At 45.9% G+C, this 57,671-nt stretch carries 40 protein-coding genes, 1 tRNA gene and 1 pseudogene (2 of these 42 cut by a window edge); 25 read left to right on the top strand and 17 right to left on the bottom strand.

The annotated features are described in order from the left end of the window. A protein-coding gene (locus H3S82_RS10985; protein WP_198233173.1) for a GMC family oxidoreductase crosses the window boundary here: on the top strand, positions 1-588 show its 3' end. The gene continues 1,176 nt to the left of window position 1, outside the view; the window shows 588 of its 1,764 coding nt (coding positions 1,177-1,764); its start codon lies beyond the left edge, outside the window; it ends in the stop codon at positions 586-588. A gap of 522 nt (positions 589-1,110) precedes the next feature. Here the strand turns inward: H3S82_RS10985 and glpT are convergent. Continuing rightward, entirely contained in the window at positions 1,111-2,457 is a 1,347-nt protein-coding gene (gene glpT / locus H3S82_RS10980) for a glycerol-3-phosphate transporter (RefSeq protein ID WP_198233174.1), read from the bottom strand. 1,297 nt (positions 2,458-3,754) lie between these two features. On the opposite strand from glpT, the gene H3S82_RS10975 reads away from it, so the two are divergent. Next, complete coding sequence (locus tag H3S82_RS10975) at positions 3,755-5,047, top strand: adenylosuccinate synthase (RefSeq protein ID WP_077972843.1); 1,293 nt, start codon at positions 3,755-3,757, stop codon at positions 5,045-5,047. A 194-nt stretch (positions 5,048-5,241) separates the two neighbouring features. Continuing rightward, positions 5,242-7,251 (top strand): hypothetical protein, encoded by a 2,010-nt coding sequence (locus H3S82_RS10970; RefSeq protein WP_198233175.1) that lies wholly within the window; start codon positions 5,242-5,244, stop codon positions 7,249-7,251. Between the two features lie 628 nt (positions 7,252-7,879). Here the strand turns inward: H3S82_RS10970 and rpoH are convergent. From rpoH to H3S82_RS10945, 5 genes are all read right to left on the bottom strand, one after another. Next, positions 7,880-8,809, bottom strand: a complete 930-nt coding sequence (rpoH, locus tag H3S82_RS10965) for an RNA polymerase sigma factor RpoH (protein WP_198225851.1) — start codon at positions 8,807-8,809, stop codon at positions 7,880-7,882. A gap of 167 nt (positions 8,810-8,976) precedes the next feature. Continuing rightward, the gene (locus tag H3S82_RS10960) at positions 8,977-9,975 is read right to left on the bottom strand and encodes an RluA family pseudouridine synthase (RefSeq protein ID WP_198233176.1); all 999 of its coding nucleotides are present in this window, start codon (positions 9,973-9,975) and stop codon (positions 8,977-8,979) included. 90 nt (positions 9,976-10,065) lie between these two features. Next, on the bottom strand, positions 10,066-11,496 hold the full coding sequence (locus tag H3S82_RS10955; protein ID WP_198233177.1) for an aldehyde dehydrogenase family protein: 1,431 nt from the start codon (positions 11,494-11,496) through the stop codon (positions 10,066-10,068). A gap of 805 nt (positions 11,497-12,301) precedes the next feature. Next, entirely contained in the window at positions 12,302-13,732 is a 1,431-nt protein-coding gene (locus H3S82_RS10950; protein ID WP_198233179.1) for an aldehyde dehydrogenase family protein, read from the bottom strand. A gap of 480 nt (positions 13,733-14,212) precedes the next feature. After that, entirely contained in the window at positions 14,213-14,857 is a 645-nt protein-coding gene (locus H3S82_RS10945) for a hypothetical protein (protein WP_198233180.1), read from the bottom strand. Positions 14,858-15,349: 492 nt separating this feature from the next. Between H3S82_RS10945 and proP the strand changes: the two genes are divergently transcribed. Further along, positions 15,350-16,840: a glycine betaine/L-proline transporter ProP gene (gene proP / locus H3S82_RS10940; RefSeq protein WP_198233181.1), complete on the top strand. Its 1,491-nt coding sequence runs from the start codon at positions 15,350-15,352 to the stop codon at positions 16,838-16,840. 113 nt (positions 16,841-16,953) lie between these two features. Here the strand turns inward: proP and H3S82_RS10935 are convergent, their stop codons facing one another. Then, positions 16,954-17,424, bottom strand: coding sequence for an Lrp/AsnC family transcriptional regulator (locus H3S82_RS10935; protein WP_198233182.1), 471 nt, complete (start codon positions 17,422-17,424; stop codon positions 16,954-16,956). Positions 17,425-17,600: 176 nt separating this feature from the next. Here H3S82_RS10935 and putA point away from each other — a divergent pair, with 176 nt between their 5' ends. The 3 genes and pseudogenes from putA (at position 17,601) to H3S82_RS10920 (ending at position 27,568) form a co-directional block, all read left to right on the top strand. Next, complete coding sequence (gene putA / locus H3S82_RS10930) at positions 17,601-21,269, top strand: trifunctional transcriptional regulator/proline dehydrogenase/L-glutamate gamma-semialdehyde dehydrogenase (protein ID WP_198237156.1); 3,669 nt, start codon at positions 17,601-17,603, stop codon at positions 21,267-21,269. A gap of 1,923 nt (positions 21,270-23,192) precedes the next feature. Next, positions 23,193-24,719: pseudogene (locus H3S82_RS11435) on the top strand (DNA translocase FtsK); the annotation flags it as partial. Positions 24,720-25,018: 299 nt separating this feature from the next. Beyond that, a complete protein-coding gene (locus H3S82_RS10920) occupies positions 25,019-27,568 on the top strand; it encodes a PAS domain-containing sensor histidine kinase (RefSeq protein WP_198233232.1) in 2,550 nt (849 codons plus the stop codon). Positions 27,569-27,739: 171 nt separating this feature from the next. On the opposite strand, the gene mscL is transcribed toward H3S82_RS10920, so the two are convergent. Together mscL and H3S82_RS10910 are read right to left on the bottom strand one after the other, a co-directional pair. Continuing rightward, positions 27,740-28,153 (bottom strand): large conductance mechanosensitive channel protein MscL, encoded by a 414-nt coding sequence (gene mscL, locus H3S82_RS10915; RefSeq protein ID WP_077972829.1) that lies wholly within the window; start codon positions 28,151-28,153, stop codon positions 27,740-27,742. Between the two features lie 158 nt (positions 28,154-28,311). After that, positions 28,312-28,707 carry a hypothetical protein gene (locus H3S82_RS10910; protein WP_198233231.1) on the bottom strand — a complete coding sequence of 132 codons (396 nt, stop codon included), beginning with the start codon at positions 28,705-28,707 and terminating at the stop codon, positions 28,312-28,314. 109 nt (positions 28,708-28,816) lie between these two features. Between H3S82_RS10910 and H3S82_RS10905 the strand changes: the two genes are divergently transcribed. From H3S82_RS10905 to edd, 8 genes are all read left to right on the top strand, one after another. Next, positions 28,817-29,164 (top strand): DUF952 domain-containing protein, encoded by a 348-nt coding sequence (locus H3S82_RS10905; RefSeq protein WP_198233230.1) that lies wholly within the window; start codon positions 28,817-28,819, stop codon positions 29,162-29,164. Next, positions 29,161-30,249, top strand: a complete 1,089-nt coding sequence (locus tag H3S82_RS10900) for a quinone-dependent dihydroorotate dehydrogenase (protein ID WP_198233229.1) — start codon at positions 29,161-29,163, stop codon at positions 30,247-30,249. The genes H3S82_RS10905 and H3S82_RS10900 overlap by 4 nt, the downstream gene beginning before the upstream one ends. A 518-nt stretch (positions 30,250-30,767) precedes the next feature. Continuing rightward, a tRNA-His gene (locus H3S82_RS10895) sits at positions 30,768-30,844 on the top strand. Positions 30,845-31,483: 639 nt separating this feature from the next. Beyond that, positions 31,484-32,911 (top strand): glutamine synthetase family protein, encoded by a 1,428-nt coding sequence (locus tag H3S82_RS10890; RefSeq protein WP_198225863.1) that lies wholly within the window; start codon positions 31,484-31,486, stop codon positions 32,909-32,911. An 11-nt stretch (positions 32,912-32,922) separates the two neighbouring features. Continuing rightward, a complete protein-coding gene (locus H3S82_RS10885; RefSeq protein WP_198233228.1) occupies positions 32,923-34,206 on the top strand; it encodes an FAD-binding oxidoreductase in 1,284 nt (427 codons plus the stop codon). 321 nt (positions 34,207-34,527) lie between these two features. After that, positions 34,528-36,006 carry a glucose-6-phosphate dehydrogenase gene (gene zwf, locus H3S82_RS10880; protein WP_198237157.1) on the top strand — a complete coding sequence of 493 codons (1,479 nt, stop codon included), beginning with the start codon at positions 34,528-34,530 and terminating at the stop codon, positions 36,004-36,006. Positions 36,007-36,016: 10 nt separating this feature from the next. Further along, complete coding sequence (gene pgl, locus H3S82_RS10875; protein ID WP_077972815.1) at positions 36,017-36,784, top strand: 6-phosphogluconolactonase; 768 nt, start codon at positions 36,017-36,019, stop codon at positions 36,782-36,784. A 14-nt stretch (positions 36,785-36,798) separates the two neighbouring features. Continuing rightward, on the top strand, positions 36,799-38,634 hold the full coding sequence (edd, locus tag H3S82_RS10870) for a phosphogluconate dehydratase (RefSeq protein ID WP_198233226.1): 1,836 nt from the start codon (positions 36,799-36,801) through the stop codon (positions 38,632-38,634). 122 nt (positions 38,635-38,756) lie between these two features. On the opposite strand, the gene folD is transcribed toward edd, so the two are convergent. The 3 genes from folD to H3S82_RS10855 form a co-directional block, all read right to left on the bottom strand. Beyond that, positions 38,757-39,656 (bottom strand): bifunctional methylenetetrahydrofolate dehydrogenase/methenyltetrahydrofolate cyclohydrolase FolD, encoded by a 900-nt coding sequence (gene folD / locus H3S82_RS10865; RefSeq protein ID WP_078040060.1) that lies wholly within the window; start codon positions 39,654-39,656, stop codon positions 38,757-38,759. Between the two features lie 413 nt (positions 39,657-40,069). Next, positions 40,070-40,780, bottom strand: coding sequence for an LrgB family protein (locus H3S82_RS10860; RefSeq protein ID WP_077973636.1), 711 nt, complete (start codon positions 40,778-40,780; stop codon positions 40,070-40,072). Positions 40,781-40,799: 19 nt separating this feature from the next. Further along, the gene (locus H3S82_RS10855) at positions 40,800-41,207 is read right to left on the bottom strand and encodes a CidA/LrgA family protein (protein WP_198233225.1); all 408 of its coding nucleotides are present in this window, start codon (positions 41,205-41,207) and stop codon (positions 40,800-40,802) included. Positions 41,208-41,302: 95 nt separating this feature from the next. Between H3S82_RS10855 and H3S82_RS10850 the strand changes: the two genes are divergently transcribed. From H3S82_RS10850 to H3S82_RS10820, 7 genes are all read left to right on the top strand, one after another. Then, positions 41,303-42,211, top strand: coding sequence for a LysR family transcriptional regulator (locus tag H3S82_RS10850; protein ID WP_198233224.1), 909 nt, complete (start codon positions 41,303-41,305; stop codon positions 42,209-42,211). 199 nt (positions 42,212-42,410) lie between these two features. After that, a complete protein-coding gene (locus H3S82_RS10845) occupies positions 42,411-43,034 on the top strand; it encodes a glycosyltransferase family 29 protein (protein WP_198233223.1) in 624 nt (207 codons plus the stop codon). A gap of 92 nt (positions 43,035-43,126) precedes the next feature. Then, positions 43,127-43,867 carry a glycosyltransferase family 25 protein gene (locus tag H3S82_RS10840; RefSeq protein ID WP_198233222.1) on the top strand — a complete coding sequence of 247 codons (741 nt, stop codon included), beginning with the start codon at positions 43,127-43,129 and terminating at the stop codon, positions 43,865-43,867. Position 43,868: 1 nt separating this feature from the next. Continuing rightward, complete coding sequence (locus H3S82_RS10835) at positions 43,869-44,567, top strand: polysaccharide deacetylase family protein (protein WP_198225872.1); 699 nt, start codon at positions 43,869-43,871, stop codon at positions 44,565-44,567. A gap of 207 nt (positions 44,568-44,774) precedes the next feature. Then, complete coding sequence (locus tag H3S82_RS11430; RefSeq protein ID WP_198233221.1) at positions 44,775-46,670, top strand: AsmA family protein; 1,896 nt, start codon at positions 44,775-44,777, stop codon at positions 46,668-46,670. Between the two features lie 54 nt (positions 46,671-46,724). Next, positions 46,725-47,408 (top strand): MOSC domain-containing protein, encoded by a 684-nt coding sequence (locus H3S82_RS10825; RefSeq protein WP_198233220.1) that lies wholly within the window; start codon positions 46,725-46,727, stop codon positions 47,406-47,408. 753 nt (positions 47,409-48,161) lie between these two features. Then, positions 48,162-48,989 carry an aldo/keto reductase gene (locus tag H3S82_RS10820; protein ID WP_198233235.1) on the top strand — a complete coding sequence of 276 codons (828 nt, stop codon included), beginning with the start codon at positions 48,162-48,164 and terminating at the stop codon, positions 48,987-48,989. An 800-nt stretch (positions 48,990-49,789) separates the two neighbouring features. On the opposite strand, the gene H3S82_RS10815 is transcribed toward H3S82_RS10820, so the two are convergent. The 4 genes from H3S82_RS10815 to H3S82_RS10800 form a co-directional block, all read right to left on the bottom strand. Beyond that, positions 49,790-49,936 carry a hypothetical protein gene (locus H3S82_RS10815; protein WP_188317729.1) on the bottom strand — a complete coding sequence of 49 codons (147 nt, stop codon included), beginning with the start codon at positions 49,934-49,936 and terminating at the stop codon, positions 49,790-49,792. Between the two features lie 177 nt (positions 49,937-50,113). Continuing rightward, entirely contained in the window at positions 50,114-50,989 is an 876-nt protein-coding gene (locus tag H3S82_RS10810; protein WP_198233219.1) for an HlyD family secretion protein, read from the bottom strand. A 5-nt stretch (positions 50,990-50,994) separates the two neighbouring features. Then, the gene (locus tag H3S82_RS10805) at positions 50,995-51,198 is read right to left on the bottom strand and encodes a DUF1656 domain-containing protein (RefSeq protein ID WP_077972790.1); all 204 of its coding nucleotides are present in this window, start codon (positions 51,196-51,198) and stop codon (positions 50,995-50,997) included. After that, positions 51,195-53,285, bottom strand: a complete 2,091-nt coding sequence (locus tag H3S82_RS10800) for an FUSC family protein (RefSeq protein ID WP_198225877.1) — start codon at positions 53,283-53,285, stop codon at positions 51,195-51,197. Before H3S82_RS10800 ends, H3S82_RS10805 begins: the two co-directional genes overlap by 4 nt. 365 nt (positions 53,286-53,650) lie before the next feature. Here H3S82_RS10800 and H3S82_RS10795 point away from each other — a divergent pair, with 365 nt between their 5' ends. The 3 genes from H3S82_RS10795 to H3S82_RS10785 all read left to right on the top strand — a co-directional run bounded on the left by H3S82_RS10795 (position 53,651) and on the right by H3S82_RS10785 (position 57,364). Further along, complete coding sequence (locus tag H3S82_RS10795; RefSeq protein WP_198233234.1) at positions 53,651-54,409, top strand: 16S rRNA (uracil(1498)-N(3))-methyltransferase; 759 nt, start codon at positions 53,651-53,653, stop codon at positions 54,407-54,409. A gap of 76 nt (positions 54,410-54,485) precedes the next feature. Then, positions 54,486-55,859: a glutamate--cysteine ligase gene (locus H3S82_RS10790; RefSeq protein ID WP_198233218.1), complete on the top strand. Its 1,374-nt coding sequence runs from the start codon at positions 54,486-54,488 to the stop codon at positions 55,857-55,859. 416 nt (positions 55,860-56,275) lie between these two features. Continuing rightward, positions 56,276-57,364, top strand: a complete 1,089-nt coding sequence (locus H3S82_RS10785) for a hypothetical protein (RefSeq protein ID WP_077972786.1) — start codon at positions 56,276-56,278, stop codon at positions 57,362-57,364. Between the two features lie 178 nt (positions 57,365-57,542). On the opposite strand, the gene H3S82_RS10780 is transcribed toward H3S82_RS10785, so the two are convergent. Beyond that, positions 57,543-57,671, bottom strand: the end of a protein-coding gene (locus H3S82_RS10780) for a tetratricopeptide repeat protein (RefSeq protein WP_078040050.1). 681 nt of this gene lie beyond the right edge of the window; only the last 129 of its 810 coding nucleotides appear in the window; its start codon lies off the right edge, out of view; the stop codon is at positions 57,543-57,545.

Raw genomic sequence — 57,671 nt, 5'->3', positions numbered from 1 at the left:
GGTGGCAGTATTCGTGTAACGCCGATTGGCGCCGCTCCCATCGCGTTCCGGCCGGTTCCTCCCGATACGCCAAGATGGGGGAAAACATGGAAAGCTGCCACGGTGAAACATTATCTGTCCACAATGTCGATCGGTTGTGAAGCATCGAATTATTCGTCACCGGCAAATTATCTGTCGCTTGATCCGACATATAAGGATCCGCACGGACGGCCACTTTTGCGTATAACTTATGATTACACCGACAATGAACGCAAAATGGCGCTTTATTGCACCGAAAAAGTTGCAGAAATTGCAAAGGCCATGGGGCCTGATCAGATTGTTCAACAGCCATCAAAAGGACATTGGAATTCGGCACCATACCAATCTTCCCACGTTGTCGGCGGCTTTATAATGGGAGCCGATCCGGAAAATAGCAGCGTCAATAAATATCTTCAAAATTGGGATGTGCATAATCTGTTTGTTGTCGGCGCTTCGGCTTTTCCGCAAAATCCCGGTTATAATCCGACCGGAACTGTTGGTGCTCTTGCCTATAAGGCGGCTGATGCAATCAGGCGCTTATATCTGAAAAATCCACGTCCTTTGATATGAGGAAGATGGCCTTTTCATATGCAATATTTTGAAAAGGATAAAAGTTCGCGCATCCGTTCAATGATCAATTTCAGCTTTGATGTTAGGGTGAGTTCCAGTGATTTATCCAAGGCTCCATCAGCTTTGTAGCAACAGTTTTCCGGCGGGGCAGAGCCGGATGAAACGCGGATGGAATGAAGCAAATGAAAAACAGACGGGATATGCGTCTCAAATCATTCGGGTGAGCCTAAAAGGCTCTTTAAAGGAGTAGGATTTCCAATAGTTTTACGGAAAAGCTCAACTTTTATGAATATCACGGATGAAGATAGCTAACTGCTTTATCTGGGAAGTCGCTGAACAATAACAACTTTGTCATTGCCATCGTTATTGGCGGTGGTGCTGAAGGTTGAACCCTTCAGCACCAATCTCGTCAGCAACAAGTTTAAAGAGTGTTTTTACAAAACACTTTTTTCTGTGAAAGACGTCTTCTTTAAAAAACGTCTTCTTTTGTGATTGGCGTCACTTTATCGGATGGAACGCCGATCAGTTTGCTTGCTCTTTAGCATGTTGATTGCGTTCGCCAATCATTTCGATAGCAAGAAGGATGACAGCGATGACACCGCCACCGATCATGAGAAGGAAACCACCGTTCCAGCCGAAATAGTCGACCGTATAACCAACGATCGCGCTAGCAGCAACCGAACCACCAAGGTAACCGAAAAGGCCGGTGAAACCTGCAGCAGTGCCAGCCGCTTTCTTCGGTGCCAATTCGAGAGCATGAAGACCGATCAACATAACAGGCCCATAAATCAAAAAGCCGATAACGATCATGCAGATCATGTCGATATTGGGGTGGCCTTCAGGGTTGAGCCAGTAAATAATGGTGGCAATGGTCACCAATGTCATGAAGAAAACACCGGTTGCACCACGGTTGCCGTGGAAGACCTTATCGGACATCCAGCCGCAAAGAAGTGTGCCGGGAATGCCTGCATATTCATAGAAGAAATAAGCCCAGGACGATTGGTCGACTGCAAAGTGTTTGACTTCTTTCAGGTAAGTCGGCGACCAGTCGAGAACGCCATAGCGCAAGAGATAAACGAAAACATTGGCAAAAGCGATATACCAGAGCAGCTTGTTCGGCAAAACATATTGGGTAAAAATCTGCTTGGTTGTGAGTTCAACCTCGTTCTTTTCCGAATAGTTTTCCGGATAGTCGTTTTTATATTCTTCAATTGGCGGCAGGCCGCAAGATTGCGGTGTATCGCGCATCATTGCAAAGGCGAAAATGGCAACCAGAATGGCAGCAAAAGCCGGCATATAAAAGGCTGCATGCCAATCGTTGAACCAGGCCATACCAAGCATAAAGAGGATTGGAGGAAGACCACCGCCGACATTATGGGCGCAGTTCCACAAAGAAACGATACCGCCACGTTCTTTTTGCGACCACCAGTGCACCATTGTGCGCCCGCAGGGAGGCCAACCCATTCCCTGAAACCAGCCACAAATGAAAAGCAACACGAACATGACGGCAATGCTCGAAGTAGCCCACGGAACAAAGCCCATGATCAGCATGACAACTGACGCGAGAATCAAACCGACGGGCAGGAAAACGCGCGGATTGGAGCGGTCCGAGACTGCCCCCATAATAAATTTTGAAATGCCATAAGCTACAGAAACAGCCGACAAGGCAAAACCCAGATCACCACGGGTAAAGCCTTGTTCGACCAGAGAAGGCATGGCCAGAGCAAAGTTTTTACGTACGAGATAGTAGGCTGCGTAACCGAAGAATATCCCGAAGAAAATCTGCCAACGCAGACGACGATAAAGCGGGTCGATTTCCGCTTCAGGGACACGCGGTTTGTTTGGCGCGTGTTTAAAAATGTTTAGCATGAACTGCCTCCCATAGATATCGACAGAACGCAACCTGAAAAACCAAAGCGTCTCATGTTCAAGCAGCCAAAGCCCCCACCAGATGGACAGGAAAACGTTGCACAGATGTTACATTCCAATGACAATGTGATCCGATTAGTGACCAGTAACACGTTATGTTTTTATGGTGAGTTCAATGAAGATGATTATTGAACAATCCACAACAGTTCTCGAATAAATGGTTAATACGGAAAAGACAATACTGTTAAGTCGACTAATGTCGATAATCAGGCTTTGTGACTAAAACAACAAAATCGTAGATGTTATCTAACATATTGTTTTTAAAGGTTTTTTTTATCTTAAAAATTAAATTAAAAAGATAGAATTTTTAAAAATTTGTTTTTTCAACCTGTTTTTTAGAAAAAATTATTCTCAAAAAAATTTCCAATATTCGTTTTATGAAAATACGTAAAAATGAAAAATTAACGTTTATTATCAACTCGTTATGTTTCACATCCAGCCTCTGCACAAAACGAGAAAATTGTTGAATAATTTAAAAATTTTTATGTGATTAAAGGCCTTTTGCAGTCCGGAAAATGTGTTTTCCGGCAATAAAGTGCAAGTTCCGAAGCTGATTGACCTCTTTTGATCCGGTGAATGGAGAATCACTTGAGTTTATATCCGACATTTAATTAAATCGATTTAAAAAATATCAAGATTATTGCAGAATTTTAATAATAAAAACGGTTTGATGGTCTTGTTTCGGCCAGTTGATAGACTTGGTTTTTTGCTTTGACGCTCCTCGACTATGAACAGGTCGGCTAGAAAAATGAACCGGTTAGGGAAATTGGCCGGAAGCCAAGGACAGTTTTTGGTATGGATAAAAATATCTTCCGGTAGAAATAGCACCACTTTTCGATAGGGATAACAACGCCTTTCAATAGGAATAAAGGGATCTTTCGGCAGTTATAATGACATCTTCTGGTTAGGGATATAACCACCGCCGTTATGAATATGGCGGGATTGAACCAACTGTCCCGATTGCTTTTAAAATATAGCGAGTGAGAAAAAGAATTTTTCACCAACATGTTCATTAAAAACACGGTTTTGGATTTCATCCGGTTATGGTCTTCTATGTTTTTAACCGGTTTTGGTCTTTTATGTTATGTCGGGAAATTGACTTTGATCGGGAAAATTCGCAATTTTTTTGGCGTAAAAGCGCAAAAGAGGAGTCGCACTCGACAGGAGAGTCCGGTATAAGAAACTCGTTTATTGCGGAAAGAAGGTTGGAAAACCTTCAAATTGGACGGAGAATATTATGGCCAATGTAGTGGTTGTCGGTGCACAATGGGGTGACGAGGGGAAAGGCAAGATTGTTGACTGGTTATCCGAACGTGCAGATGTAGTGGTGCGTTATCAGGGCGGGCATAATGCCGGTCATACATTGGTTATTGATGGAACAAGCTATAAATTGTCGCTGTTTCCGTCGGGGGTTGTGCGTGGCAAATTGTCAATTATCGGCAATGGTGTTGTTGTTGACCCGCATCACTTTGTGGAAGAGTTGAAAAAACTTCGCGGACAAGGGATTAAAATTACACCGGAAAATCTGCGTATTGCAGAAAATGCACCGCTTATTCTTTCTCTCCACCGTGATCTTGACGCCGCACGAGAAGACGCCACATCAAGTCTTAAAATCGGTACAACCAAGCGCGGCATAGGGCCTGCCTATGAAGACAAAGTCGGCCGCCGTTCAATTCGTGTGATGGATCTCGCCGAACCCGATACTTTGATGAAAAAGATCGAACGGTTGCTTGCCCACCACAATCCGCTTCGTCGCGGCATGGGAAAACCGGAGATTGATCCAAAAACACTTTATGACGAGCTGATGGAAGTGGCGGGCGATATTCTTCCCTTTATGGACCGCACATGGAAATTGCTTGATGAGCAACGCCGTGCCGGTTCACGAATTCTTTTTGAAGGTGCGCAAGGTGCGCTTCTCGATAATGATTTCGGTACATATCCTTATGTGACTTCATCCAATACGATTGCAGGTCAGGCCGCAACCGGTTCGGGCATGGGGCCGGGAGCAATCAACTATGTTCTCGGTATTGCCAAGGCCTATACCACGCGCGTTGGCGAAGGCCCGTTTCCGACCGAACAGAATAATGAAGCGGGTGAATATCTTGGAACACACGGACATGAATATGGTGTCGTCACCGGACGTAAGCGCCGTTGTGGCTGGCTTGATGCGGTATTGTTGCGTCAGATGATTGCTGTTTGTGGCATTAACGGTATCGCACTTACCAAGCTTGACGTTCTTGACGGACTGGATGAAATCAAGATTTGTGTCGCCTATGAGCTCGACGGCAAAAAGATTGATTATATGCCCTCTTCAATGGGAGCGCAGGCGCGTTTGAAACCAATTTATGAAACCATGGAAGGCTGGAAAGAAACCACTGCCGGCGCAAGAAGCTGGGCGGAGTTGCCTGCCAAAGCGGTCAAATATGTCCGCCATATTGAAGAATTGATCGGCGCACCGGTTGCGCTTTTGTCAACAAGTCCGGAACGTCAGGATACAATTCTTGTTACCGATCCGTTTGAAGACAGGTAAAAGTTTGTGCAATGCTTCCGAAGTTCGAAGATTAGTCCGGATTTGACGATTGTTTTCCAAGACTATATTTATTCCAGGCTTGGAAAATGAATTTACCGGATAGTGTTGTTACAAACAATATCGGTCAACAATCCGAAGCAACTTAGAAAACAACTTGCCTACTGGTTGTTAAGGATGTGAGAAAGCAAAAGCCGATGGCGAATTTCGCAGGTTTGTTAAAAAAAACAATTGATGCTCAGGAAAATCCGACACCGGATTTGCGGGCGCGGGTTTATGCCCGTGCTCGTGAAACTGTTGTGCGGAAACTTGCCGAAACCGGTGTTTCCCCAACTGTAGCCGAAGCTCAGCTTCAGGCACTTGATGACGCTATCAAAAGTGTTGAAGCCGATTATGTCGCTGTCGAACAGGAACTTCTTTCAAATATTCTGGTCAAAAAGCCGGAAGCGCAATCTTCACTTGAGCTTAATCCGGTTTCATCATCGGACAAACTTTCAAGACATGAGCCGGAGCCTAAAATAGAGGAATCCGGAATAGGAAAATCGGAATTCGGGGAATCCGGTTTAAACGCTTCTGAAAAGGTTGCCCCATCAACCGCGCCAATATTTCCCGCCGGAAACACGGCTGATAATCCTGACAGGCTTGATGGTGAAGCTTCGAATAAGACTGCCGAACAAACTGCTTTAAAACCGGAGACGAGTTCATCTGCCGCCGTTGAAATCGGACGGACACAGAATTTTGAAAGGAATAATCATCAAACTTCCGGTCATCCGGTCGGAAACGAAGATAAAAATGGTGATCTCCGTGAAGGAGCACCTGCTTTTTCTCGCCAGTCGGTTTTTGATCACGACAAGACACCGCCTTCAACGATTGATGAAGGGGAACAAAAGTTAGAAAAAGGGGACAAAGAGGCGGCTCATTCCAGTCTCCATCAACAAGTACCGGATGCCGAGCCGGTCAATATGGAAGATATTATAGCTGCCGAAAAAGAGGCTGAAAAAGAAAAGGCCGAGCAAGAACTCCAGTCAGCAAAGGCTTTGGGCAATAATCAGCAAAACGGTGATTATGATATTGTTTCCGATATATTTGTACAAGCCGCGCGGCGCACAGAAAGGCGTGCAGCACGAAAGAAGGCAATTGTCATCGGCTTATCAAGTGCTGTGGTGATTATTGTTGTTGTTGGCGTTCTTTTGACAGCCTGGTCATTCCTTTCAGGCCGGAACAAGTCGCATGATGCGGAACAACATGTCGCCGGAAATACGAACACAAGCGAGCTGCCGAAAGAAAAATTCACCCAGCGTTTGCTGGCTGACGGTAGCGAGGTTGACGAAGGGCCGGCGCAAAGCCCGATGAAGCCCGGCGAGGGAACGTCAACATCGGCCGGAACAATAGACGCAACAACGCCGCAGGAACAACCCGGCGAAGCGACCTTTTATCAAGCCCGTACCGATCAACAGGATGAAAAAGTAGAGACCGGTACCGTTCAATGGTCGATTGTCAAAGACAAAGCCAATTCGCAAGGTCGGGAAGAAATTGCAGTGCGCGGCAATGTGACAATTCCCGACGAGAAGCTTTCTTTGAGGTTGACACTTAGGCGGAACACAGATCCATCTTTACCTGCCGCCTATCTCATCGAGGCGATATTTATCGTTCCGGATGATTTTGAAGGCAAGGCAATTGATAATGTGCACGAACTAACATTCAAGGACAGTGAACAGGCGCCCGGTCAACAGCTAACAGGTACTGTCGAAGCAAAAATCGATGATGATTTCTTCCTCTTTGCATTAAGTGGAGCAAATCCGTTCCGTGATCGCAATTTACAACTTATGAAACAATTGGGATGGATCCGGCTTGTCATTACCGATAAAAACAAACGGGTTTCGGAACTTACTTTTTCAAAAGGGCCAAATGGGGAAGCTGTGTTCAATCAGGTTATTGATAGCTGGCTGAACCAGAACAATAAACCCACTCTTTATAACCAGAAGCAGACTTCAGACAAAGAAAATGCATCTGTTCCTTCTGGTGATAATGTGGAAAATAATAATGCCTTGCCGCAAGATAATCCGGAAAACGGCGGACAAAGTGGCGATAGTGCGGACGTAAATTCTGTAAGCCCCACAAATGCAACGGAAGCACCAGAGAGCGGCGGGCAAAATTCTACCAATGATGATCAATCTGGCGATGCCGGTGAAGAAGACACCGAATAGCCGTTTGATCACTTGAAAACGGCTTGCCGAATGCGAACTAACGCAGTTGGATTTGTTTGCATTGGTTACTAATGCTTCGGGAAAAGAGCGGGGTTGTGAAGTGCAGTATCTCGCAAGAACAACCGTGTAATAAAGCTCATCGGCGATTGCCTTTTTCATACACTTTGCAAGGTGTAGGGGGAAAATGGGTGCAGGAAAAACGGTAGCAGTTAAAAAGCTGCCTGACCAAAATTTTTGCTCGCAGTCCAACAAAAAATAACCGAATGCCGGAATGGGCGTCGATCAAGCTCCTGATACCTCATTAAAAAGAAGGTCGGCAGAAAAGCCTTGCCGATAGGCAAGGGATAGCAAAACGCGTTGAATAGAGAACGGTATTTTCAAGTTTTCCGGAAACTTCGTAAAAGAACCAGACGTTCCTATCAGGCTGCTTTCTTGAGTGAAATTTTTAGAAGCCAAAATCTAATATGAAAAACAGAAAAAGGCTCTTTCGAGCCTTTTGATTTTATTTTTTGTGGGGGGCGCAAGAATTCATTTTTTTGTTTCGTCGGAAATTTTTACTGCTTAACCAACAAAATTTCGCGTTGTGCAATCAACTGTCGACAATAACCGGAATGCTTTCCGGTTATGTTTATTTGTTTGCCGCAGGTGCGAGTTTTTTTGGCGTGGTTGGTAGCAGAGCATGTTTTTGCGCAATAGCTTCAGCTCTCACAGCGTTCTGCACTTTTTCAAAAGCGCGTACTTCAATTTGCCGAACGCGTTCACGGCTAATGCCAAATTCTGTCGAAAGTTCTTCAAGCGTGACCGGATCGTCCGACAAACGACGGGCTTTAAAAATCCGTTTCTCGCGATCATTGAGACCTTCCATTGCTTTTTCGAGCATGGCACGGCGGTTTTCGAGTTCGTCTTCTTCAATCAGCAATTGTTCCTGACTGCTTGAATCATCGACGAGCCAATCCTGCCATTCTCCGCTTTCACCTTCACTCGCACGGATTGGCGCATTGAGTGATGTGTCGCCTGACAAGCGCCGGTTCATCGAAATGACATCATCTTCGCTGACATTAAGACGGGTCGCAATTTCCTTGACCTGTTCGGGGTTAAGGTCGCCGTCATCCAAAGCTTGAATCTTGCTTTTGACTTTTCTCAAATTAAAAAACAGGCGCTTCTGATTGGCCGTGGTGCCCATTTTTACAAGGCTCCACGAACGCAAAACATATTCCTGAATAGAGGCTTTAATCCACCACATGGCATAAGTTGCAAGCCTGAAGCCGCGTTCCGGTTCAAAACGTTTGACAGCCTGCATCAGTCCGACATTGCCCTCGGAGATAACTTCGCCGATTGGCAGACCATAGCCACGATAGCCCATTGCAATTTTTGCAACGAGTCTTAAATGACTGGTAACGAGTTTATGAGCTGCCTTCGGGTCGTCATGCTCGCGATAACGTTTTGCAAGCATATATTCTTCCTGTGGCTCCAGCATAGGAAACCGGCGTATCTCTTCCAGATAGCGGGTAAGTCCCCCATCACCGTTAGCAACTGATGGTAAATTTGTCTGGGCCATAAAGCACCCTCCTTTAGCGCGTTCTCCCATTATAGGCGAAAACGAAAAATATCCTTTTTCGATCAGGATGTAACAAGCACGTTACACCGTCTATATGGCCTTTTTAAGAAATATGCGGATGTCCGGTTGACGTTCAATCAAACAAACCCGCCAAAGCCAGAATAGTTTCACCTAAATTTCCGAAATGCCCCGATAAGTTCGAGCATATCAGTTGGCAGGCTGCTCGTAAAGCTCATGATTTTTCCGGTAGATGGATGTTTGAAGACAAGTGTCGCAGCATGGAGCGCTTGACGCGGGAAAAGAGCGACGGTTGTTTTCAAGTCATCCGGCAACATATTGGCTTTTGTCTTGAAAGCACTGCCATAAACCTGATCGCCGACAAGCGGGTGGCCGATGTGAGCCATATGCACACGGATCTGGTGTGTACGTCCTGTTTCCAATCGGCATTCAATCAGACTTGCAATCGCTTCCTTTTCATTTGTTTTCCCGAAAGACTCCAATAATTGATAATGTGTTATTGCGTGGCGGGCATCCATCTGGGTGGGCGAAACAACGGCTCTTTTTATACGATCCCGTGAGGAACGTCCGAGATAGGTGTCAACGACACCGGCCTTTTGTGACAAAGCGCCCCACACAACAGCCTGATAGCTGCGTTCGAGAGGGCCTTGCCGGCCATGATCAGCAAATTGTCGGCTTAAAACATTATGGGCATGGTCATTTTTGGCAACAACCATAACACCGCTTGTATCCTTGTCGAGGCGGTGCACGATTCCTGGACGTTTGACACCCCCGATGCCCGAAAGCGATGAACCGCAGTGGTAGATTAGAGCGTTAACCAGTGTTCCTGTCTCGTTGCCATTGCCGGGATGGACAACAAGGCCTGCCGGTTTGTTGATAACTATAAGATCATCATCTTCATAGAGAATATCAAGGTCTATTGCTTCCCCTTCGGGTTGTGCAGCAACGGGTTCCGGCAAAGAAACCTCAATCGAATCGCCGGTTTTCAGCCGCGTTTTCGGTTCGCGTATAACAAGTTGATTTATTTTCAACTGCCCTTCGCGGATGAGCGACTGAAGACGCGAACGCGACATTTCCGGACAATTCTTTGCCAGCCATTGATCGACGCGTTGACCTTCGGCCGTGTCATCACTTACCAGTCTGATCAAATGAAGTCCTATCGACGTTTAAAGTTTACGAAATTGAGCCGCTCCGGCAAGAGGGAATGTTCCCTCCGCCCGAGACGGATAATCATTATATTACCATTCGGAGATGGCTTTGGTATCAAGAAATTGCTTGATTCCCCAGATACTACCTTCACGGGCATGGCCGGAATATTTGACACCACCGAAGAAGCTTTCCTTCGGCAAGCTCTTACCGTTCACTTCAACCATGCCGGAACGCAAGGCCGTTGCAACACGATGGCATTTTTCCTTGTCTCCGGATTGGACATAGTTGGTCAGGCCATAATCCGTGTCATTGGCCATTGCTATCGCTTCTTCTTCACTGTCAAAAGGAATCATCGACAGAACCGGCCCGAAAATTTCTTCACGGAAAATTTTCATGTCCGGTTTGACATCGGCAAAAACAGTCGGGCGGACAAAATAGCCGCGCTTGAAGCCGTTAGCCAAGCCCGTTCCACCGGCAATAAGTGTGGCACCTTCGTCAATACCTGATTGGATAAGGCCTTGGATCTTGTCAAACTGGGCTTTTGATACAACCGGTCCCAAATGGTCTCCGCGCTCGCTCGCAACAGCAAGTTTGATATTATTTGCTACTTCTTTAGCAATTTTCTTGGCCTTTTCATAAATGGAACGCTCGACAAACATACGGGTTGGTGCATTGCAACTTTGTCCGCTATTGTTGAAGCAGGCTAGAACGCTCCATTTGATCGCATCTTCACGGGCATCGGCAAAAACCAGATTGGCTCCTTTACCACCAAGCTCCAGATCAACATGTTTTAATGTGTCGGAAGCATTTTTGGAAATTGCTTTGCCAACGCGGGTAGAACCGGTAAAGCTTATCATCGCAATGTCCGGATGGCCGGAAAGACATGTTCCAACACCCGCACCATCACCATTGACGAGGTTGAACACGCCCTTGGGAAGACCTGCCTCATCAATAATATCGGCATATAATAGGCCGGAAAGCGGAGCAATTTCAGAAGGCTTCAAGACCATCGTGCAACCGGCAAGCAATGCCGGAATAACCTTCAGGTTAATCAGGTTCATTGGCCAGTTCCATGGCGTAATGAGACCGACGACACCGACCGGTTCATATTGAAGCGCACTATCTTTATGACCTTTTACAAGATCGGTCTTAAAAGAAAAATGCTTGAAACTATCAATAAAGCCTTCGATAAAGAAAGCGCCGCCTCCGACTTGTTGTTCCAAGGCCATATCAATGGGGGCGCCCATTTCGGTTGAAATAGCTTTTGCCATTTCACCTCTGCGCCGGTTATAGATGTCCAATATTTTTTCAACAAAAGCTAAACGCTTTTGCGGGTCGGTGTGCTTCCATCCTTCAAAGCCTGCTTTTGCAGCTGCAACGGCGCGATCGACATCCTTTGACGTGCCATTGCTGATGACAGCACAAGCTTCTTCCGTGGACGGGTCAATCACTTTGAGGTCATGTGCCTCGACTGGTTCAACCCAGGCGCCATTTATATAAAATTTGCGTTTATCTAACATATTTATCCTTTTAAAGCCCATGCAGGGCAATTTTTTATCGGCTCTCCTTTTTCCCGAAGCCATAAAACATCCATATTGGAATAACTTCTGTTGTTCGAAAAAATGGAAGAACCGGTATTTCCGTGCGAACGGCTTTTTAAAAATACGATTGCCCCTATTATTTAAAATGCGATCGTAGCTATTAAAGTGTTGTTGTTTATTTTTTTAAAAAAGTCGCGATAAGACAAGACACACGAAAGCCGTGTTGAAACACGATAAATCCGGTAAATTTTAAACGCTCTTATAAGCCGAACGATCTTTTAAAGAGAGCCAATATCGGAAAGCGAAAAACCGGACGAGCAGACCACGGCATTGACCATTTTACCAGTCTCGTTCCCATTGCCGAGATGGATAAAAAGGCCTGTTTGTTGATAACTATAAAACATCAGTTTTATGGCAAATATCAAGGTCTGTTGCTTCGCCTTGCAAGTGTGCAGTAACGGGTTATGGCAAAGAAACCTCAATTGAATCTCCGATTTTCAATCGGGTTTTCGGTTCTGGATTTCAATCGGGTTTTTGGTCCTAAAATCAAATTTTGATTGATTTTCAACGGCCCTTCACGGATGAGCGTTTAAAGACGCGCGCGACATTTCCAACAATTTTAGCTTCTGACAATTCTTTGCCAGCCATTGGCCGATATGTTGACCTTCGGCCGTGTCATCACTTACCGGTCTGATCAAATTTTATTCTGCTCACATGCAAAAGTCATAAATTTGCATTTCCGGCAAAAAGGAAACGGCTTTTTGCCGGAAAGAGTAATCTTGTTTTACCACTCGGAAATGGCTTTGGTGTCAAGAAATTCCTTGATTCCCCAGATGCCACCTTCACGGGCATGGCCGGAATATTTGACGCCGCCGAAATAGCTCCCTTTTGGCAAGCTCAAACCGTTAACTTCAACCATGCCGGACCGCAGTGCCGTTGCAATACGGTGGCATTTTTCTCTGTCTTCGGATTGGACATAGTTCGTCAGACCATAATCTGTGTCACTCGCCATAGCCAAGGCTTCTTCTTCTGTATCAAAAGGTATCATCGACAGAACCGGCCCGAAAATTTCTTCACGGAAAATTCTCATATTCGGTTTGACATCGGCAAAAACAGTCGGGCGGACAAAATAGCCATGGTTGATACCTTCGGGCAGACCCGTTCCACCGGCAATAAGCGTTGCACCTTCGTCGATACCTGATTGGATAAGGCCTTCAATCTTGTCAAACTGGGCTTTGGATACGACAGGTCCGAGATGGTTGCCGTGTTGGCTCGCAACAGCAAGTTTGACATTATTCGCTACTTCTTTTGCCGTGGCTTTGGCTTTTTCATAAATGGAACGCTCGACAAACATACGTGTCGGCGCATTACAGCTCTGGCCGCTATTATTGAAACACCTTAAAACGCTCCATTTGACGGCATCTTCACGGGCATCGGCAAAAACCAGATTGGCTCCCTTGCCACCAAGCTCAAGCCCCACACGTTTCAGCGTGTCGGCTGCATTTTTGGAAATTGCCTTACCTGCACGAGTGGAACCGGTGAAGCTTATCATGGCAATATCCGGATGGCCGGAAAGACATGTTCCAACACCGGCGCCATCACCATTGACGAGATTGAACACACCTTTCGGAACTCCGGCCTGATCGATAATATCGGCAAATAATAAAGCGGAAAGCGGTGCAATTTCCGATGGCTTCAAAACCATGGTACAACCGGCAAGCATTGCCGGAATAACCTTCAAGGTAATCTGGTTCATTGGCCAGTTCCATGGTGTAATAAGACCGACGACCCCGACCGGTTCATATTGTAGCGCACTATCCTTATGACCTTTGACAAGATCGGTCTGGAAAGAAAAATGCAAAAAACTGTCAATAAATGTTTCGATATGGCGAGCACCGGCTCCGACTTGTTGTTCAATAGCCATATCAATAGGCGCACCCATTTCGGTTGAAATGGCTTTCGCCATTTCGCCTTGGCGCTGGTTATAGATAGCCAATATTTTTTCAACAAAGGTTAAACGCTTTTGCGGGTCGGTGTGCTTCCATCCGTCAAAGGCTGCTTTTGCGGCTGCAACTGCACGATCAACATCTTTTGACGTGCCATTGCTGATGACACCACAAACTTCTTCAGTTGAAGGATCAATCACCTCGAGGTCGTGCGCTTCGGCAGGCTCGACCCAGGCGCCATTTATATAAAATTTGCGTTTTTCTAACATAATCTATCCCTTTAAGTCCTCGTTCTATGATTTTATACCTCTTTTCATTCTATCCAAAGCAATAAGACGTTCAGATTGCCAAAACTTTTTGTCATTGGAAAATGATGGGGAAAATTCACGGGGAAAACTGATTGGGAAAAACGATAAGGAAAAACCGACGCGGAAAACTAAAAGGGAAAATATACGGGGCGAAATAGCCAAGGAAAAAGCGAATGCAACAGGTTTTTAGAAACGCGATTGCACTGATTATTTAAAATGCGATCACTCTTGTTAAAACCATTATTGTTCGGTTTCTTGAAAGTGGCCGAAGACAAGACCAGTAAAAGCAATGTTGCCGCAATAAAAATCCGATAAGCTTTAAACAGCCTTACCCGAACAGTTTTATAAGCCAAACGGTCTCATAAAGAGACGCGTTTAAAGAGGCGCATTTTTTAAACCCCGTTTTTCGAGCTTTTCCGGTGAGAGTTTTCCAAAAGCTCTTTATTTATCCTGTTCGGGATTTTCGGATTTATCGGTTTCGGAATTTTTAGCTTTATCCGGTTTTGAGCTCGTAGCCGGTTTATCCGTGCAGCTTGACACCGGAATTTCCATCTTGGCGCTTTTATCCCCATCAATAAATTTGACGTAATAGGATTTGATCGTCAAATCAAAATATCGCTGGTTGGTCTTCCGATAGGGTAGCGCTTGTTCGGCGTTGAGTATTTCACAATAATCGACGAGCTTTTTATTCAGATAAGAATTGGCATAGGCCTCGAGGTCGTCTTTCGTGGATCCTTCGGGCAACGGGTTATTGTTTTTTAAAGTGAGTGTAAGCGAATGGGCGCGCACTTTGACATCGGTGAATGTCACATTTTCGAATTTCAATGGTTTGTTTTCGAATTGTTGATCGAGCTGCTTTTGCCTTTGGGCGAGGTTTATCAGAGGTTGTATAGGCCCCGGACCGTCAGTCTGGAAAGCCATATAGATACTCATTGCAAGAGCACCGGTCGCGATTACCATAAGTTTCTGGGGAACTTTCAAAATCCGCATGACAATAGAGAACAAGACCAGTGCCACTATAAGAATTGTAACAACAATTTCGACACCGTGCAGATCAAATGGTAATATGTAGATCAGTTCTTCCATGGCTCAATCAGTGTAACAGTCAATCGGACTAAATTATAAAACATATGTGTTAATCAAAAGATGACGCTTAAAACGGCATCCACTTTCATCTGTTGAACTCAAAAGTTATATCCACATTAAAAGTTCCACAGCGCAATTCGGGTTGTTATTTTTTATTTTTCTCACTATACTGTACCTCTCATATGTGATTTTGGTTGACGGTTATTGATCTGGCCCTAATTTCAAAATGGTCATTATCGTTGTTGTGGGCAAATGTTCAACCGTCTTTAGCCCTTTATCAGTTTCCCGTTTATTTTTAACGGCAGAACTGATGGAAGCAAGTCGTTAACTGACTTTTTTAAACGGGGGGAAGGGCAAACCGCGACATCGTGAGATTTGGTAATGAAACAGTCTTCATTTGCGTAGTATTTTGCGCTTATCGAAGAGATATGTCTTTTGTCTAAAAGAGGCGGAGGCTTTTGGCAAAGACGTATCAGGAATAAGGAAGAACATATGTCAGAAACGACACCGCAACCACTTACTGTCAAAGATATTCCAATTGTCGGAAATAAAGAGCTGCGAAAAGTTATCTGCGCTGCCGGTCTTGGAAATGCCATCGAGTGGTTCGATTTCAGTGTCTACGGTTTTCTGGCAGTCATTATCGGACACACGTTCTTTGCTTCCGCTCCCCAATCGGTGCAGTTGATCGCTTCTCTTGCCACTTTTTCCATTCCGTTTCTGTTCAGGCCGATGGGCGGCGCCATTTTCGGTTATCTGGGCGACAAATATGGTCGTAAAAACATTCTATCCTTTACGATTATTTTGATGTCGGCAAGCACATTTGCCATCGGCCTCATCCCCTCTTACGCGACAATCGGGGTATTTGCGCCGCTTTTGCTGCTCCTTGCTAAAATCATACAGGGGCTTTCCGTTGGTGGCGAATATGCCGGTGCGGTGGTTTTCGTGAGTGAATATTCACCGGACAGAAAACGCGGCTTTATGGCAAGTTGGCTCGATTTCGGCTCCATTGCCGGTTTTCTTGTCGGTGCCTTGGTGGTGTCGACAATTTCTCTTGCGATCGGGCAGGATGCAATGGGGGATTGGGGCTGGCGTATTCCATTCTTTATTTCATTGCCACTGGGATTGATCGGCCTTTATTTAAGAAAATCGCTGGATGAATCGCCCACTTACGAAGCCCAAAACAACAATTCGGCCGAGGCTGAGGAACAAGAAAAGGTCGAGACGACATCTGTCGGTACCGTCATCAAGGAAAACCTCAACGGCATTGTAATCAGTTGTCTGCTGGTGGTTGCGGTGAATTCGACCTATTATATGTTGCTCACCTATATGCCGAACTTTTTATCCGTCAATCTCGGCTACAGCTATGACCATGGCGTTCTCATTATCATTGTTGTCATGGCTTTTATGCTTCTGGTGCAACCGCTTGTCGGTTTTTTAAGCGATAAAATTGGCCGCAAACCGTTTCTGTTTCTTGGCTCTGTCGGACAGTTATTTCTCGCTATTCCCGCTTTTTATATGGTTATGCATCACAATGTCTTTATGATCGCGGGGGGAATTGCCATTCTTGCAGTTCTTCTTTGCTGTTTCATCGGCGTTATGGCCTCTATCCTTCCTGCACTTTTCCCGACCGATGTACGCTTCAGAACGCTTGCGATCTGCTTTAATATTGCGGTGCTGATTGCAGGTCTTACGCCACCTATCGCAGCCTGGCTTGTTGAAACTTTACAATCGCTTTATATGCCGGCTTATTATCTTATGGTGGTTGCTATTTTCGGCTTTATTGCAGCAGTCAAAATGCCTGAAACAGCCAATCGGCCGCTCAAGGACGCAACGCCGGTTGCTTCATCCAGAACCGAAGCAAAAGAAGTTTTGCAGGAACATTTCGATTATATCGAAGATCAGGTCAACGAGATTGAAAACAAAATCTCCGACCTTGAGGAACAGAGACAAAATCTCGTCGACCAGCATCCAAAACTCAATTGATTGAAAAATATGTCTGTTGCATTTTGTTGACGACCGACCGGCTTTTTGCCTTTAAAGTCTATGCATAGGCCTGACGAATAAAGGGCAGGTGCCGGAGGTTTCCGGCATATCGGTTAGCGTCTGAAACCGGAATCGACAACATTTTGCATAACCACAAAGGTCGATGTACTTTCAACATAGGGCAAGGCGGAAATTTTTTCGCCAAGAACAATGCGGTAGCGCTTGATGTCGCTGGTTCGCACTTTCAAGAGATAATCGAAAGAGCTTGCAATCATGTGACATTCTTCCACTTCCCGTATTTTTTTAACGGCAGCATTGAAAGCCCGCAAAGCTTCTTCCCTTGTGTCGGAAAGTTTCACTTCTGCGAAAGCGATGTGTTCAAGTCCCATTTTTGCAGGATTGAGCACTGCGCGAAAGCCGGTAATATAGCCGTCATTCATGAGCCTTTTCAAACGCAATTGGCATGGCGTTTTGGAAAGGCCGACTTTCTCGGAAAGTTCGGTAATAGATATACGGCCATTTTCAACAAGCGCATCAATAATACGATTATCAATGCGGTCAATTTCACTATTTTTTTCTTCCATTAATGTAAAAAGACCTAATTTTAAGGTAGAAAACAAGAAAAATCGCTAAAAAATACCGTTTTTTTTGCGAGAAGTAAACTATAGCCGGTGATATTATCACCCGATAATAAGCTATAGACGCATCTTTTCCAATTTTTATCGAATTCAAGAATTTTTATCCAGAGTGGAATGAAATTATGACCAGAACACAAAAGCCTTTTGCCGAATTTGCACCTCCGATTTCCAAGCAGAGCGAACTTCGCAAAAAAATCACCGCAGCCTATCGTCGTGCGGAAACCGAATGTCTGAAACCGCTTCTCGATGCAGCAACAATTGACGAGAAAACCAAAAAAGACATTGCTGCCACAGCCCGTCATCTTATCGAAACGATGCGGGCAAAATATAAGGGCAATGGTGTTGAAGGTCTGGTTCATGAATATTCCTTGTCGTCGCAGGAAGGTGTGGCGCTCATGTGTTTGGCAGAAGCACTGTTGCGCATTCCCGACAAAGCAACCCGTGATGCCCTCATTCGCGACAAAGTGGCGGGTGGTGACTGGAAAGCGCATTTGGGTGGTGGAAAATCACTTTTTGTCAATGCTGCAACCTGGGGACTTGTGGTTACCGGCAAATTATCAGCAAGTTACAGGGAAGGGGAACTTTCTTCTTCTTTGACAGGCCTTATTGCGCGTTGTGGCGAGCCGGTTATCCGCAAAGGAATGGATATGGCCATGCGCATGATGGGCGAACAATTTGTGCGCGGCCAAACCATTGATGAAGCGCTCGAGCGCTCGAAACCACTGGAAGCACGCGGGTTTCGTTATTCCTATGACATGTTGGGGGAAGCCGCTACAACGGCTGACGATGCCGATCGCTATTATCGCGATTACGAGATGGCAATCCACGCTATCGGCAAAGCCTCGAACGGGCGTGGCGTCTATGAGGGACCCGGTATTTCCATTAAACTGTCGGCACTTCATCCCCGTTATTTCCGCTCGCAAGCCGACCGTGTTATGGGCGAACTCATGCCGCGCGTCAAACAACTGGCTTTGCTTTGTAAAAATTACAATATCGGCCTTAATATAGATGCCGAGGAAGCCGACCGGCTCGAACTATCACTCGATATTATGGATAGCCTTTGTTTCGATCCTGATCTTGACGGGTGGAACGGTATCGGCTTTGTTGTGCAAGCTTACGGTCGTCGCTGCCCCTTTGTGCTTGATTATCTCATTGATCTTGCCCGCCGCAGTCACCATCGTTTGATGGTGCGCCTTGTTAAAGGTGCCTATTGGGATGCTGAAATCAAACGCGCACAGGTCGACGGACTTCAAAGTTTTCCCGTCTATACGCGCAAAGTTTATACAGATGTTTCCTATGTTGCCAATGCCCGAAAACTTCTTTCCGCTCCCGATGCTGTTTTCCCGCAATTTGCAACGCATAATGCGCAAACCATGGCAACGATTTATCATCTGGCGGGGCCTGATAAATATACTGTCGAACAATTCGAGTTCCAGTGCCTCCACGGCATGGGGGAACCGCTTTATGACGAGGTCGTAGGCAAAGATAAAATGCAGCGTCCGGCACGCCTTTATGCACCGGTTGGTACACATGAAACTTTGCTTGCTTATCTGGTGCGGCGGTTGTTGGAAAATGGTGCCAATTCTTCTTTCGTCAATCGCATTACCGATAAGTCTATCTCGGTTGATGAACTTGTTGTTGATCCGGTTGATGTGGTGCGTAATATGCCCGTTCCCGGTGCCCAGCATGACAAGATTGCTTCGCCTGACGATCTTTTCGGGAAAGACCGTCGCAATTCCGATGGTTATGATTTATCGAACGAAACAGTACTTGCAGAACTCACTGAAGAGTTTCAAAAAAGTTCGGCAACAGACTGGAAAGCAGCACCGGCAAATGTAGAAAAGGGTGCACAATCCCGCAAAATCGCCAATCCAGGAGACCATCGCGACAAAGTGGGCGAGGTTATCGAGATTGATGAAAGTGAAGCCAGAAAGATGGTCTCTCATGCTGAAAAAGCGTTTTCATCATGGGCAAAGACTTCCCCTCAATCGCGCGCCGGAATTCTTGAAAAAGCGGCTGATCTTATGCAGGCGCGTATGCCTTCACTTCTGGCACTTGCGGCAAGAGAAGCGGGAAAATCTATTCCGAATTCTATTGCCGAAGTGAGAGAAGCAATCGATTTCTTGCGCTTTTATGCCGGACAATTGCGCACGAATTTTAAAGGCAATGAAGAACCTTTGGGGCCGATTGTTTGTATCAGCCCGTGGAATTTCCCGTTGTCGATTTTTATCGGTCAAATATCGGCTGCATTGGCGGCGGGCAATACCGTTTTGGCAAAGCCTGCCGAAGAAACACCGCTTATTGCTGCTGAAGGCGTGCGCATATTGCATGAAGCGGGAATCCCGAAGGATGTCTTACAATTCTGTCCGGGAGACGGAAAAATCGGTGCGGCACTCATTGGCGAGAAAGCAACTTCAGGTGTTATGTTTACCGGTTCGACAGAAGTTGCCCGTCTCATCCAGAAAGAGCTTTCAACCCGCCTCAACAAGAATAAGAAACCCATTCCGCTCATTGCCGAAACCGGCGGGCAGAATGCCATGATTGTCGATTCGTCAGCACTTGCCGAACAGGTTGTAGGCGATGTTATTGCTTCGGCTTTTGATAGTGCAGGCCAGCGTTGTTCGGCTTTGCGGGCTTTGTGTTTGCAGGAAGAGGTGGCCGACCGCATTCTGGACATGCTCAAAGGCGCAATGCAGGAATTGCGTATCGGACGCACCGATTTTATCGGTACCGATATTGGCGCAGTTATTACCGAAGAAGCCAAGGATAATATCGAAACGCATATCGAAACAATGCGCGCTATGGGCCATAAAGTAACGCAAGTTCCCCTTCCCGATATTGCAAAAGAGGGGACATATGTAAGCCCCACTCTTATCGAGATCGATTCGATTGGCGAATTGAAGCGTGAAGTCTTCGGGCCGGTCTTGCATGTTGTGCGTTATAAACGCAAAGATATTGAAAAGCTTATCAACGAAATCAATTCAACAGGATATGGTCTGACCTTCGGGCTTCATACAAGACTGGATGATTTTGTCGATTATGTTTCAAGCCATATTCGGGTAGGCAATATCTATATCAACCGCAATATTATTGGCGCGGTTGTCGGCTCCCAACCATTTGGCGGAAGGGGATTATCCGGAACTGGCCCCAAAGCCGGTGGGCCTTTATATATCGGCCGCCTCGTCAAACAGGCTCCCGACACGCAATTTTCTGTCGGGGCAAGAAAAAATGAACTCATCGACAGTTTTGTCAATTGGCTTCAAAAAAACGGAGACTCATCCGATGTGGCCTTTGCAAAATCATTAAACGGCAAGTCACCGCTTGGCGTCTCCGTCAATTTGCCGGGACCGGTTGGGGAAAGCAATGTCTATTCTCTTCACAGTCGCGGAAAAATTCTCTTGTTTCCGCAAACAAAAAGCGGGCTTTACCGGCAGCTTGCTACGATATTTGCAACCGGCAATGTCGCCGTAATTGATGCAGCTTGCAAATTGCAGAATTCGCTTTCGGATTTGCCGGAACAACTTATCCGGAATGTCGAATGGTCAGAAAATTTGAATGCTGACGGTCCTTATGCGGGTGCGCTCATCGAAGGCGATGAAAATAACATTCTAGAAAAACAAAAGATTATAGCAGCCCTTTCAGGTCCTATCATTCTCACCCAAGCGGCTACAAGCGAGGAGCTTACATCAGGTGAACTCCCCTATAATCTCGGTTATCTTAGCGAAGAAGTCTCGACTTCGGTCAACACAGCCGCAGCCGGAGGCAATGCTAGCCTGATGACAATCGGCTGAAGACCGGCAATTATTGCCACTTGTTGTAGATTTATTCATGACCACCGGAATTCTTTTCCGGTGGTTTTTTTGTTGATAAAGCGACTTTGGCAAAAGGTTATTAACTTTCGCACTTTAACGTTGAAAAAATGAGTTTTGTTAAGAGGCAATCTTGAAAAATTGCCGCAATCTAGTTTGAGTGCCATGCGTAATCTGAAAACAAATCCGGTCTCTTTAAATCCTGATGCCAAGCCCGTTTCTGGTGCAACTGCAAAGCCAGATGAAGCGGTTTCTGGCGCATCATCACAAACGCAATATCCGACCATATGGAAGAAAGCCTTCGCTCTCGGACAGAACGTACGTTTCACACGCACACCGGAAGTCGAAATCGTCCGCAAACGGGTTGAAAGTGATCCGGATTTTGCCGAAAAGCTGAAAGCCTTCGAAGAGGAGCAAAGGCAAAAGCGTGAAAACGTGGCCTTGAAAGAGGATCTTTCAGAAAATAAAGAACCGGTGATACTTGCCGGAACCACGTCCTTGGAGCAGAGAAAGACTCAAGTTCGCTCCTTGCAAGACGAGGTGATTGCTTCTGTCAAACGCAAAAATATCGAACAGAATTACAGCGTCAAATCTGTTTATATGCGCCCTCAAAATAATAGTGCCGCTCAAATCCGGAACGACACTTCTATGCAAGAAGCGGTGAGCGAGGTTGAAAAACCGGTAGCCGAAATTAATAAGCTTGCCGATATCAAGCCGTTTTATCTTTCCGATTCGGCATTTTTTGAATGCGGGCCGGATATTCTGGAAAATCTTGCAAAACTTACGCCGCAAAATGAAAGCAAGCCGCAGCCGGTTGAAACGCCGCTTGCAAGTGAAAACGCTATCGCTCCGGAAACAAGCGCGAACATGACTGCGCCCGAAACAGATGCAAACGCTGTTGCCGTTGAAAAGAAGCCCGTTGTAACTGTACAAAAAATGTCACTTGATGGCGCGCCAATGTCGGGTGCGTCGCAATTGCCGCCTGTGGCTTCGAGTTTGATGGCGGATAATGCAAGCGAAGAAAAAAGCACTGCTAAAGTCGAGGAAAAATCCATTGCCGACCTTTATCGGGTGCTGGAATGCCGTTTCCCGAAAAAAGCTACAAATGTTTCTGAAAAACCGACAGAAAAAGCGGAAGATAAAATAGAACAACAGGCGGTAACGCCCGTTGTCACTCAGCCGACAAGTACTGAACCGGCGGCTGCGACTCCGGTTGCGCGTGACGCGGCAGTTGAAGAACCTGAAATAGCGGATACTGATCGTGCCAACACAGTTATCTTTGACACGGCACCGCAATCAATCGTCAACCAGACAGCAGTAACGGAAAGTGTATCCTTATCAACTGTTAGTCCGGCAATCACTCCCCGACTGACTGAAACGCCAGTTCTGCAAGTCGTAACACCATTGCCTGACAATTCTGTTGTCACCAGTTTCAATAATCAGGGGCAAGTGGTTATCGAAAATGCGGATGTCGAGAAAAATACGGGGAATACGGCTGGTGACGCACAAACGGGTGAACCTGTTGGCGTCACTCTATCCCAAGCAGCACCGCAAAATCCGGTTTCTATTTCCCCGTCGGGGCAGCAAAAGACGGTTAATGTATCTGCCGGAATTATCGAGGATATCGAACCCGTAAAAACCGCCAATCTCGCCTCCGGTCAATCGCTTTCACAGGCTGTAACGCCTCAGCAGAGCGGAGAAGAAAAGGCTTCCGAACAAAAGGAAAAACCGCAAACTGTTGCGCAAAATGCAATAACTACGAAAAATGCAACAACTGCGCCAATTGCAACAACTGCGCCAATTGCAACAACTGCGCCAATCGCAACAAAAGCGACGATTTCTGCGCCATTTCGCACGCTCAATCCGGCTTTTATTCCAAGCCCGAAATCGCAAAGTGATGATTCTTATATTTTCCCTTCAATCGACCTTTTGCAGGAGCCGGAACATAAAGATGGTGCGGTGATTTCTCAGGAAACACTCGAACGCAGCGCCGGACTTCTTGAAAGTGTGCTGGAAGATTTCGGTATCAAAGGCGAAATCATCCATGTCCGTCCGGGGCCGGTTGTAACCATGTATGAATTCGAGCCGGCAGCCGGTGTCAAATCATCGCGCGTTATCGGTCTTTCTGATGATATTGCCCGTTCGATGTCAGCCATTTCCGCACGTGTTGCGGTTATTCCGGGGCGCAATGTTATCGGCATAGAATTGCCGAATAAAGTACGCGAGACCGTTTATTTACGCGAGATTATCCAGTCCAAGACATTTCAGGATAGCAATTACAAGCTTCCGCTTGCTCTGGGTAAAAATATCGGTGGTGAACCGGTCATTGCAGAACTTGCAAAAATGCCGCATCTGCTTGTTGCCGGTACCACGGGTTCAGGGAAATCGGTGGCAATCAACGCCATGATTTTGTCTCTGCTTTATCGTTTGAAACCGGAGCAATGCCGCCTCATCATGGTTGATCCGAAAATGCTTGAACTGTCGATCTATGACGGCATACCGCATCTTCTCACTCCGGTTGTTACTGACCCTAAAAAGGCGGTAACGGCGTTGAAATGGGCGGTGCGCGAAATGGAAGACCGCTATCGCAAAATGGCAAAACTCGGTGTGCGCAATATTGACGGCTTCAACCAGCGTGTCAGTGCGGCAGCCGAAAAAGGCGAAACCATTACCTGCCGTGTCCAATCCGGTTTTGACAAAGAAACCGGCGAAATGCTTTATCATGAAGAGGCAATGGATCTTACGCGTCTTCCTTATATCGTGATTATTGTTGATGAAATGGCCGACCTGATGATGGTTGCAGGTAAAGAAATCGAGAGTGCAATCCAGCGTTTGGCACAAATGGCACGTGCTGCGGGGATTCACCTTATCATGGCAACACAACGCCCTTCGGTTGATGTTATAACCGGCACGATCAAGGCGAATTTTCCGACCCGTATTTCATTTCAGGTTACCTCCAAGATTGATAGCCGTACGATTCTTGGCGAACAAGGTGCCGAGACATTGCTGGGGCAGGGTGATATGCTCCACATGGTGGGCGGCGGCCGGATTGTTCGTGTTCACGGCCCCTTTGTTTCGGATGAAGAAGTCGAACATGTTGTTGCACATTTAAAGACTCAAGGCACACCCGATTATCTTGCAACGGTGACGGATGGTGAAGACGAAGAAGAAACCATCGAGGATGCCGATTCGATTGCCGATATTGTGGCTGCCGGCAACGCCGGAGAAAATATGGAAGAACTTTACTTGCAAGCGGTCAAAGTGGTCATGCGCGACAAAAAATGTTCAACATCCTATATCCAGCGCCGTCTGAGCATCGGTTACAACAAAGCCGCGACACTGGTTGAACGCATGGAAGCCGAAGGTATTGTCGGTCCGGCCAACCATGTGGGAAAACGTGAAATTCTTTTAAATCATGGTCATGAATTTTGATAACCGGTTGAACCAACCAATTCGCGGGAAGGTGTAGATAGTAATGTCTGCACCTTTTTGCTTTTTAGAGATCAAATCCCGTCATTTTTAAAAAATGGACAGCACCGTTTCAGATGGTAGAATTGATTGATAAGCTTTAGAAAGAAGAGGCGGAATTCGGCACATATTTGATTGATCGCCTGAGTAAGAGGCCGAAAATTTATAAACGCCGATAACGATATTTCCCGATTCCTTTTGAAACTTTTTGCTCTTTCCTGTAAAAGATCGAATTAACATTTCTTTAACCGGTGGAGCAATCCTTGGCATTTCTGGATTTTCTATCTGAAAGTACAATCAGAAACGCTTTTTTGAGCGGCAAGTGTTCTTTCGTGCTTGACCGCAACGCATCGGTTTTATTGTGGCTTGATGGTGCTGCTCTTTCATTTTTCGGCTTTTCATCTCTTACCGATGCGCTTGATCGGGAAGAGATTTTCGATAGTGCAGTCAAGCGCCAGATCGAAAATGGCATTAAAAGCGGTCGTCCGGTTCATTTGCGCGGAAAAAGCGGGGCACGGTCTTTCAGCCTGTCACTCATATCCGGCGGGGCTCATGCATTAAATAAAACGCATGGGGAAAATGCGCCGGACAAACAGAAACAGTTTATCTTTGCCTCGGAGGTCGATTCGACTGGAAAAACAAACAGGTCGGGCAAAGCAGCAAATGATATAAATCGAAATCTTTTGGTCACTCATCCGGAAGCACTTCTTGAAGGACTGGAAGACCATAATATTTCGGCTGCTATTTTTGGTGACAAGAACAAAATTCTTGCACAGACCGGAAATTTTCAGCCACTTGGCGATGCACTGCAAATTTTTCTTTCTTCCATTGACGGTTTTTCACCCGTTAAAACCTTGATGAAAAATGGCGGGGAACAAGTGCAGGTCAATGCTATTCACTTAAGTGAAATGCCGCAAAGCTTTCTCGTTCTTTGCTTCAATATCGCGACTATAGATGAAAACACGGCCGGTCAAAACAATCAGAAGACAAATGAAAAGCCGGCCCGTTTTACATGGCAGATGGACGAAAACGGTGCATTCAGCAATTTTTCCCGCGGGTTTTACGATCTTGGTGGCGATGCCGAAAAATTGCTTGGTAGGCCGCTCGCCGATCTTGCTAATGAATATCAGAATGCCGGTTTTTTAAAACTTGAAGAAAAAATTTCGCAATGCACCGCCTTTCAAGACGTGGTTGTTCTTTTTCCAACTAAAAGGGAATACGCGAATTTGGAAGTCTCTTTGTCGGGTCTTCCCGTTTTGTCGCTTGATGGAAAACTTGACGGGTTTCGCGGCTTTGGCATGGTGAAGGATCGAGTCAACAGGCAGCCAAATCCGGAGAGTGAAAATCGGGATGTTGCTCCTTTTACAACTGTCGAAAAGAAGTTAGCTCCACTACCGGAAAAGCCGGTCGAAAACGAAACAATTCACTCGCAATTATTGGCGGGGAATGCGCCGGATGACGCAGACAAAACGGCTCTTGGGAGCCTAGAAAAACAAGCTGATCAAACATTGCAAGAGCAAGATACCGGTTCGGCTTTGAATAGTTCGGAACGCTCGGCTTTTCGTGAAATTGCCGAACGTTTGCGGAGCGAATTACAATTGCCGGCCGTGGCGCGGCCGCTTTCAAAAGCTTCAAAAGGCGATAAAACAGCTCATGATGAACAGTTATCCGGAGAAAACAGGTTTACGCCTGAACGGTCTTCCCTTCTCAATTTGCTGGATACAGCAACAGACGGCTTTGTTTTTCTCAATAATGACGGGTCTATAGAAGGTTTTAGTGCAGCCGCATCGGCACTTACCGGCTATGATGAAGAGGATGTGGCCGGTCGACCGTTTAAAAGCTTGTTCCGGACGACTTCCGAAGAAGCAATCAGCGACTATCTTGCAGCACTCAAAAGCGGTGGGGCAAAACGGTTATTTAATCGTGGTCAATCGGCCGATATTCAAACAAAGTCTGGTGATGACATTCGGGTTTTTGTCACGCTGGTACCGCTTTCCAATCAAAAAGGATATGCGGGTCTCTTGCGTGATATGACGAATGTGTCGGCGCAAAGCCAGCCAATTTATGATAACGAGGTTTTTGCACAAACCATCCACGAGATCAGAACACCGCTTAATGCTATGATCGGTTTTGCCGATATTATGCGGGAAGAACGGTTCGGCCGTATCGAAAACGAACGTTATCGTGGCTATTTGCGCGATATTGTTTCTTCCGGAAAACATATATTGACCCTTGTAAACTCCTTTCTTGAAAAGGCAAAATCGCGTTACGAAGAAAAAACACGCTCTGGAGAAACAATTAGTGAAAAGGCAATAGACAAACGTCAATCCTCAGTGCCGAGTTTTGACGTTATCCAGCAATTGAGGAAATCGGTTGCATTGTTTGAAAATCAGGCCAACGAAAACGGCATTATCATTCGTATTACCATGCCGTCAAAAATACCGGCAATCGGAATTGATGCGCAGGAATTCAGACAAATTATTTTCAATCTTCTGTCAAATGCTATCCGTTTCACCCAAAGTGGCGGGCAAATTGTGGTTCATCTTTCAACCACAGACAAGAATTATGTGAAATTATCGGTGAGCGATAATGGTATCGGTATGAACGAGGAAGAAATGGCGCGCGCCCTTCAGCCTTATGGACAGGTTGCAAGAAAAGACGGACGTATGGGCGATGCAGTCTTTACCGGTACCGGTCTTGGCCTGCCGACGACAAAAGGGCTTGCCGAAAAAATTGGCGGAAGACTTATCCTGCTATCAAAACCGGGGCAGGGAACAACAGTAGAAGTGTTTTTTCCCGTTCGCCGTTCGTAAAATCAAGCCGGAATTTTAAGTGTTTTCAAGCGGGCTGGCGCACTCCGGTTTCTCGAATGGCCAGCGCTTTATGTAATTTTTCAAAGCAATTCCAATGCCTGAATGATCGCACTTATGAGCTTTCAAATTTTATTGTAAAGCACGCTTTATCAAAATGCGCATTTACAAATATTATTTTTTGGCAGCCAGCAGATCGCGTATTTCGGTCAGCAATACCTCGTCACGGGGAACCGGCTTTGGTGCAGGGGCTTGCTGCTCTTTACGGTGCATTGCATTGATTGCTTTAACGACAATGAATAGCACCCAAGCAATAATGAGAAAATTGATGAGCAAGGTAATGAAATGGCCATAGGCAATTGTTGCTCCCGCTTCGCGCGCGGCTGCAAGAGTTGTCTGTTTTTGACCGGCAAGCTGGATGAACATGTTGGAAAAGTCTATGCCACCTGTGATAAGCCCGATAACCGGCATCAGCAAATCGTTGACAATAGAATTGACAAGGCCGCCAAAGGCACCGCCGATAATAACACCGATGGCCAGATCAATCATATTGCCCTTTAGTGCAAATTCCCGAAATTCTTTGAGCATTAGCCTTTTCCTCGCCTGTTCATGATCGTTTTCAATTCTCACAATAATCAATGCAGATTATGCTACGATCCTAAAATATGGCACAATAACGGGAAGAAAAGACTTTTATTATCATTTCCTGCAAGAAGCTAAAAAACATCGCGCAGAATTTTCAGGAATTAAAGTTTATCGGCACCTTTGTCGGGCGAGGTCTGGTTATCTTTAAAGTCGTTTTTAAACTTGTCGAAGAAATATTTCATTGTGTCATAGGCCTGATCCATATCCTGTTTGCTCGGCAGGCCCGTTGTGGCTTTATTTTGTTGAAGCTCTGCTATTTTAGCTTTCAACGTTTTGATTTCCTGTTCGTAACGCGCGCGTTCGTCACCGGAAATAGCGCAGGTTATTTTCCCGTCCTTATCAAGACATTTGTCGATACTGCCGGTATCGGTATCAAGACGCAAATAACCGTCATCGACTTTTTGAAATTCAAAACGATGATCGGATGCAGAACCGATTGTCGTCAAACCGATAGTACAGCAGGATGCGAGAACAAGTGTTTTAAGAAAAGTCGACATTTTTATTCCTTGGTTGAAACTCTCATATTGGTTATATAGGGATGAATAAAAATATTTCCCATTTTGTGGATTCCAATTTTTAACGAAATAGCATATTGGCTCGAAAGTTATGGCCTTGATTTATAAGATTGTGTCGAAAGACGAATGGAAAAAAGCCGAAGATTCAGGTGTTTTTTCAGGTGCTGCGGTCGATATTGCCGACGGTTTCATCCATTTTTCAACTGCCGAACAGGTGGCAGAAACAGCAAACAAACATTTTAAAGGCCAAACCGGTCTCTTGCTTGTAGCCGTTGATGAAGATGAGCTTGATGAAGAGGCACTGCGTTATGAAGTGTCTCGCGGAGGGGCGTTTTTCCCTCATCTTTATGGTGACTTATCGCTTGAAGCTGTTGTCGGTGTCAGCCCTTTCGAAGCTGACGAAAACGGCCTATTCGAGTTCAGCGAGGTATTGCCATGAACCTTTATCGTTCTCTGTTACGCCCGTTGATTTTCTGCCTGTCGCCCGAAAAAGCCCACAAGCTTTCCATCCTTGCATTGAAAGCGGGCTTCGGTTCGAGGCCGGCAATCCATGACCCACGTTTGGGGGTGGACATAGCCGGACTGGAATTTCCGAATTTTTTGGGCTTGGCCGCCGGTTTTGATAAAAATGCCGAAGTTCCCGATCAAATATTGCGTTTGGGCTTCGGCTTTAGCGAAGTTGGTACAATCACGCCGCGTCCACAGGCAGGCAACCCTCAACCCCGTCTCTTTCGTCTTCGTGAAGACGAGGCTGTCATTAATCGCATGGGGTTTAACAATGAGGGGCATGAAGCTGCTCATAAACGGCTCGCCAAGCGTAAAAAGCAGGGCATTGTCGGGGTCAATATTGGTGCGAACAAAGATTCGGACGATCGTATTCTCGACTATTCGCGCGGCATTCATTGTTTTTATGATGTTGCAAGCTTTTTCACCATCAATATTTCATCACCGAACACACCGGGTTTACGGAATTTGCAAGCCCGTGACAGTTTGAAGGAGTTGCTGTTGTCGGTGAGCGGGGCGAGAGAGGAAGAAAAACAAAAGACAGGTGTTCATGTTCCGGTCTTTTTAAAAATAGCACCTGATTTGACCGAAGAAGGGCTTGATGATGTTGCCGCCGAGCTTCTCGCCTCGGATGTGGACGGGCTGATTGTTTCCAATACGACACTTTCCAGAACAGGTCTTGAAAATAAAAGCTTCAGCAGCGAATCGGGCGGGCTTTCCGGCAAGCCGTTATTTGAACGCTCGACGATTATTCTTGCGAAAATGCGCAAGAGATTGCAGCAACAAAAACCGATCATCGGGGTTGGCGGTGTTTATGATGCGAAAACAGCGCTCGAAAAAATAAAAGCCGGTGCCGATCTTGTCGAACTTTATAGTGCGATGGTTTACGAGGGTGCGGGGCTTGCCAGACACATTCTGAAAAATGTGCTCGAAACCATGAAAAATGATGGTGCGAAAAAGATAGGGGAATATCGCGACCTGTCTTTGGATGAATGGGCAAACCGCAAAATTCCTGATTAGGAGCACACCAAGCGGTTCCCCAAAAGTGTGAAACGGTTTTGGGATAAACCCAAGTTTACTAAAGACTTGGTTCCCCAAAAGTGTCCAAGCAGTGCCTGAAAAGTGCGAAGCGGTTTTCGGGAAGTGCACTGCGACAAGGAAAGAGTACGGTTTTGGGATAAACCCAAGTTTACTAAAAACTTGGTTCCCCAAAAGTACCCAAGCAGTGCCTGAAAAGTGCGGAGCGGTTTTTATAGAAAGCACCGCAATAATGGGAAAATCCGGTTTTGAAAAACCTTTGATTGCAAATTCCCTATAAAAGAAAAGAGAGGCTTTTTTGGGCGTGTTTTATCCCGCATTGATTGCCAATTTAATAAGTGCCATTATGCGGGCGGAATAAAAGTTTCAGTGATTTTGCAGTCCGCCGAAGACAAAAATCCAATGAAAATACCAATAAATAGAGTTTAAATGCGCTAAGGCACTTGCAAAATTGTTCGATCTTCCGTATGTCACCCGTCAGAATGTTTCATTCTGGCGATGCGGTTGTAGCTCAGTTGGTTAGAGCGCTGGTTTGTGGCACCAGAGGTCGTAGGTTCAACTCCCACCAACCGTACCATTTTTCCTGAGCTTTTCGGTTATTTTAAAAAAAGAGTGCACTTTTGCGTAAGCGCTTTCATCTACGTAAAAGCAGAAGAGAGATGAACGGCTTAGCACGGTTTAAAAAAATTCGAATAGAGCCGCGCTGACAGCTTAAAAAAGAGCCTGAAGAACCATGTTCAGACAATGGAACGTCTTCGAACTTCCAGTGATTTTTGTTGAAAACCTGACTCTTGCATAATTTGCGCTATGCACTGATGATTTTTATGTCTGACGGGTTTTCATTCAGCAACCGGCGAGCCAAAGGCAAGATCGGATAATGGCTTGAAATAACATTTTGCAGCCAAATTGTTAAAACCCGTCCAATTTGCAAATCGGAATATCGGCTAAAGGTTGATGTAATAAAAGCTTTGCAAGGTCTTTGTTCCATGAGGTAATATGAGCTCGTAGGGCCAAGGCTTAAGACGGGCAGGGGGAAAATAAGAAGATCAAGATCAGCTTGGGGCAAGACGGGACGAATAGATTATATCCGGTTTTGATAAATTGATAATCTGACGGGAGCGATAAACGTCCGGTTGACAAAAGACGGTGGGCGTTAGAATTTTTGAAACTGGATAGCCGATATCTATAGACCATAGAAATTTCAATTTGGTGTTTTATGACCTTAAAAAAAACAAAAAAGACAAAAGATAAGAGCACAAAGTTGCAACACGCTTATCTCAAGAATATTTATGGCGTTAAAAATTGGCACGAAGCCTCGGAGTGGCTTGCTTTTCGCGGTATTGAAGACATTGAATGTATTACCCCCGATCAGGCCGGTGTTGCTCGCGGCAAAATGATGCCGTCGAGCAAATTTACGTCCGATACGTCGCTTGCTCTGCCTTCGGCTGTGTTTATGGCAACGATTTCCGGCGATTATCCCGAAGATGGCAACGGTTTCCATTATCCGGCCGATGATGGTGATTTGCGATTGGAACCCGATCTTGCAACTTTAAGTGTTGTCCCGTGGGAAGATGATCCGACCGCACAAGTTATTTGCGATATTGTTTACCAGAGCGGTAAACGGGTTGAATTCACGCCACGCAATGTTTTGCGCAATGTTGTGGAAGAATACACAAAATTGGGTTTGAAACCGGTGGTGGCACCGGAAATAGAGTTTTATCTTGTCCAGAAAAATCCTGACCCCGATTATCCTTTGACACCTCCTGTTGGCCGCTCCGGTCGCGCTATCGGTGGCGGGCAGGGCTATTCCATTGCCGGTGTTAACGAATTCGACGAACTGATCGACGATATGTACCATTTTTCCGAGGCGCAAGGTCTGGAAATCGACACATTGATTCACGAAGAAGGGGCAGGCCAACTCGAAATCAATTTGCGTCACGGTGACCCGATCGAACTTGCCGATCAGGTTTTTCTATTCAAACGCACCATACGTGAAGCGGCATTCAAGCATGATATGTATGCAACCTTTATGGCAAAACCCATAGAGGGCCAGCCCGGTTCGGCCATGCATATCCATCAATCTATTGTCGACGTGAAGACCGGCAACAATATTTTTACCCGTTCCGACGGGAGTGAAAGCGAAGCCTTCCGGTATTTTCTGGGTGGCTTACAGAAGCATATGGCAAGTGCAATGGTGATGCTTGCGCCATATGTCAATTCCTATCGCCGGTTGGTGCCGGATCTTTCGGCACCGGTCAACCTCCATTGGGGTTATGACAACCGGACCACGGCCTTTCGTGTTCCCCGTTCGGCACCTCAAGCGCGACGTGTTGAAAATCGTCTTCCATCATCCGATGCCAATCCCTATCTTGCACTTGCAGCATCACTCGCCTGCGGTCTTATCGGCCTTGTCGACAAACTCAAGCCTGACGAACCGTCGTCAAAGACTGTTAATGCCGATCATGTAGATTTGCCCCGTGGTCTTGTCGAGGCGGTAGCATTGTTTGACGAGAATAAACGGTTACGTTCGGTGCTGGGGGACACATTCGTTAACACTTATGCCGCTATAAAACGGCAAGAATTCGAAACGTTTATGGAAGTTATCAGTCCTTGGGAGCGGGAATATTTGCTGCTCAATGTGTAGGATATCAATTTATGTTTCACGAAAACAATATATCACCGGGGCTATCCTGGTATGAATTCAGTGTAGCCGAACGCCCGACCTATCCTTCTCTCCATGAAAAAAAAGACTGTGATGTCGCTATAATCGGTGGCGGCTTCACCGGACTTTCCGCAAGCTATCATCTGGCAAAAGCGGGCTTAAGTGTTGTACTTGTCGACGCGGCGCGGTTTGGTGACGGAGCGTCCGGCCGCAATGGTGGACAACTTGGAACAGGCCAGCGGCAATGGGTTGAAAAGCTCGAAAAAACACTGGGGTTCGAGCGGACAAAAGCTCTGTTCGATCTCGCTGAAGAAGCCAAGAAAGATATATTGGACTTTCAACAGAAAGGCATAATCGATCTCGATTATGTTCCAGGACAACTGTCTCTTGCTTATAAAAAACGCGAGATTGCCGCCTATCAGCAACATGTCGCCAATATGCTCCGTTACGGCTATGACAAATTGTCTTTTATGGACAGCAAGGAGACACATGAGCGTTTGGGAGCGGATTTTTATTATGGAGGAATTCGCGATACCGGTACCGGTCACATCAATCCGCTAAAACTGGTTGTCGGGCTTGCCAATCTTGCTTCGAAAGCAGGTGCGCAGCTTTATGAAAAAACCCGTGCTACGGCAGTTCGGACAGAAGGCGATAAATGTATTGTTACGACCAGCGAGGGATATATCGTAGCCAGACAGGTTTTGCTTGCTACCAATGGTTATGATCTGGGTTTGCAACGTTTCGTCGAAAAATATATTGTGCCGATACGTTCCTATATCGGAGCAACAGCCCCCTTACCAATCGATAGCGAAATTTTGCGTGGTGGCGAAGCTGTTGATGATTCGCGTTTTGTTGTGCGCTATTTCAGAAAAAGTGCCGACAACCGTTTATTATTTGGAGGGGTTGAAAGCTATGACCGTTCGCTCATTGACCACCTTGCCGAACGTATTCGTGCCCAGATTATAGAGATTTTCCCGAAATTGGGGCAAATCGAACTCACCCATTGTTGGGGAGGGACAGTTGCTATTACCGTCGAACGCATGCCTTACGTTCGAAAAATTATGCCGAATGTGATTTATTGTGGCGGTTATTCCGGTCATGGTGTGATGCTGGCACCTTTTATGGGCAAGCTTTATGCAGAATCTATTCTTGGAAAGGGCGACCGGCTTTCTCTCTTCAAAGAATTGAAAATTTCTTCTTTTCCGGGTGGAACAGCATTGAAGGCGCCGCTCCTTTGGGTGGCAATGCGGTTTTTTGCCTTGATGGACCGATTCTAAAAATGGTGATTGTGAATTCGACGCCTTGAAGAATGAGGCAGCCATCGCAAAATTGATGAACGTCAATATTTGCACTTGATCGTACCGGATGCACGTTGTCTTCTATTGGAAACGCCTCTTGGAAGCGCCGGATTTGACAGAAAAATTGTGTTTCTCCAAAGGGGAAACGCCGGATTGCTTGTTTTTGATTGCCCGTACAATAAATTTAATGGTGAAGTAACCGGCAAATTAACAGCTTATTCAGCACCTCAAGGCATATATATCGTGATATAAGTAAGATTTACGACTAGAGGTAAAGCGTCTGAGGACTTTGGTATTTCTATGGTAAGTAAAATAATTCCTATTCCCCCGTTTGATTGCATTGTTTTTGGCGGTGCGGGCGATCTTGCCGAAAGAAAGCTCTTACCCGCACTCTATCACCGCCAATGCACAGGGCAATTCAGTGAACCGACACGCATTATCGGTACATCACGTTCGAAATTGACTGATGAAGAATATCGCAATTTTGCGCGCCAAGCGATCGAGAAACATGTTTCGGCCGCCGATATAGACAAAGGTGAAGTTGACCGTTTTCTCAAAAGACTGAGTTACGTTCCCGTTGACGCTACAAGCGATGACGGTTGGGACAAATTGAAAAAAGCAATCGAGATTTCTTCGAAAAATACGATCAGGGCTTTTTATCTGGCGGTCAGTCCGGCACTTTTCGGTAGTATTGCCGAACATTTGGGAAAAAATGGTCTGGTAACCGATGAAACCCGTATCATCGTCGAAAAACCGATTGGACGGGATCGTGAAACCGCAACCAAGCTTAATGATACATTGGCACGGGTTTTTCACGAGAGGCAGATTTTCAGAATCGACCATTATTTGGGCAAAGAGACTGTCCAGAATTTGATGGCATTGCGCTTTGCCAATGCGCTTTATGAACCATTATGGAATTCTGCCCATATCGACCATGTCCAGATAACAGTGGCCGAATCAGTCGGGCTTGAGGGACGTGCCGGTTATTATGACAATGCGGGCGCTCTTCGCGACATGGTGCAAAACCATATGTTGCAACTTTTGTGTCTGGTTGCGATGGAACCGCCTTCAGCCAATACGGCCGATGTTGTCCGTGACGAGAAGCTTAAAGTTCTGCATTCGCTTTCCCGTATTGATAGCCATAATGTAACAACCCGCACCGTACGCGGCCAATATGAAGCCGGTGCTTCGACAAGCGGGCCTGTCGGCTCCTATCTTGATGATCTTAAAAAAGATAAAAGCAATACCGAAACATTTGTTGCTTTGAAAGTTGACATTAACAATTGGCGTTGGGCGGGAGCGCCCTTTTATTTGCGCACCGGCAAACGTCTTGCGACCCGCATGTCGGAAATTGTGGTGACGTTCAAACCCATTCCCTACAATATTTTCGGCAGCGAGGCTGGTGAGATTGTACCGAACCGGCTGGTTATCCGTTTGCAGCCTGACGAGGGTGTCAAACAATGGCTGATGATCAAGGATCCGGGGCCGGGCGGGATGCGGCTTCACCATGTACCGCTTGATATGACATTTGCCGATTCATTTCAGGTTCGAAATCCCGATGCTTATGAACGTTTGTTGATGGATGCTGTCCGTGGCAACCAGACATTGTTTATGCGGCGTGATGAAGTCGAAGCTGCGTGGAGTTTTGTTGATCCGATCGAAGAAGGTTGGGAAGCAATAAATATGCCGGTTCAAGGTTATACGGCAGGAACATGGGGGCCATCAAAATCGATTGCCCTGATCGAGCGGGATGGTCGCACATGGAACGACACAGTTTAGGGTATTTGTTATGAGCTTGATGGATACAAACCGGCTGAATTTCGACACGCCTTCGGCATTGGCTTCAGCTTTGGCTGATCGGGTTGCAGCGGAATTGAGTGTTGCTATTGTTGAACGCAAACAGGCAGTGCTCGCTGTATCAGGTGGTAAAACACCAGAACTTTTTTTCCATTACCTTGCCAAGGCAGATATTGATTGGAAAAATATTCTTGTCACTCTGGTGGATGAACGTTTTGTGCCCGTGACAGATGATCGTTCCAACGAGCGTCTGGTGCGTTCAAGCCTATTACAGAATTTCGCCTCGAAAGCCCGCTTTTATGGCCTTTATAACCCGTCGATCACCGCAGAACTTGCGGCCTTTTCCGCAGCAAGTCGCATCAACGGCCTGCCGCGGCCTTTTGATGTGATCGTTCTTGGTATGGGAACCGACGGGCATACAGCCTCGTTCTTCCCGGGTGGTGACCGCTTGAAACAGGCTATTGATCCGGAATCGCGTGCGCTGGTTTTACCAATTCATGCACGTGGCTTGAAGGAAGCCCGCTTAACGCTTACATTGCCCGTTATTGTCGAAGCACGTTTTATTGCTCTTCATATTGAAGGTCAGACGAAACTCGATGTTTTCGAACGGGCTTTAGAAGACGGACCGGTTGAAGAATTGCCTATTCGTGCAGTGTTGAAAAATACACGCCATCCTGTTCAAGTCTATTGGTCGCCGAATGAAGAGGAAAAGCAGATAACGGATGGAACCCATTCGTTATTTGACACAGTTTCAGTTTAGGAGAAAGAAAGAACATGTCTCTTTCAGGCACTATTGCTGCCGTGACAGACCGGATTCGCGAACGGTCAAAGAAAAGTCGCGAAATCTATCTTGACCGGATAAACCATGCCGCACGCAATCGCCCGCGTCGCAGCTTTTTTGCCTGTGCCAATCAGGCGCACAGCTTTGCTGCCTGTGCACCGCTTGATAAAGAGCGGTTGAAAGAAGACGTTGTCGGCAATATCGGCATTATCACAGCCTATAATGATATGTTGTCCGCGCATCAGCCTTTTGAAGCTTTTCCTGAAATTATCAGGGCTGCAGCGCGCGAGGCCGGTGGTGTAGCCGAAGTTGCAAGCGGTGTTCCGGCAATGTGCGACGGCATTACCCAAGGTTATACCGGTATGGAACTGTCGCTTTTTTCACGCGATGTGATAGCAATGGCTGCTGCCGTCGGCTTATCGCATGATGTATTTGATGCTGCACTTTATCTTGGTATTTGCGATAAAATTGTGCCGGGTCTTGTCATTGCCGCTTTGACCTTCGGGCATATTCCGGCAATTTTTGTGCCTTCAGGCCCGATGACAACCGGTCAGGGCAATGACAAAAAAGCGGAAATCCGCCAGCTTTATGCAGAAGGCAAGGTTGACCGCAAGGCATTGCTACAATCGGAAGCGACATCCTATCATGGGCCGGGAACCTGCACTTTCTATGGAACTGCCAATTCCAACCAGATGATGATGGAAATGATGGGGCTTCATATGCCGGGAGCTGCTTTCATCAACCCCAATACTCCGTTACGCGATGCGTTGACGCGGGAAGCAACAAAGCGTGCTCTCAAAATTACCGCCCTTGGCAATGAATATACGCCGGTCGGTGCGATGATCGACGAAAGGTCATTTGTCAATGCGATTGTCGGGATGAATGCGACTGGAGGTTCGACCAACCATACAATTCATCTGATCGCTATGGCTCATGCGGCAGGTATTGATCTTACCTGGGGCGATATTGCCGAAATTTCATCGGTTGTTCCGCTTATCGCGCGCGTTTATCCCAATGGTCTTGCCGATGTGAACTATTTTCATGCCGCAGGCGGCATGGGATTTGTCATCAAACAATTGATTGAGGCGGGTCTTGTTCATGATGATGTCCGCACAGTTTTCGGCGAGGGCTTGGATGCTTATGCTACCGAACCGAAACTTGGAAGTGACGGGCAAGTTGTGCGTGAACCGGCACCGGAAAAGAGTGGCGATGAAAAAGTACTCACCGGTTGGCGGAAACCCTTCCAACCGGACGGCGGCATTCGTGTGCTTTCCGGCAATATGGGCGCTGCCATTATCAAAGTATCGGCAGTCAAACCCGAACGCTGGTTGATCGAAGCACCGGCTTTGGTTTTCAATGACCAACTGGAACTTCAAGATGCTTTCAAAGCCGGTAAACTTGATGGCAAGGATTTTGTTGCCGTTGTGCGCTATCAGGGGCCAAAAGCCAATGGTATGCCGGAATTGCATAAACTGACGACGGTTCTTGGCGTATTGCAGGATCGCGGGCAGAAGATTGCCCTTGTAACCGATGGTCGTATGTCCGGCGCATCCGGAAAAATTCCGGCTGCCATCCATGTCACACCGGAAGCACTTGATAATGGTCCGATTGCACGGTTGAAAGACGGCGATATGATCCGGCTTGATGCCAATGAGGGAACATTGACAATTCTTGTCAATGAACAGGAGTTCAACAACAGACCGATTGAACACCCTGATCTTTCAGCACATGAATTCGGTACCGGACGCGAGCTTTTCCGTGTCTTCCGCGAATTTGTCGGGCGGGCCGATCAAGGGGCAAGCGTTGTTGTTGGTCCTTTGCGCAAATAGCTGGTTTAAAGCTTGATAGTCATAAAAAACGCTCCGGATTTGATTGTTCCGGAGCGTTTTTTATTGATCTTCTGAAATGACATTCAGTCAGTAAATGTTTCGAAGGAAATATCGCAACCCAATCAGAATTTTGGCAATGGCAAATTATTTGCCTTGCAAGCCGCTTTCAAAGTATTTGCCATTAACATTGCAATTGTCATAGGCCCGACACCACCCGGAACAGGGGTAATGAAGCCTGCCACTTTTTCTGCGGTTTGATATTCGACATCACCGACAAGACGGGTTTTACCCTGACCTCTTTCAGGTGCAGGAATGCGGTTGATGCCGACATCAATGACCGTGGCACCGGGTTTTATCCAGTCACCTTTGATCATTTCGGGTTTACCGACCGCTGCCACGAGAATATCGGCACTGCGGCAGACATCATCAATTTCGCGAGTGCGGCTATGGGCAATCGTTACTGTTGCATTGGCCGCAAGAAGGAGCGCTGCAACAGGTTTTCCTACGATATTCGAACGGCCGACGACCACTGCATCAAGGCCTGAAAGATCTTTACCCAAACCATGGTTGATCATGAACATAATACCGGCGGGTGTGCAGGGAATAAATGCATCTTCGATTGCACCGGTCATAAGTTTTCCGGCATTGATATAGTGGAAGCCGTCAACATCTTTATCCGGCGAAATTGTCTGGATGACATGATCGGCATTGATATGCGCCGGTAATGGCAATTGCACCAGAATGCCGTGGATATTTTTGTCTTCATTCAGTTCCTTGACAAGGGCAAGCAAATCCGACTCGCTGGTTTTTTCATCCAGTTCATATTTGTTGGATAGAAAACCGCATTCTTCGGCGCGTTTTTCCTTGGATGCAACATAAACCTTGCTGGCAGAATCCTCTCCGACAATAATCACCGCAATACCCGGTTGAATATTGTGTTGTTCACGTAAAACAGCAGTTTCCTGTTTTACCTTGGCAAGGATGTCTTCAGAAAGTTTTTTCCCGTCGATCACATTGGCCATAGAGGAATCCTTTCACTCGGCTTTTTGTTCTGCTTTAAAGCATTTTCCTGAAATAAAACAGGTCATTGTGTCAAGATTGTACGCATTTGACACAGAGGAGTTGGAAAATAGTGAGTTCGGCTGCAAGAGCAAGAGAAAATAGGCCTCCCTCCGTTAAAGCGGCCAAATAATGAGACGATGCTGTCCTACGGTAAAAATTCGAATGAAGATTCTCGCGTATTTTGAGCGGACGGGAAGCTTTTTTGTCAAAAAAATGTGCAAAATAAGCGTGGGGGCAAAAATTCGCGCGTTACCCGAACAGCCAAAACCCCTTATCAATGTGTTTTGCTATAAAGAAAAATTGTATGACCGGCTAAGAACACGGGGCAAAAAAATTATATGCGGTTTTTATAAAGAACCGCATATTTTTTGTTCTATTTCAGAAGCCATCCCAAAATTGGCGCAAGCAGAACATTGACAATGCCAACCATCACCATAACGAGGCCGGCAATCGACCCTTCTTGGCGCCCCATCTGGTGGGCACGGGCGACGCCTGCTCCGTGTGCCCCCATACCGAAAAGAGCACCACGTGCAAGAGACGAGCGTAGGGGCAAATATTTGACAATCACTTCACCGAGTGCAGCGCCCATAACACCCGTCAGAACAACAAAAATAGCTGTCAAATCCGGAATGCCGCCAATATCGCCCGAAACCTCCATGGCAAAAGGTGTGCTGATCGAACGCGGCATAAGACTGAGCCGCAAAGTCGGATCAAGTTGCATAAGTGTTGCAAGCCCCCAGGCCGACAACATCGAGGCAAAAGAACCGACGATGATACCGATTGTAAGAATAAACCAGTTTTTAACGATGATGCGGCGTTGCTGCCAGATTGGTACGGCAAAGGCAACGGTGACCGGCCCCAGAATAGCAACCAGCCAATGGGTAGCTTTGATGTAATGGGCGTAGTCGCCTTTAAGCAAGACGACAACAATCATCAAAAGAAGCGGTGTCACCGCCAATGGTGTGAGCCACCAATAAGAAAAACGACGGTAAAATGCTTTAGCCGCCATATAGAGAAGGATAGTAACGAGCGACCAGAAAACCGTTTTGAAAACCGGACTGGTATAAAGCTCGATATCAGCCATATATTGTTCAAGATTTGCTTCAATGTTTGACATGGCGCATTAACATCCAGCGGTAACAAAGATCTATTGTCAAAGCGGTGATACTCATAACAACAAAAGTACCCCCCAGAATAACAACCAGAATTTTAATCCCTAACAAGCCGATAAATTCTTTGTGATTGAGTAGGGCAAGAACGGCTGGAACAAAAAACAGGAGCATTTCGGCAATGAGCCAATCGGCACCGCGTTTCATGCTTAATATGCTGAGTTTGTGGCTAGCGAGCGCAAGAAGTGCGAGGACCATACCGATAATGGCGCCCGGAATCGGTAGGTTCAGTGCCCAGGTAATGACCTCGCCACCAATCCAGAATGCGCACAAAAGTCCCATCTGTGCAAATATGTTGCGATGGAAAAGCCGGCGTGTTTGAATAGAGAGACGATGTATCATTTAATTTATACTCCTGACAAAACGTTAGATAAGTGATGCTATGTCATTCGTAAAATGAATTGAATTCATGATGACTATTCTGATATAGAATAGTCATGCAAATAAGAACACTTGAAGCCTTTGTCGAAATTATACGCCAGAACGGCTTTTCCTCGGCCGCGAAAGTTTTGAACTCGACGCAATCGACGATCAGTAAATCTCTGGCCCAGCTTGAAAGACAGTATGGAACCAAATTAATCAATCGAAACAAAGGAAAAATGCAGCTTACAGCGGCGGGCGAATATGTCTTACGTCATGCCCAACGAATTCTTGCCGAAGAATCGGCAATGGAACGCGAGATCGCCGAATTGAAGGGGCTAAAACGGGGTATTTTGAAAATAGGACTTCCCCCTATTGGCAGTTCGGAGCTTTTTGCTCCCGTTCTTGCCCGCTATACGTCCTCACACCCGCAGATTGATATCAATATAGTCGAACACGGGAGCAAAAAACTGGAAGAGCTGGTGCGGCAGGGCGAAATCGAACTTGCCGGTTCTCTGGTGCCAATTGCGAGCGGCTTCGATTATCAAGATGTTCGTAATGATCCTGTTGTTGCCTTAATGCCGGCCAGTCTTGCCGGAGAGCGAACCACAATCACAGCCAAAGAACTTGTTGAATATCCGTTTGTGCTTTTTGCCAGTCAATTCGCTTTGACACCGCTTGTTATTGAAACATTTCATAAAAAAGGACTGTCACCAATCGTTTCGGCGCGCTCGAGTCAGATCGACTTTTTATTTGGTTTGGTGGCAGCGGGAATGGGGGTTGGTTTTTTACCCCGCATGATTGCGGAAAAACGGAATGTCAAAAATGTCAAAATGGTTGAAATGACCGACACAATCATTGAATGGCATATGGCATTGATTTGGCGTAGCAATAGTCACCTTTCCTATGCGGCTCGCGAATGGTTGCGGCTGTCGGGTGAATATCATGACGAAACATTAAAGGTAAATAACAGCATAAAATCATGAACCGTTTTTTCCGGAAACCAAGATAAAAAATTGTGCAGAAGCTGCATGGTTTAGAGTCCTCTATGAGATTATCGGCGAATAATTCTTGCGTCTGACAATTAATTTTCTATTATTCTGCCATTTAAAACAGTAAATTACCGCTTGTGTGTGGTCATTTAAAAGCGCGGGGGCGTGAAGCGTCAAACTTGGGATTGGTTATATGGGAACTCAAAAAAGACGACTCATCGTTGTTGGAAACGCCGATTTACCGAGGGATTTGTCTAAAGAGATAGATAGCGCAGATTATGTTTTGCGCTTTAACCGTCCCAGATTGCTTGACGGCTGGAGTGGTTCAAAGACCAGCTGTCTCATGATGTGCAACTCCGGCAAACCAATGCAGCAGAAGCTTAGCGATAAATCGTTTTTGGAATACAAATTTTTTAAACAGGCCGAGCTCATTACACTGGTCTATCATCCCTATATTATGAAGACTTATTTTGCACCTCCCCGCTTAAGCTCGCAATTGTTAAAACACCGAAGGCTTGACTGGACCGACAAGGCTATCAAAGTTTTTGGCGAGGCGAGCAAGGATGTGGTTATAAAATCCGCGCAGTTCTATCTTGAAGCTTGTGCTGAAATCGGCATTGAAGGCAATAAACTCAAGGAATGGTTTCCATCGACCGGCTATCTCGGCATTTGGGATTGTTTGAAACAGTTCGATTTGTCGGAATGGGAAATTTTTATCTGCGGTTTTACCTGGCAGGGGTGGAAACACCATGCCTGGTCAACAGAAGAAAAATGGGTGCGTGAGCGTATAGACGATGGAACTTGCCATTTCTTGTAACAAGCGTGATTGATCGCCGTTGTTTTCTTTTCATGCAATCCGTATTATGACAAAAAACTTGTCGGTTCCGCTGTCGGATTTTCAGGATAACTATGAACGGTTCATTAAAAACCATTAAAGCACTTGTTATTCATCTTGAACGGGCAAATGAACGGGAAAGTCAGGTAGCGCTTTTGAAGAAATATCTCCCATGTCCGACAATTGTTTTAAATGCGATAGATAGTCTTTCTCTGGATGATCAAACAATTCATCGCTTTTATCAAAAAAAGCTCTATCGTCCTTATTATCCTTTCACATTATCAAAAAATGAAATTGCGTGTTTTTTATCCCACAGGCTCGCCTGGCAAAAAATAATTGATGAGAGGTTAGATGCCGGTTTTGTGGTTGAAGACGATGTTGCCCTCGACGAGCGATTTGATGAAGTTTTCCGTTTCGCAGTTGAGAACAGTAATTGCGACAGTTTCATCCGTTTTCCTTTCCGGTTGCGCGAGACCGGTAAAATAATTGCCGAAAAAGATGACATTAAACTGATCAGGCCAACAGAAACCGGTTTGGGGCAGGTTGCCCAGCTTGTCGGGCGCAATGCCGCCAAGAAACTTCTTGATGCAACCGGAATATTCGATCGGCCGGTCGACACAAGCGAGCAACTTTATTGGAAAACCGGTGTTCATCCGGAGGTTATTTTACCGCCGGTGGTTCGTGAAATTTCTGCAAAACTAGGCGGCTCGACAATAAAAAGTAAACATTCATTTTTTGCCCGCCTTTATCGTGAAATCGCACGTCCGCTTTATCGGCATCGTATCAGGGCTTTATCAAAACGTCAGGAAGGTTGAGATGGCTGTCCCCATTCTTCTTTATCATCACATTGGAATGCCACCCAAAGCGGGAATTCCGGGGCGCTCGAATTATGTAACTGTTAAAAATTTTGCCAAACAGATGCGTGTTCTGAAATGGCTTGGCTTTAAAGGTTTGTCTCTCAAAGAGGCAATGCCCTATATTCGGGGTGAGAAAAAAGACAGAGTTGCAGCCATTACATTCGACGACGGTTTTTTATCTGTCTATCAGGACGCTATGCCTATTCTTGACGAATTGGGGTTCAGTGCCACGAATTTTTTTGTCTCGTCGCATATGGGGCTTGATAATTCATGGGATAACGAGCGTTCGGAACGCAATAAAATCATGACATTTGATGAAATGAGAGACTGGGCCGCCCATGGACATGAAGTGGGAGGCCACACGAATGACCACCTGCATTTGAAAGATATTCCACTTCAAGAAGCAAAACGTCAGATCGTCGAAAACAAGCAAAAGCTCGAGGAGGAGCTCGGGGCGCCACTTGTCTCTTTTGCCTATCCATTTGGCGATGAAAATGAAGCAATACGCAAAATAGTGAAAGCAGCCGGTTATCATTTTGCTGTAACAACCATCAAATCACGGGCACGTGGAAATGAAGGGGATTACGAACTGCCAAGGCACAGTGTTCGCCGCAATGACACAATTTTGCATTTTTTAGCCAAATGTCTATTGCGCTAACCAAATGTTTATTGAGCTAAGCGGGGCATAAAGGCGGGTTTTTAACCATTGTTATTGTCGTGCGGTCAAAATTCATCTAAAAAAATGCCGGGCAAAAAGACCCGGCAAAAATTTAAACAAGGGCATTTCAGAAACAAGCTTTTCACTGGAAGCCGAAATGTAATTCGGTTTTATTCTTTTATGGTTAATAGAGAGTAAAGGGACGAGGTGCACAAAAAAATCGTAAAATATGTCGGCGCTCTGATTTTTTTGCTGGTTATTGTCGGCGTGGCAATTTTCCTGTTATTGCCGCTTGTCGTCTCGACCGATGCTATCCGGATTCGTCTGGCGCAGGATCTGAGTGCCTGGACCGGCTATAATGTGCAATTGCGTGAAGCTCCGCACCTTGATCTTTTTCCCTATCCCAAAGCGTCACTTTCCGGCGTTACGCTCACGCCGATGAATGATGAAGCCGCTCCACTTATGGAGGCGGAGCGTATCGAGGTCGATTTATCACTCTTTGATGCTTTACTCGGGCATATTTCGTTTTCGCAGACCCGCATCATCAATCCGCATTTTGTTATGGAAGAACCGGTCAAAACAGTTGCGGATTTTTTCGACACTCTTTCCCGTTCGCAGGGAAGTCTAGGATCAGCGGTTCGTGAAGCGCGCGAAATTGTGGAAAAAAATCCCGATCATCCGGATACGACACGCCTTCTCAACCAGCCTTTCGGCAGGATTGTTATTGAAAATGGCGAACTCCTTTATCGCAAAAGTCTTGGCGGGATGGCTGAAAAAATCACTGCTCTTAATGCCGTTGTCGAATGGCCCGAATCAACAAGGGCGGCAAGTTTTCGCGCCAACGCGTTATGGCACGGGCAGGCGACCGATTTACGTATCGATGCTATGCAGGCGCTGATATTGTTGTCCGGCGGTACGAGTGATCTCAGAGCCAGTCTCAATTCTTTAAGTGGCGGTATTACTTTTGAAGGAAAGGGGCGGCTTTCGGACAATTATATTTTCGACGGCAGGCTTTCCGCCCGCTCGCCAGGCTGGAACAAAACTCTGGATTGGTTGGGCTATCACCAGTTGTTGGGACAGGGCTTGAAGGCCCCGCTGGTTTGGGAATCGGATTTTTCTGCCCAACCCGGACACATGCAATTCAACAATATCATTTTCAGTTTTGACAAGGACAATGCGCGTGGCGCTTTGGCCACCGGCTATCAGGATGACTTGCCGCTTGTCAGTGGATCTCTTGCTTTTGATAGGCTCAATCTTGATACATTGATTGCGACGTTTTTTCCTGATGAAGAGAAAAACGAATTTCTTGATCTTTCTGTTCTTGACCGCATCGGCCTTGATATACGGATGTCGGCACCGGAAGCAAAACTCGGCAACGTCACTCTCAATAATCTTGCAGCCGCTATCCAGATCAGAAACGGAAAAGGCATATTCGATCTTGGCAATGCCAACGCTTTTGGCGGGGCCATACAATCAAATATCCAGATCAGTCGCGATAATGACAAAGCCGGTATTGAAGGGCGCATATCGGGAAACTCGCTTGATCTCCAGTCAATAGCACAAGCTTTTGAGCGCCCCTTTCCGGTTATTGCCAAAACCGGTTTCATATTGACAATGCATGCACCGTTCACCCGTTGGCCGGACGTACTTTCCAAAATGCAGGGGCATTTGACGTTGAATATGTCATCGGGCACTCTTAAAGGTTATGACATTCATTCGATCCGGAGAGCCATAAGCTCTGACGATAAAACCCACATAGAAAAATCCGATAATGTTTCCACCGGTTTCGACCGCTGGGATATCGAATCAACCATTACCGATGAAAATCTGCTTATCGACAAATCTTCTATGTTTATCGGCAATTGGCGACTTCTGGCAAAAGGAAAAGCCGATCTGCAAAATGATGGGGTTAAGAAAAAGGGCTATCAGATCAAGCTTCATTCGGTACTTGAAAAAGTTCCCCGTTCCGATGCCTCGTGTCAGGATGTCACCTGCGTTGCAAATAGCTTGGTTAAACCTTTGAATTTCTTGTTATCAGGAAATGGTTTTCCTGATGACGGGATTGATCTTGAAAAAGATAACGAAATCGATGAAGATCGATAAACCGCACTATCGGGCTTGTTAAAAGGCCTTTTTACGGAATTGGCGGGACAAAAAATGGTACAACTTTTGGCACTCTCTGTCGGACCGATCAAGTCTATCGGGCCTGACAACTTACAAAGCGGAATCGACAAAAAACCGGTCGATAGGCCGCTTTTACTCACCAAAACCGGCTTTATCGGTGATGAGCAGGCAGACAAGAAACATCATGGAGGTCTAGAAAAGGCAGTCCATCATTATGATTTTGACCATTATGCATATTGGAAGAAAGAATTGGGGCATAAAGCGGTGTTTGACACGCCGACAGCGTTTGGAGAAAACCTTTCAACGTCAGGCGTGAGTGAAAAAAATATCGCGGTTGGCGATATATTCCGGTTAGGCAAGGCAATCATTGAGGTTTCTCAAGGAAGACAACCGTGTTTTCGGCTCAATGTGAGGTTCGGTATAGCCGATATGTCACTGCGCACACAAAAGAGCGGGCGAACAGGCTGGTATTATCGTGTTTTAGAGGAGGGTGAAGTAACTCTGCAAGACGAGCTTGAACTCCTCGAACGACGTCACGAAGATTGGACTATTTATCGGATATGGAAGGCTTTTTACGTGACACGCAATGATTATGATGAATTATCACAAATTGCGTCCCTTGAAGAATTATCACCGAGCTGGCGATCTCTTGCACAAAAAAGACTGGATAGTCACCAGATTGAAGACTGGACAAAAAGATTGACCGGAATAGCTTGAATAACAGTCAAGCGATGAGCCAATTAAAAATATCCGAGAGGCCTATTTTCCCTTTCACATTTTCGGGTGGAGCTTTCCCGTATCTGTCAGCTCCGGTTAAAGAAGGGAGAAAGAATAGCAAAATTGTCCGATTTTACGCTCTGTAAAATAGAAAAATTGTCGAATTTTGCATATGGCTTCATCCCGATAGTTGCCGTTATTGAATTTCATCATGGAGAGACCCTGATCGAGTGAGCTTATGCGATAAAGATTTCCTATTTCGATATTAAAAAATCTGAACAAATCGTTTTTCGAAAGTTTTTGTGAAACCGTTCGACTTTTTTGAGTTACAGTAAAAGAAATAGGAGGGGCACAGGCTCGCAAATCTGCTTCATATCATGGACCGGTGCGTAAGCCTGAAAATTTCATTTTATGAAATTATAAAATAATATTTTATTGAAACAATTTTCTTTAAATATAGATTGCCAATGATGATGGAAAAGGTGTAAAAATAATTTTATAAATAGATTGTTTTTATTTTATTTTTTAATCATTTTTGACGAATAATTAAGAAAATTCTTGTTTTTTAAAAATAAAATATGGCTATCAATTTTATTTGTTATGAAAAAGCTTTTTTCCCTTGCTGTCAATTCAAGGGATTATGCATTATGATGACCATTGAAGAATAATCCATATGCGTTGCTAACGCATGTGGAGCGAAGTTCATTTTAACAGGAGATTCAAGGACAATAGATGCCAGAATTATCACAAAAAATATCGGTTCCCTTGCTTAAGATGAATGATGGCTTGTCCATTCCACAATTGGGCTTCGGGGTTTTTAAAATTCCAGAACAAGATACCAGAGATGCTGTTAAACAGGCAATAAAGACAGGCTACCGGCACATTGATACAGCCAAAGCTTATGACAATGAAAAAGGTGTCGGGCTTGGTGTTGCTGATTCAGGTATCGAACGCAAAAATATTTTTATTACCACCAAAGTGTGGAATAGCGACCAAGGCTATGACAATACGATGCGCGCTTTTGAAGGAAGTGCCAAACGGCTCAATATGAATGCAATTGATCTCTATCTTATTCATTGGCCGTTGCCAGCACGTGATCTTTTTGTAGAAACGTGGAAAGCTTTGATCAGGCTCAAACAGGAAAACCGCGTTCGTTCAATCGGCGTTTGCAATTTCCGTATTGTCGATCTTGAGCGCCTCATCAAGGAAACCGGTGTTGCTCCCGCGGTCAATCAGGTGGAATTGCACCCGCATTTTCAACAAAAGCAATTACGCATATTTCACGACAAAAATAATATATTGACAGAAGCATGGGCACCACTCGGTCGGGGGCAATTTTTTGATGATCCGGTGTTGAAAAAGATTGCCGATGAACATCATAAGACTGTCGCACAAATTATTTTGCGTTGGCATATCGAAATGGGCACAATCGCTATTCCGAAATCGCAATCACCGGAACGTATGGCCGAGAATTTCAATATATTCGACTTTGCGCTTACCGCTGCCAATCATGACGCGATTGCAGCCCTTGATAAAGTCGATGGCCGATTGGGACCAAATCCGGCCGAATTTCAAGGTTGAAATTTCCACTGTATTGACATGATAAAAGTGGCGTCTTTTGTGGCGCCGCTTTATTAAACGGGGTTTAACGGGCTTAAATATCGTTGTTTCTGCTGTTTTGCCGTTATCCGTATTCGTAGTGTTTTTTACCAAAAAATTGTCTGAATAGATTCTTCCTGCTTACGAATGCTCTTTCGTATTTCGTTTTTTCCGCTTAGGGGAAGGAAGGAACAGAAAAGTCGGAATTTTTAAGCACTATGTTGCTATTCGTGCTGAATATCCATAAGCGTTATCTCTTTTGTGGGGGGGGCTGTACTGTTACCGATTGGCTCCGGTGATACGGAGATTAACCTGAAGCAAGCACGGACGAGCCTGAAACGGCTTTGGAAAAAGGGCATAAATTCAAAAGGCTATTTCAAAACCGTCATAGGGGTTCTAACGAGACAGCATAGTGTTGTGATGAAAAAATGTAACCGGAAATGTGGGAAGCGGGAGCCTTCTATCTGCGGTTTTGAAAAAATCGTCTCATAAATATAGACAGCGCTATCTGAACGTTCAGCCACACAATCCGAATTTGTTATACCCGTTCATTCAAGCTTGCTTGCCTGTAGGTTCAAGCTTGAGCGGTCGTGGCTTAGATCTTCTTATCGAGGGGAATTTATTATTCCGGATGGGGAGTGACGATCGTTTTCATCAGGATTTTCTCAAAACGAAAAGACAAATACGAAGATCAAGCGCGATATATGAAAAAGAAGGGGCCAGAAGGCCCCTTTTTCAAACTCTCTTCATCCGGATAGAGTTCATTCCGGAAATTCATTTCGTCATTGGTGCATGGTGTTGTGAACACCATAGCCGTCTTTGGTCATAAATTCGTTATTTCCGGCACCTACCGAACCAATACCTGCAGCGACAACAATAAATGTGAAAAGAGCTGCAACAGTCACCAGAGTGGCTCTCTTGGCTGACATTTTATCTCTCCGATCAAATGTGATTAGTAAATATCAAATTGTGTGTTGTCATATAGCGAAGTTTATTTTTCGACAATGAAAGAACAGCACTTTGACAAACCTTTTCCATGATTAAAGTAAAAAAAAGTTAAATCTGTTGCAGTTAAGTGACGAAAAATCTTGACGAAAATCAACCGGTTATTGCTTCTTTTCTTCAATAGCGACACTGATCGTACGCCCCGATACCAGATGGACACTGTCAGGGACCGGATCAAGCTTGATACGGACCGGTATACGTTGGGCAAGGCGAACCCAGTTGAAAGTTGGTGCAACATTGGCAAGAAGGCTTGTCGTCTGTGTGCGTTCACGGTCTTCAATGCCGGCTGCAAACCCTTCAACAACACCGGTCAAAACAGTGTTTGAGCCCATAATGTGGATCGTTGCACGACTGCCGATGCGAATACGGTCGAGTTTATTTTCTTCAAAATATCCGGAAGCATAAAACGAATCGGAATCGACAAGCGCGGTGACCGGTTTACCTTGCGTGACATATTCTCCAGGTCGAAGCGAGAAATTGGTCAGTTTGCCATTGACAGCAGCACGAACTGTCGAGCGTTCAAGGTCAAGCTTTGCTGTATCGAGCTGGACGATTGCCTTACGCAAAGTGGCGGCAGTTTGTAATTCCTGCATAGCGGCCGTTTCCAATTGTTGGCGGGTGATGGTTTTGTCATCAAGTTTCTGGTCGCGTTCAAGGTCGCGTTTTGCCTGATCGTGAGCAGCTTTTGCATTGTCAACCATCGCTTGAGCATCTTCCAGAGCCAAAGAAAAACGTGCCTGATCAATCGTGAAAAGAACATCGCCCTTTTTGACCTGTTGGTTATCAACCACATGGACTTCGGTTACAAAACCGGAAACATCAGGTGCGACACGAACAACATCGGCACTGATTTTACCGTCTCTCGTCCATGGGTCGTTCATGTAGTAGTTCCATAACTGCCAGAGGAGGAGGCCGGCCACCAGAGCCATGACAAGGGTGAAAAATATACGACCGGAATTGGCTATAAGCTTGTTCATATCCGTTAAATCCGCGTTACAATGAAAGAAAGAATACTCAAAATGATGAAATAACTTGCTGCGGCAAACAGCGCATGGTGCCAGATAAAGCGTTCCAGCCCTTTTCGTAAGATGAAACGTTGGAGGGCAACATTCAAGAAGTAGCTGACAAGTGCCAGAATTCCGATTGTCGGAATATAGACACCATAAATATCGACCTCAGGGTTCATGAGTCATGTCCTTTGAAAATTGGAGGCAAGACTGCTTTGTAAGGTTCGGCATCACCAAACAAATTTTGCCGCAAACCGGTTAATGCAAACGAGATTTTCTGGTGATCTTCAGAATCAGGCAGAGCAAGCGTCCAATCAAGTGTTGTGTCTATTGCTTCCAGCAATTCTTTGCCATCTGGTACATCGGTACTGTTGATTTTTACACGGTAATAGAATGCCAGTTCCTCCAGAACATTGGCAAGATTTTGGCGATTGGTCGGTCCTTGCGATTCTTTTAAGTGTTGCAGTTCGATTGTATCAAGCCCGACACGCACATCTTTGAGAATGTCGGTCTGGCGAACCGGTGAATGAATCGGTATCAGGGCATAACGGGGTGCAATCAGTCCATAGCGGTAAAGCATGCGGTGCAAAAGTTCGTTATAGGCTTTGGTGTCTGTAGGTCTTTCCGCCACTTCGATAATGTCGTTCCAGCTTGCACGAATGAGACGAAATGCACTCCATTCGGCTCCAACAGAACGGACAATGGAAGCTGTTGCGGCTGCAACAATAATTCCCAGAATCATTGCCGTGTTGATATTGATAAAATTATAAAAATCGCCGCTCAAGCGGGATTGCAGCAATAACAGATTGGGCAGGTTCACCGCCATTGTCATGCCCATGGCAAATTTTGACGGAATAGCCATCATGACACCAGCAGGTATCAGCACAAGTGCCAGACTAAGCATGAGCGGCAAATAGCCGTCGACAAGCGGTAAAAGACCGAATTGAAGAACAAAGGCAATGACAAGAACAAGAAGAATTTGCTTGAGCATTCCGCGAATTGCAGGAACAGGATCATCTTTCGTTGCAAAAAGGCTGCTGAAAATACCGGTCATCATGGCAGCGGTTGCGCCTTGTGTCCATTCTGTCATACGCCACAAAGTAACAGTAATAAAAATGGCAAGGATTGCAGAAAAAGCTGAAAGAAACGCAATGCCGAAATCGTAGTGAATCGATCTTACTTCTCCTAAAAAATCGAAACGGTGCCAACGCAATTTATGTTGGGTGCCGTTGACGATGTCATTGCGCAAATGCAGACAGTCTGAATAGATTTCCATAATATCGACAAGGCGCAATGTCAGATTGCGTGAAACGAGATCAAGCCACACTTTCGAGCGGCCAATATCATCCAATACGGATTGTTTCAAAGCTTTGATACGGGCAATGCCTTCCGGCTTCATCGGTTCATGGGTTTGTAACCATGCAGATGTTTCCCCGATAAGTTCGTCAAGTTTGGTGTTGTTGCTCTTGCCGCCACATTGCTCGTCGAGCAATTTGTTGCGCTGGTTGATGAGATCGTTACAGCTTGCCACCATTGGCAATAGTGAAACCATGCGGCTTTGTAACACACGCATTGCGTTCACTGTCGATGGCAATGTGGAGGAGTCATAAGTGACATGGGTGGTAAAAGCGCGCAAATCGACAGCATCAATTGCGAGTTTTTGGCGCCTTTGCAATGCGTCTTCGCTTTTGCCTTGTCCTTTAATATACATAATGGCAAGGTCGGCGCTGTTTTTCAGCCATTTGTCGATACGCTCGGCAAGAACCGGCCCTGCATGACGGGGAAAAACAAGGCGGCCGACAAGCGCGGCAGAAATGATGCCGACGCCGATTTCTTCAACACGACTTGCCGAATAATCAAAAACGGTTTCCGGCGCGTCAACAACCATAAATCCGATAATGCCGACGCTATAGCCGGCAAGCATGGAAACATAAGCGCGCGGGCTGCGATCCAATACACTGACAAACAAACAACCGCCAAGCCAGAGAGCGAGCCCCAAAGTTGTGAGTTCCGGCGAGGGGATAAGATGCGGTATAATAATGACTGTCGCCATACCGCCGATTGCGGTACCGAGAAGTCGATAAAAGGCTTTTGATGTCAAAGCGCCCGACAAAGGATGGGCAACAATATAGACGGCGGTAATTGTCCAATAGGGGTTGGGAAGATCACACAAAAAGGCGATATAGAGAGCCAAACCCGCCGCTGCGATAGTTTTTAACGAGAATACGACATCCCATACAGTCGGTTGTTTTACGCTAACAGTCATATATTTTCAAACAAACACAATAAGCGGGCAAAAAGACAATTCTCCTTTGTCCGGAATAACACTATAAAGCTGCTTTCTTACGAGATCACCAATTTGACAGCGTTGAGAGAAGGTAGTTTCTTCTCATATTTAGTTTTATTTTTAGAAAGTTTCTAGTCACCTTTCTGTAAAAAGTGACTACGAATTTTGATACGCACGCGATATTGTTGATCTTGATTTTTCAAAATTGCCAGAAAACCGGCTTGAATGTTCAAATCGGGCGGATATTTCATAAAGCTTATAAAGCGTGGATAAACAGGACATCGTCAGGCCATTTCCGAATTTGAACGGAATTTAAAAAAGAACTGTCAGGAAAGTTAGAAGTGATGCGTGCCAATTACAAATTACAAAGGCTTTTTGTCAAAGAACCTTTGTCACTCCACCAAAAATTGGATTTGAATGAAACCCAGTCGCATTATCTCAAAAATGTCTTGCGGATGAGGGAGGGAAGCGAAGTTCTGCTATTCAACGGAAAAGATGGTGAATGGCGCGCCAAAATTCATGAAATCAAAAAGAAAATTGTAGTGCTCGAACTTGTCGCCAAAGAACGCGAGCAGACCGAACCCGCCGATCTCGTCTATTGTTTTGCTCCGCTCAAACATGCCCGCCTCGACTATATGATACAAAAGGCGGTAGAAATGGGGGCTTCTGTCCTACAGCCGGTGATGACCCATTTCACACAAGTGACCCGCCTCAATGAAGAGCGCATACATGCCAATATTATCGAAGCGTGCGAGCAATGCGGCATTTTGTCAATAAGTTCCTGCCGCTCACCGGTTACATTGTCGGCACTTTTGGATAACTGGCAAAAGGAGCGCTATCTCATCTTTTGTGATGAGGCAGCGGAAACACAAAATCCACTTGAAATTTTGAGAAGCTTACCACCGGCTCCCGCTGCTGTTCTTATTGGACCGGAGGGTGGTTTTAGCGACGAGGAGCGCTCGCAACTCAAACGCTGTTCTTTTGTTCACGCTATTCCATTGGGGCCCAGAATTTTGCGTGCGGATACTGCGGCGGTTGCTGCCCTTACGGTTATTGATGCGACATTGGGAGATTGGCGTGACGACGGGCAAAACCGAATGTAAGGCAGGCAGTACTTGAAAGAGCAATGAAAACAGTTCAATGATGAGTAAAATCAAGACAAATTGGAAATTGTGAGTTATGGCGCGCGATATTGAAGATGAAACAACAATCAACGGTTTTGAAGATCTGGTAAATTATCTTGCTGCGGGCTCGAAAGAACCTGACAAATGGCGAATCGGCACCGAACACGAAAAATTTCCATTTTTTGTTGAGGGTAACCGCCCTGTTCCTTATGAAGGGAAAAGAAGTATCCGTGCACTGCTTGAGGGAATGCAAGCGATGCTCGGGTGGGAACCGATAATGGATGAAGGAAAAATTATCGGTTTGTTAGAGCCGACAGGCGCCGGTGCCATTTCACTTGAGCCCGGCGGACAATTCGAACTTTCGGGCGCGCCACTCAAAACAATTCATCAGACTTGCCGTGAGGTGAATGCCCATCTTGCGCAGGTCAAGGAAATTGCCGCCCCCCTTGGTATCGGTTTTTTAGGCCTTGGTGGCAGCCCCAAATGGCGTCTTGATGAAACGCCGCAAATGCCGAAATCGCGCTACCATATTATGACCAACTATATGCCCAAAGTGGGCAAGCACGGTCTTGATATGATGTATCGCACCTGTACAATTCAGGTCAATCTTGATTTTTCATCTGAGACCGATATGCGCCGCAAAATGCAGGTTTCGATGAAATTGCAGTCCATTGCCACCGCGCTTTTTGCAACTTCCCCCTTCACGGAAGAAAAACCCAACGGCTTTATGTCATGGCGTTCCGAAATATGGCGCGACACCGATAACCGGCGTTCGGGTGTTCTTCCCTTTGTATTCAATGAAAATTTCGGCTTTGCCGATTACGCAAGATGGGCACTCGATGTTCCGATGTATTTCATTGTACGCGACGGGCATTACCATGATTGCACCGACATAACATTCCGCCAATTCATGGAAGGTGCTTTAAAGGGAAAAGTTGACGATTACCGCGCCAATATGGGCGACTGGATCAATCACCTTTCAACATTGTTTCCGGAAGTTCGGCTCAAACGTTTTCTGGAAATGCGTGGTGCCGATGGCGGTCCATGGCGGCGTATTTGTGCATTGCCGGCTTTCTGGGTCGGGCTCCTCTATGATAAGGAAGCGCTCGATAGTGCCTATGAGATGACAAAAGATTGGGGCTATGAAGAAGTTCTTGCTATGCGCAATCTTGTTCCCATCAAAGGATTGAAGACGCCTTTCCGGAATACGACCATTCTTGAAATTGCCCGTCAGGCTCTGGAAATTTCGCGCAAAGGCCTTGCCAACCGCAAAAAACTCAACGTCGATGGTGATGATGAAACGCGTTTTCTGGATCCGCTTTTCGAAGTTGCAATGACAGGCAAATGCGATTCGGAACGGTTATTATCGAAATTCCATTCGGTTTGGGGTGGTTCTGTCGATCCGGTTTTCTTGGAATACGCCTATTAACCTTTTCCTCAACATTAACCTTTTCCTCAACACTTGGCCTTTGCGCAACACTATGAGAGGCAAGGTAAAACGGCTTGTTTCCAACAGGCCGGATTGGCCGCCTCTTGATAAAAACGCGCGCAGGGCAGGCAAGACCTGCTTAAAAAATAGCGCGGTTTAAAAAGTTCCGTTTTCATTTTGAAAATCCGGAACCGTTTTTGCCGTTTAAAAATAGAGCTTTTTAAAATACGAGGCTGCTTTAAAAAAGCTTCATAAAACGAATTCTATTGTCCAATTCCATGTCAAATAGACTTTGGCTCCGGAAAAGTTGTGTAATTTTCAATAAAAGTAAAATTAAAATCCTGATTGTCTTGTTTTTGGACATGTCGAGTTCCCATATCAGTAATGAGTAAACAAAAGAGGAAAGGGATTTCTCAATGCAGCATGTCGATATTCCATCAATGTCGGATTTTAACAAATTACGAGAGGTGCGCGCCGACGCATGTGTATCAATATACTTGCCGACGACACCGATTACATCCGAAATTGGTGCCAGTAAAATTGAGTATGCCAATCAAGTGAAGGAGGCATTGGCACAATCCCAATCCCTTACAGATAAACGGCGTCTGGCAAATCTGGAAACGCTTCTGACAGGACTTTCCGATTATGAAGAGTTCTGGTTGAAACAGGCGCGTAGTCTCGCCGTTCTTGCCACCCCTGATCGTATCTGGACATTCCGTCTTGCCAACCGTTTGAAATCATTTGTTGAAATTGCAGACCGGTTCATGTTGAGCCCGCTTCTTCGTTCGATTACCTTTGCCCATACGGCTCACGTGGTGGCTATTTCAGAATCGAAAGTAAGACTTATCGAAATTGCAAGTGATATCGAGCCATTCGAAGTCAAAGTGCCGGACATGCCCAAGGACATCAATAGCGCTGTCGGCACCAGTAACGAGAGAATCAGTTCCAATAGTGCAGTGCGGTTGACCCAATATTGCCGTCTGATCGATTCAGCTTTGCGTCGTTATCTGACGAGACCGGATATTCCTTTGATTATTGGCGGAAATGAAGCAATGATCAATGCGTTCCGTTCGGTTTATGGCGGCAACAACCTTATCGGAGAAATTGTCAATGCCGGACTTGATCGGGCAAATCCGACAGAAATCGGGGATCTCGCGCGTCCTGTTCTTGACCGTTATTATGAACGGCAAGTGGCCGATATCCGTTCGCGGTTCGAACATCTGACAGCGGAAGGACGGACCACAACCGATATCGCGCTTGCAGCCCGTGCAGCTACGATCGGTCAGATCGATACATTGCTTGCCGATATGGATGAAATGGTTCACGGGACTGTTGATGAAACAACCGGAGCTGTCAGTTTCGGCAAAGAGGGGCCGGATACCTATAATGTGGTCGACGAGATTGCAAGCCGTGTTCTTGCCAATGGCGGTCATGTACTTGCCGTTCGCAAGAGTGATATTCCCAATCACCAATCGCTTGCAGCAATTTTCCGTTTCAGAATGTAGGAAAGTTTCGTTTTGTTGATGCCACCCACAAAAACGGGTGGCATCGTTTAAAAAGCGAAAATTTTGGTAATAAATAAAAACGAAAGCCCGCAACAAATTCTGTTCGGGCTTTCGGTTTTTTAAAACTTGCGAATTTTATGTAACCACAGTCCTATTCGATATAAGACGCGGGCGATGATTAGCCGCGGGTACGGCTTTGGCCTTCTCTTGCCGGTTTGAAACCCGGGTCAAGACTGACGGCTTTTGTATAGGAAGCATAAGCTTTTTTCTTGTCGCCACGATGTTCATAAACCATTGCCTGATTTGA

The organism is Bartonella sp. M0192 (genome assembly GCF_016102305.1).
Taxonomy (GTDB): domain Bacteria; phylum Pseudomonadota; class Alphaproteobacteria; order Rhizobiales; family Rhizobiaceae; genus Bartonella; species Bartonella apihabitans.
The sequence above is the reverse complement of the archived record's forward strand: the minus strand, read 5'-3'. Positions and strand labels throughout refer to the sequence as shown.

Coding starts and splice junctions, on each gene's coding strand:
- glpT (WP_198233174.1), bottom strand. CDS start 2,457: ATGCTAAACATTTTTAAACACGCGCCAAACAAACCGCGTGTCCCTGAA.
- H3S82_RS10975 (WP_077972843.1), top strand. CDS start 3,755: ATGGCCAATGTAGTGGTTGTCGGTGCACAATGGGGTGACGAGGGGAAA.
- H3S82_RS10970 (WP_198233175.1), top strand. CDS start 5,242: ATGGCGAATTTCGCAGGTTTGTTAAAAAAAACAATTGATGCTCAGGAA.
- rpoH (WP_198225851.1), bottom strand. CDS start 8,809: ATGGCCCAGACAAATTTACCATCAGTTGCTAACGGTGATGGGGGACTT.
- H3S82_RS10955 (WP_198233177.1), bottom strand. CDS start 11,496: ATGTTAGATAAACGCAAATTTTATATAAATGGCGCCTGGGTTGAACCA.
- H3S82_RS10950 (WP_198233179.1), bottom strand. CDS start 13,732: ATGTTAGAAAAACGCAAATTTTATATAAATGGCGCCTGGGTCGAGCCT.
- H3S82_RS10945 (WP_198233180.1), bottom strand. CDS start 14,857: ATGGAAGAACTGATCTACATATTACCATTTGATCTGCACGGTGTCGAA.
- proP (WP_198233181.1), top strand. CDS start 15,350: ATGTCAGAAACGACACCGCAACCACTTACTGTCAAAGATATTCCAATT.
- H3S82_RS10935 (WP_198233182.1), bottom strand. CDS start 17,424: ATGGAAGAAAAAAATAGTGAAATTGACCGCATTGATAATCGTATTATT.
- putA (WP_198237156.1), top strand. CDS start 17,601: ATGACCAGAACACAAAAGCCTTTTGCCGAATTTGCACCTCCGATTTCC.
- mscL (WP_077972829.1), bottom strand. CDS start 28,153: ATGCTCAAAGAATTTCGGGAATTTGCACTAAAGGGCAATATGATTGAT.
- H3S82_RS10910 (WP_198233231.1), bottom strand. CDS start 28,707: ATGTCGACTTTTCTTAAAACACTTGTTCTCGCATCCTGCTGTACTATC.
- H3S82_RS10905 (WP_198233230.1), top strand. CDS start 28,817: ATGGCCTTGATTTATAAGATTGTGTCGAAAGACGAATGGAAAAAAGCC.
- H3S82_RS10900 (WP_198233229.1), top strand. CDS start 29,161: ATGAACCTTTATCGTTCTCTGTTACGCCCGTTGATTTTCTGCCTGTCG.
- H3S82_RS10890 (WP_198225863.1), top strand. CDS start 31,484: ATGACCTTAAAAAAAACAAAAAAGACAAAAGATAAGAGCACAAAGTTG.
- H3S82_RS10885 (WP_198233228.1), top strand. CDS start 32,923: ATGTTTCACGAAAACAATATATCACCGGGGCTATCCTGGTATGAATTC.
- zwf (WP_198237157.1), top strand. CDS start 34,528: ATGGTAAGTAAAATAATTCCTATTCCCCCGTTTGATTGCATTGTTTTT.
- pgl (WP_077972815.1), top strand. CDS start 36,017: ATGAGCTTGATGGATACAAACCGGCTGAATTTCGACACGCCTTCGGCA.
- edd (WP_198233226.1), top strand. CDS start 36,799: ATGTCTCTTTCAGGCACTATTGCTGCCGTGACAGACCGGATTCGCGAA.
- folD (WP_078040060.1), bottom strand. CDS start 39,656: ATGGCCAATGTGATCGACGGGAAAAAACTTTCTGAAGACATCCTTGCC.
- H3S82_RS10860 (WP_077973636.1), bottom strand. CDS start 40,780: ATGGCTGATATCGAGCTTTATACCAGTCCGGTTTTCAAAACGGTTTTC.
- H3S82_RS10855 (WP_198233225.1), bottom strand. CDS start 41,207: ATGATACATCGTCTCTCTATTCAAACACGCCGGCTTTTCCATCGCAAC.
- H3S82_RS10850 (WP_198233224.1), top strand. CDS start 41,303: ATGCAAATAAGAACACTTGAAGCCTTTGTCGAAATTATACGCCAGAAC.
- H3S82_RS10845 (WP_198233223.1), top strand. CDS start 42,411: ATGGGAACTCAAAAAAGACGACTCATCGTTGTTGGAAACGCCGATTTA.
- H3S82_RS10840 (WP_198233222.1), top strand. CDS start 43,127: ATGAACGGTTCATTAAAAACCATTAAAGCACTTGTTATTCATCTTGAA.
- H3S82_RS10835 (WP_198225872.1), top strand. CDS start 43,869: ATGGCTGTCCCCATTCTTCTTTATCATCACATTGGAATGCCACCCAAA.
- H3S82_RS10825 (WP_198233220.1), top strand. CDS start 46,725: ATGGTACAACTTTTGGCACTCTCTGTCGGACCGATCAAGTCTATCGGG.
- H3S82_RS10815 (WP_188317729.1), bottom strand. CDS start 49,936: ATGTCAGCCAAGAGAGCCACTCTGGTGACTGTTGCAGCTCTTTTCACA.
- H3S82_RS10810 (WP_198233219.1), bottom strand. CDS start 50,989: ATGAACAAGCTTATAGCCAATTCCGGTCGTATATTTTTCACCCTTGTC.
- H3S82_RS10805 (WP_077972790.1), bottom strand. CDS start 51,198: ATGAACCCTGAGGTCGATATTTATGGTGTCTATATTCCGACAATCGGA.
- H3S82_RS10800 (WP_198225877.1), bottom strand. CDS start 53,285: ATGACTGTTAGCGTAAAACAACCGACTGTATGGGATGTCGTATTCTCG.
- H3S82_RS10795 (WP_198233234.1), top strand. CDS start 53,651: ATGCGTGCCAATTACAAATTACAAAGGCTTTTTGTCAAAGAACCTTTG.
- H3S82_RS10790 (WP_198233218.1), top strand. CDS start 54,486: ATGGCGCGCGATATTGAAGATGAAACAACAATCAACGGTTTTGAAGAT.
- H3S82_RS10785 (WP_077972786.1), top strand. CDS start 56,276: ATGCAGCATGTCGATATTCCATCAATGTCGGATTTTAACAAATTACGA.